Annotated in this window: 51 protein-coding genes and 1 pseudogene (1 of these 52 cut by a window edge); 31 read left to right on the top strand and 21 right to left on the bottom strand. The window is 72.5% G+C overall.

What is annotated here, in order from left to right; translation table 11 throughout:
- From ACZ6WH_RS19525 to ACZ6WH_RS19480, 10 genes are all read left to right on the top strand, one after another.
- Window positions 1-331, top strand: the end of a protein-coding gene (locus ACZ6WH_RS19525) for a Rossmann-like and DUF2520 domain-containing protein (RefSeq protein WP_432857518.1). It extends 599 nt beyond the left edge of the window; only the last 331 of its 930 coding nucleotides appear in the window; its start codon lies beyond the left edge, outside the window; its stop codon occupies window positions 329-331.
- Entirely contained in the window at window positions 328-1,476 is a 1,149-nt protein-coding gene (gene panC / locus ACZ6WH_RS19520) for a pantoate--beta-alanine ligase (protein ID WP_469729678.1), read from the top strand. The genes ACZ6WH_RS19525 and panC overlap by 4 nt, the downstream gene beginning before the upstream one ends.
- 16 nt (window positions 1,477-1,492) lie before the next feature.
- Window positions 1,493-3,247, top strand: a complete 1,755-nt coding sequence (locus tag ACZ6WH_RS19515) for an L-aspartate oxidase (protein WP_469729677.1) — start codon at window positions 1,493-1,495, stop codon at window positions 3,245-3,247.
- Window positions 3,244-4,281 carry a carboxylating nicotinate-nucleotide diphosphorylase gene (nadC, locus tag ACZ6WH_RS19510; protein WP_469729676.1) on the top strand — a complete coding sequence of 346 codons (1,038 nt, stop codon included), beginning with the start codon at window positions 3,244-3,246 and terminating at the stop codon, window positions 4,279-4,281. Before ACZ6WH_RS19515 ends, nadC begins: the two co-directional genes overlap by 4 nt.
- Window positions 4,281-5,078: a type III pantothenate kinase gene (locus ACZ6WH_RS19505; protein WP_030621709.1), complete on the top strand. Its 798-nt coding sequence runs from the start codon at window positions 4,281-4,283 to the stop codon at window positions 5,076-5,078. The genes nadC and ACZ6WH_RS19505 overlap by 1 nt, the downstream gene beginning before the upstream one ends.
- 113 nt (window positions 5,079-5,191) lie before the next feature.
- Window positions 5,192-5,845, top strand: a complete 654-nt coding sequence (locus tag ACZ6WH_RS19500) for a hypothetical protein (RefSeq protein ID WP_469729675.1) — start codon at window positions 5,192-5,194, stop codon at window positions 5,843-5,845.
- A gap of 47 nt (window positions 5,846-5,892) precedes the next feature.
- The gene (locus ACZ6WH_RS19495; RefSeq protein ID WP_432857528.1) at window positions 5,893-6,072 is read left to right on the top strand and encodes a hypothetical protein; all 180 of its coding nucleotides are present in this window, start codon (window positions 5,893-5,895) and stop codon (window positions 6,070-6,072) included.
- Window positions 6,073-6,238: 166 nt separating this feature from the next.
- On the top strand, window positions 6,239-6,652 hold the full coding sequence (locus tag ACZ6WH_RS19490; protein WP_361552548.1) for a BlaI/MecI/CopY family transcriptional regulator: 414 nt from the start codon (window positions 6,239-6,241) through the stop codon (window positions 6,650-6,652).
- A 9-nt stretch (window positions 6,653-6,661) separates the two neighbouring features.
- Complete coding sequence (locus ACZ6WH_RS19485; protein WP_361552545.1) at window positions 6,662-7,180, top strand: amino-acid N-acetyltransferase; 519 nt, start codon at window positions 6,662-6,664, stop codon at window positions 7,178-7,180.
- A gap of 156 nt (window positions 7,181-7,336) precedes the next feature.
- Window positions 7,337-7,669: a histone-like nucleoid-structuring protein Lsr2 gene (locus ACZ6WH_RS19480; RefSeq protein ID WP_030621700.1), complete on the top strand. Its 333-nt coding sequence runs from the start codon at window positions 7,337-7,339 to the stop codon at window positions 7,667-7,669.
- Here ACZ6WH_RS19480 and ACZ6WH_RS19475 read toward each other — a convergent pair.
- On the bottom strand, window positions 7,600-8,367 hold the full coding sequence (locus ACZ6WH_RS19475) for an SCO3374 family protein (protein WP_469729674.1): 768 nt from the start codon (window positions 8,365-8,367) through the stop codon (window positions 7,600-7,602). The two genes, ACZ6WH_RS19480 and ACZ6WH_RS19475, sit on opposite strands and share 70 nt — an antisense overlap.
- Before the next feature lie 488 nt (window positions 8,368-8,855).
- Here ACZ6WH_RS19475 and ACZ6WH_RS19470 point away from each other — a divergent pair, with 488 nt between their 5' ends.
- Window positions 8,856-11,381 carry an ATP-dependent Clp protease ATP-binding subunit gene (locus ACZ6WH_RS19470; RefSeq protein WP_361552538.1) on the top strand — a complete coding sequence of 842 codons (2,526 nt, stop codon included), beginning with the start codon at window positions 8,856-8,858 and terminating at the stop codon, window positions 11,379-11,381.
- Window positions 11,382-11,504: 123 nt separating this feature from the next.
- Here ACZ6WH_RS19470 and ACZ6WH_RS19465 read toward each other — a convergent pair whose 3' ends face one another.
- Window positions 11,505-14,153, bottom strand: coding sequence for an NACHT domain-containing protein (locus tag ACZ6WH_RS19465; protein WP_469729673.1), 2,649 nt, complete (start codon window positions 14,151-14,153; stop codon window positions 11,505-11,507).
- 49 nt (window positions 14,154-14,202) lie between these two features.
- Window positions 14,203-17,349, bottom strand: coding sequence for an NACHT domain-containing protein (locus ACZ6WH_RS19460; protein WP_469729672.1), 3,147 nt, complete (start codon window positions 17,347-17,349; stop codon window positions 14,203-14,205).
- 497 nt (window positions 17,350-17,846) lie between these two features.
- Between ACZ6WH_RS19460 and ACZ6WH_RS19455 the strand changes: the two genes are divergently transcribed.
- Window positions 17,847-18,557 (top strand): M23 family metallopeptidase, encoded by a 711-nt coding sequence (locus ACZ6WH_RS19455; RefSeq protein ID WP_469729671.1) that lies wholly within the window; start codon window positions 17,847-17,849, stop codon window positions 18,555-18,557.
- 19 nt (window positions 18,558-18,576) lie between these two features.
- Here ACZ6WH_RS19455 and ACZ6WH_RS19450 read toward each other — a convergent pair whose 3' ends face one another.
- Entirely contained in the window at window positions 18,577-19,155 is a 579-nt protein-coding gene (locus ACZ6WH_RS19450) for a TetR/AcrR family transcriptional regulator (protein ID WP_361552526.1), read from the bottom strand.
- Between the two features lie 156 nt (window positions 19,156-19,311).
- Between ACZ6WH_RS19450 and ACZ6WH_RS19445 the strand changes: the two genes are divergently transcribed.
- The 3 genes from ACZ6WH_RS19445 to ACZ6WH_RS19435 all read left to right on the top strand — a co-directional run bounded on the left by ACZ6WH_RS19445 (window position 19,312) and on the right by ACZ6WH_RS19435 (window position 22,047).
- Window positions 19,312-20,907, top strand: a complete 1,596-nt coding sequence (locus ACZ6WH_RS19445; RefSeq protein WP_469729670.1) for an MDR family MFS transporter — start codon at window positions 19,312-19,314, stop codon at window positions 20,905-20,907.
- A 109-nt stretch (window positions 20,908-21,016) separates the two neighbouring features.
- A complete protein-coding gene (locus tag ACZ6WH_RS19440; RefSeq protein WP_432857540.1) occupies window positions 21,017-21,478 on the top strand; it encodes a helix-turn-helix transcriptional regulator in 462 nt (153 codons plus the stop codon).
- A 107-nt stretch (window positions 21,479-21,585) separates the two neighbouring features.
- A complete protein-coding gene (locus ACZ6WH_RS19435) occupies window positions 21,586-22,047 on the top strand; it encodes a VOC family protein (protein ID WP_361552521.1) in 462 nt (153 codons plus the stop codon).
- Between the two features lie 57 nt (window positions 22,048-22,104).
- On the opposite strand, the gene cseC is transcribed toward ACZ6WH_RS19435, so the two are convergent.
- The 5 genes from cseC to ACZ6WH_RS19410 all read right to left on the bottom strand — a co-directional run bounded on the left by cseC (window position 22,105) and on the right by ACZ6WH_RS19410 (window position 26,874).
- Window positions 22,105-23,412 carry a two-component system sensor histidine kinase CseC gene (gene cseC / locus ACZ6WH_RS19430; RefSeq protein WP_469729669.1) on the bottom strand — a complete coding sequence of 436 codons (1,308 nt, stop codon included), beginning with the start codon at window positions 23,410-23,412 and terminating at the stop codon, window positions 22,105-22,107.
- A gap of 7 nt (window positions 23,413-23,419) precedes the next feature.
- Window positions 23,420-24,133 (bottom strand): two-component system response regulator CseB, encoded by a 714-nt coding sequence (cseB, locus tag ACZ6WH_RS19425; RefSeq protein ID WP_469729668.1) that lies wholly within the window; start codon window positions 24,131-24,133, stop codon window positions 23,420-23,422.
- Between the two features lie 8 nt (window positions 24,134-24,141).
- The gene (locus ACZ6WH_RS19420; protein ID WP_469729667.1) at window positions 24,142-24,849 is read right to left on the bottom strand and encodes a hypothetical protein; all 708 of its coding nucleotides are present in this window, start codon (window positions 24,847-24,849) and stop codon (window positions 24,142-24,144) included.
- A gap of 66 nt (window positions 24,850-24,915) precedes the next feature.
- Window positions 24,916-25,467 carry a SigE family RNA polymerase sigma factor gene (locus ACZ6WH_RS19415; RefSeq protein WP_469729666.1) on the bottom strand — a complete coding sequence of 184 codons (552 nt, stop codon included), beginning with the start codon at window positions 25,465-25,467 and terminating at the stop codon, window positions 24,916-24,918.
- Between the two features lie 357 nt (window positions 25,468-25,824).
- Entirely contained in the window at window positions 25,825-26,874 is a 1,050-nt protein-coding gene (locus ACZ6WH_RS19410) for an HhH-GPD family protein (RefSeq protein WP_432857548.1), read from the bottom strand.
- A 260-nt stretch (window positions 26,875-27,134) separates the two neighbouring features.
- On the opposite strand from ACZ6WH_RS19410, the gene ACZ6WH_RS19405 reads away from it, so the two are divergent.
- Entirely contained in the window at window positions 27,135-27,668 is a 534-nt protein-coding gene (locus ACZ6WH_RS19405; RefSeq protein ID WP_469729665.1) for a pyridoxamine 5'-phosphate oxidase family protein, read from the top strand.
- Between the two features lie 92 nt (window positions 27,669-27,760).
- Window positions 27,761-28,204 carry a hypothetical protein gene (locus ACZ6WH_RS19400; RefSeq protein WP_469729664.1) on the top strand — a complete coding sequence of 148 codons (444 nt, stop codon included), beginning with the start codon at window positions 27,761-27,763 and terminating at the stop codon, window positions 28,202-28,204.
- Here ACZ6WH_RS19400 and ACZ6WH_RS19395 read toward each other — a convergent pair.
- Together ACZ6WH_RS19395 and ACZ6WH_RS19390 are read right to left on the bottom strand one after the other, a co-directional pair.
- On the bottom strand, window positions 28,201-28,398 hold the full coding sequence (locus ACZ6WH_RS19395) for a DUF397 domain-containing protein (protein WP_469729663.1): 198 nt from the start codon (window positions 28,396-28,398) through the stop codon (window positions 28,201-28,203). The two genes, ACZ6WH_RS19400 and ACZ6WH_RS19395, sit on opposite strands and share 4 nt — an antisense overlap.
- Window positions 28,377-29,225, bottom strand: a complete 849-nt coding sequence (locus ACZ6WH_RS19390) for a helix-turn-helix domain-containing protein (RefSeq protein ID WP_469729662.1) — start codon at window positions 29,223-29,225, stop codon at window positions 28,377-28,379. Before ACZ6WH_RS19390 ends, ACZ6WH_RS19395 begins: the two co-directional genes overlap by 22 nt.
- A 116-nt stretch (window positions 29,226-29,341) precedes the next feature.
- Here ACZ6WH_RS19390 and ACZ6WH_RS19385 point away from each other — a divergent pair, with 116 nt between their 5' ends.
- On the top strand, window positions 29,342-29,578 hold the full coding sequence (locus ACZ6WH_RS19385; protein WP_469729661.1) for a hypothetical protein: 237 nt from the start codon (window positions 29,342-29,344) through the stop codon (window positions 29,576-29,578).
- Between the two features lie 28 nt (window positions 29,579-29,606).
- On the opposite strand, the gene ACZ6WH_RS19380 is transcribed toward ACZ6WH_RS19385, so the two are convergent.
- A complete protein-coding gene (locus ACZ6WH_RS19380; protein WP_469729660.1) occupies window positions 29,607-29,801 on the bottom strand; it encodes a DUF397 domain-containing protein in 195 nt (64 codons plus the stop codon).
- Between the two features lie 250 nt (window positions 29,802-30,051).
- Here ACZ6WH_RS19380 and ACZ6WH_RS19375 point away from each other — a divergent pair, with 250 nt between their 5' ends.
- Window positions 30,052-30,882: a hypothetical protein gene (locus ACZ6WH_RS19375; RefSeq protein ID WP_469729659.1), complete on the top strand. Its 831-nt coding sequence runs from the start codon at window positions 30,052-30,054 to the stop codon at window positions 30,880-30,882.
- A 54-nt stretch (window positions 30,883-30,936) separates the two neighbouring features.
- Here ACZ6WH_RS19375 and disA read toward each other — a convergent pair whose 3' ends face one another.
- Window positions 30,937-32,061 (bottom strand): DNA integrity scanning diadenylate cyclase DisA, encoded by a 1,125-nt coding sequence (gene disA / locus ACZ6WH_RS19370; protein ID WP_361552494.1) that lies wholly within the window; start codon window positions 32,059-32,061, stop codon window positions 30,937-30,939.
- A 224-nt stretch (window positions 32,062-32,285) separates the two neighbouring features.
- Entirely contained in the window at window positions 32,286-33,728 is a 1,443-nt protein-coding gene (radA, locus tag ACZ6WH_RS19365) for a DNA repair protein RadA (RefSeq protein ID WP_469729658.1), read from the bottom strand.
- Window positions 33,729-33,973: 245 nt separating this feature from the next.
- Between radA and ACZ6WH_RS19360 the strand changes: the two genes are divergently transcribed.
- Entirely contained in the window at window positions 33,974-35,752 is a 1,779-nt protein-coding gene (locus ACZ6WH_RS19360) for an RNA polymerase sigma factor (RefSeq protein WP_469729657.1), read from the top strand.
- 207 nt (window positions 35,753-35,959) lie between these two features.
- Here ACZ6WH_RS19360 and ACZ6WH_RS19355 read toward each other — a convergent pair whose 3' ends face one another.
- On the bottom strand, window positions 35,960-36,823 hold the full coding sequence (locus tag ACZ6WH_RS19355) for a DUF3109 family protein (RefSeq protein WP_469729656.1): 864 nt from the start codon (window positions 36,821-36,823) through the stop codon (window positions 35,960-35,962).
- A 45-nt stretch (window positions 36,824-36,868) separates the two neighbouring features.
- Between ACZ6WH_RS19355 and ACZ6WH_RS19350 the strand changes: the two genes are divergently transcribed.
- The 4 genes from ACZ6WH_RS19350 to ilvD all read left to right on the top strand — a co-directional run bounded on the left by ACZ6WH_RS19350 (window position 36,869) and on the right by ilvD (window position 41,522).
- Entirely contained in the window at window positions 36,869-37,810 is a 942-nt protein-coding gene (locus ACZ6WH_RS19350; RefSeq protein WP_432857570.1) for a Ppx/GppA family phosphatase, read from the top strand.
- Window positions 37,811-37,980: 170 nt separating this feature from the next.
- Window positions 37,981-38,805, top strand: a complete 825-nt coding sequence (locus ACZ6WH_RS19345; RefSeq protein ID WP_361552480.1) for a sugar phosphate isomerase/epimerase family protein — start codon at window positions 37,981-37,983, stop codon at window positions 38,803-38,805.
- Window positions 38,802-39,434, top strand: coding sequence for a TetR/AcrR family transcriptional regulator (locus ACZ6WH_RS19340; protein WP_469729655.1), 633 nt, complete (start codon window positions 38,802-38,804; stop codon window positions 39,432-39,434). Before ACZ6WH_RS19345 ends, ACZ6WH_RS19340 begins: the two co-directional genes overlap by 4 nt.
- A 234-nt stretch (window positions 39,435-39,668) precedes the next feature.
- A complete protein-coding gene (gene ilvD, locus ACZ6WH_RS19335) occupies window positions 39,669-41,522 on the top strand; it encodes a dihydroxy-acid dehydratase (protein ID WP_432857574.1) in 1,854 nt (617 codons plus the stop codon).
- 65 nt (window positions 41,523-41,587) lie between these two features.
- Here ilvD and ACZ6WH_RS19330 read toward each other — a convergent pair whose 3' ends face one another.
- Complete coding sequence (locus ACZ6WH_RS19330; protein ID WP_469729654.1) at window positions 41,588-43,993, bottom strand: protein kinase domain-containing protein; 2,406 nt, start codon at window positions 43,991-43,993, stop codon at window positions 41,588-41,590.
- A 199-nt stretch (window positions 43,994-44,192) separates the two neighbouring features.
- On the opposite strand from ACZ6WH_RS19330, the gene ACZ6WH_RS19325 reads away from it, so the two are divergent.
- The 4 genes from ACZ6WH_RS19325 to ACZ6WH_RS19310 all read left to right on the top strand — a co-directional run bounded on the left by ACZ6WH_RS19325 (window position 44,193) and on the right by ACZ6WH_RS19310 (window position 47,304).
- The gene (locus ACZ6WH_RS19325) at window positions 44,193-44,504 is read left to right on the top strand and encodes an SH3 domain-containing protein (protein ID WP_361552471.1); all 312 of its coding nucleotides are present in this window, start codon (window positions 44,193-44,195) and stop codon (window positions 44,502-44,504) included.
- A gap of 61 nt (window positions 44,505-44,565) precedes the next feature.
- On the top strand, window positions 44,566-45,126 hold the full coding sequence (locus ACZ6WH_RS19320; RefSeq protein ID WP_469729653.1) for a hypothetical protein: 561 nt from the start codon (window positions 44,566-44,568) through the stop codon (window positions 45,124-45,126).
- Between the two features lie 89 nt (window positions 45,127-45,215).
- On the top strand, window positions 45,216-46,115 hold the full coding sequence (gene sigJ, locus ACZ6WH_RS19315) for an RNA polymerase sigma factor SigJ (protein WP_432857582.1): 900 nt from the start codon (window positions 45,216-45,218) through the stop codon (window positions 46,113-46,115).
- 91 nt (window positions 46,116-46,206) lie between these two features.
- The gene (locus tag ACZ6WH_RS19310; RefSeq protein WP_469729652.1) at window positions 46,207-47,304 is read left to right on the top strand and encodes an NAD(P)/FAD-dependent oxidoreductase; all 1,098 of its coding nucleotides are present in this window, start codon (window positions 46,207-46,209) and stop codon (window positions 47,302-47,304) included.
- A gap of 18 nt (window positions 47,305-47,322) precedes the next feature.
- Here ACZ6WH_RS19310 and ACZ6WH_RS19305 read toward each other — a convergent pair whose 3' ends face one another.
- The 3 genes from ACZ6WH_RS19305 to ACZ6WH_RS19295 form a co-directional block, all read right to left on the bottom strand.
- A complete protein-coding gene (locus tag ACZ6WH_RS19305) occupies window positions 47,323-48,744 on the bottom strand; it encodes a M1 family metallopeptidase (protein WP_469729651.1) in 1,422 nt (473 codons plus the stop codon).
- Window positions 48,745-48,890: 146 nt separating this feature from the next.
- Window positions 48,891-50,576 carry a SulP family inorganic anion transporter gene (locus ACZ6WH_RS19300; RefSeq protein ID WP_469729650.1) on the bottom strand — a complete coding sequence of 562 codons (1,686 nt, stop codon included), beginning with the start codon at window positions 50,574-50,576 and terminating at the stop codon, window positions 48,891-48,893.
- A gap of 268 nt (window positions 50,577-50,844) precedes the next feature.
- A complete protein-coding gene (locus ACZ6WH_RS19295; protein WP_432857590.1) occupies window positions 50,845-51,252 on the bottom strand; it encodes a hypothetical protein in 408 nt (135 codons plus the stop codon).
- Window positions 51,253-51,569: 317 nt separating this feature from the next.
- On the opposite strand from ACZ6WH_RS19295, the pseudogene ACZ6WH_RS19290 reads away from it, so the two are divergent.
- The 3 genes and pseudogenes from ACZ6WH_RS19290 to proC all read left to right on the top strand — a co-directional run.
- Window positions 51,570-52,232: pseudogene (locus tag ACZ6WH_RS19290) on the top strand (ABC transporter ATP-binding protein); the annotation flags it as partial.
- A gap of 390 nt (window positions 52,233-52,622) precedes the next feature.
- Entirely contained in the window at window positions 52,623-53,348 is a 726-nt protein-coding gene (locus tag ACZ6WH_RS19285; RefSeq protein WP_469730004.1) for an ABC transporter permease, read from the top strand.
- 205 nt (window positions 53,349-53,553) lie between these two features.
- Window positions 53,554-54,363, top strand: coding sequence for a pyrroline-5-carboxylate reductase (gene proC / locus ACZ6WH_RS19280; RefSeq protein ID WP_469729649.1), 810 nt, complete (start codon window positions 53,554-53,556; stop codon window positions 54,361-54,363).
- 50 nt (window positions 54,364-54,413) lie between these two features.
- On the opposite strand, the gene trpS is transcribed toward proC, so the two are convergent.
- Window positions 54,414-55,406, bottom strand: a complete 993-nt coding sequence (gene trpS, locus ACZ6WH_RS19275) for a tryptophan--tRNA ligase (protein WP_469729648.1) — start codon at window positions 55,404-55,406, stop codon at window positions 54,414-54,416.
- Between the two features lie 394 nt (window positions 55,407-55,800).
- The coding region (locus ACZ6WH_RS19270; protein ID WP_469729647.1) for a hypothetical protein at window positions 55,801-56,200 on the bottom strand (400 nt) is incomplete at its 5' end.

Below are 56,200 nucleotides of genomic sequence, written 5' to 3'. Positions count from 1 at the left end.
CGCGCAGTCCCTGGAGCTGCTGCGCAAGGCCGGGGTCGCGGCCCCGGACCGGATGCTCGGCCCGCTGCTCGGCGCCGCCCTGGACAACGCCCTGCGCTCCGGTGACGCGGCGCTGACCGGCCCGGTCGCCCGCGGCGACGCCGGTACGGTCGCCGCGCACGTCACCGAGTTGCGCAAGCACTCCCCGCAGGCGGTCTCCGGTTACCTCGCCATGGCCCGCACGACGGCGGACCGGGCGCTCGCGCAGGGCCTGCTCAAGCCGGAGCTCGCCGAGGACCTGCTCGGCGTGCTCTCCGATGTCGCGGACCGCACGGAGGGAGGCACCCGATGAACACCACGGCACACCACCCCGCCGGTACGGAGGCCCACGTCCTGCCGACGGCACCGGCTCCCGCCGCGGCCGGTCCCCGGCCGGTGGGCACCGCCGCCGAACTGCGCGCCCTGCCGCGCCGCGGCCGCCGCGCCGTCGTGATGACCATGGGCGCGCTGCACGAGGGCCACGCGACGCTGATCCGTACGGCGCGCTCCCACGTCGGCCCCGAGGGGCAGGTCGTCGTCACCGTCTTCGTGAACCCGCTGCAGTTCGGGGCCGGCGAGGACCTGGACCGCTACCCGCGCACGCTGGACGCCGACATCATGATCGCCGGCGAGGCCGGTGCCGACGCGGTCTTCGCGCCGTCGGTCGAGGAGGTCTACCCGGGCGGAGAGCCGCAGGTGCGGATCGCCGCGGGCCCCATGGGCGACGTCCTGGAGGGCGCCTCGCGCCCCGGGCACTTCGACGGCATGGCCACCGTGGTCGCCAAGCTGCTGCACCTCACGGCGCCGGACGCGGCGTTCTTCGGGCAGAAGGACGCCCAGCAGCTCGCCATCGTGACGCGCATGGCGCGCGACCTGAACTTCCCCGTGCGGATCGTCGGCGTGGAGACCGTGCGGGAGGAGGACGGCCTGGCGCTCTCCAGCCGCAACCGCTACCTCTCCGCCGCCGAGCGCAGGACCGCGCTGGCTCTCTCCCGGGCGCTGTTCGCGGCCCGCGACCGGCTGGCCGCCGAGGAGACGCTGCGCGCCAGGGCCGGCGCCGGCAGCCACTCCGAAGCGCGCGCCGCCGGCCTGGCCGCCATGGGCGAGGACCGGGCGGCGGCCGACGCGCACGCCCTCGCGTACGCGGCGTCCGCCGACACCCCGCAGGGCCCGGCGGTGGCCCGTGCGGCCGCCCGCGCCGTCCTGGCGGACGCGGCCCGCCTCGACCCGCCGCTGGAGCTGGACTACCTGGAACTGGTCGACCCGGACACGTTCACGCCGATCCCGGACACGGAGCGCGCTCCGGAGGACGGGCCGTACAAGGGCGGGTACGAAGGCGAGGCGGTGCTCGCCGTGGCCGCCCGGGTCGGTACGACCCGCCTCATAGACAACATCCGCCTCACTTTCGGGCCCGCCGTGCCGCAGAGCGGACCCCCGTCAGCAGGAGAGCCACGATGACCGCAGGAGTGCCCCGATGACCGGGGTGACCGGGCCCGGCATACGCCTCGACGCCCCCGCGCCCGGCTGGGCCATCGACGCGGACGTCGTCGTGGTCGGCTCCGGCGTCGCCGGGCTGACCGCCGCACTGCGCTGCGCGGCGGCCGGGCACCGTACGGTCGTGGTCACCAAGGCCCGGCTGGACGACGGCTCCACGCGCTGGGCACAGGGCGGCATAGCCGCGGCCCTCGGCGAGGGCGACACCCCGGAACAGCACCTGGACGACACCCTCGTGGCGGGCGCCGGGCTCTGCGACGAGAAGGCCGTACGGACGCTGGTCACCGAAGGCCCGGACGCGGTGCGCCGCCTCATCGCCACCGGCGCGCGCTTCGACGCGGACGAGGACGGCGAGGAGATCGCGCTGACCCGCGAGGGCGGCCACCACCGGCGCCGGATCGCGCACGCGGGCGGCGACGCCACCGGCGCGGAGATCTCCCGCGCGCTGGTCGAGGCGGTACGCGCACTCGGGAGCGGCGAGCGCGAAGCGCACTCCACCGGGGGCGGTGGGGACCTGCGCACCATCGAGAACGCGCTCGTCCTGGACCTGCTCACGGACGCCGAGGGCCGTACGGCCGGCGTCACCCTGCACGTGATGGGCGAGGGCCAGCACGACGGCGTGGGCGCCGTGCACGCGCCCGCCGTGGTGCTCGCCACCGGCGGCATGGGCCAGGTCTTCTCGGCCACCACCAACCCGTCCGTCTCCACGGGGGACGGCGTCGCGCTGGCCCTGAGGGCCGGCGCCGAGGTCTCCGACCTGGAGTTCGTGCAGTTCCACCCGACCGTGCTCTACCTGGGCCCGGAAGCGGAGGGGCAGCAGCCGCTCATCTCCGAGGCGGTGCGGGGCGAGGGCGCACACCTCGTGGACGGCGACGGTGTGCGCTTCATGGTGGGGCAGCACGAGCTGGCCGAACTGGCGCCCCGCGACATCGTCGCCAAGGGCATCATGCGCCGCGCCCAGGAGCAGGGCACCGAGCACATGTACCTGGACGCGCGGCACTTCGGGGCGGAGATGTGGGAGCGGCGCTTCCCGACCATCCTGGCGGCCTGCCGCAGCCACGGCATCGACCCGGTCACCGAGCCGATCCCGGTGGCGCCCGCCGCGCACTACGCCTCCGGCGGCGTCCGCACCGACCTGCGGGGCCGGACGACCGTGCCGGGCCTGTACGCGTGCGGCGAGGTCGCCTGCACCGGTGTGCACGGCGCGAACCGGCTCGCCTCCAACTCCCTCCTGGAGGGCCTGGTCTTCGCCGAGCGGATCGCCGCCGACATCGGTACGCGGCCCCTCCCGCGGCCCGGGGAGCCCCGGCTGCCCGACGGGCCGCCCATGCCGCTGCTCGCGCCCGAGGCGCGCTTCGAGATCCAGCGCCTCATGACCGCGGGCGTCGGAGTGCTGCGCTCAGCGGCGAGCATGGCGGAGTCCTTCAAGGGCCTCGTCCGGCTGGCCTCCAGTGCCTCGGCCGAATCCGCCGGGGAGGACAAGGCCGCCGAGCCCGGCGTGGAAGCATGGGAGGCCACGAACCTCCTGCTGGTCGCGCGTGCCCTGGCCGCCGGTGCCCGGGCGCGCGAGGAGACCCGCGGCTGCCACTGGCGGGAGGATCACCCCGAACGGAACGACGAGGTCTGGCGGCGCCACTCCGTGGTGACGTTCAGCGCGCCGCACACGGTGGAATTCCGCGCCACGGACTCCGCCGACTTCCCCGCCACCCACCCCGAAACGGAGCCGAACCCGTGAGCACGCCCGACGACCTCCCCCTCCTCCAGATCGGCGCTCCGGGCCGAAGCACGGACACCGGAGGCTGCGGCGACGGCTGCGGCTGCGGCGCGGGCGACGGCTTCGAGCTGGACCCGATGGAGTGCGGCCTGGACCCGGATCTGGCCGCGCTCCTGGTGAACGCCGGGCTGGACCCGGTACAGGTCGAGGACATCGCGCACATGGCCATCGAGGAGGACCTCGACCAGGGCGTGGACGTCACCACCGTCGCGACCATCCCCGAAGACGCCGTCGCCACGGGCGACTTCACCGCCCGCGACGCCGGTACGGTCGCGGGCCTGCGGATCGCCGAGGCCATCCTCTCGGTGGTCTGCACCGACGAGTTCGCGGTCGAGCGGCACGTCGAGGACGGCGACCGGGTCGCGGCCGGGCAGAAGCTGCTGTCGGTCACCACCCGCACCCGTGACCTGCTGACCGGCGAGCGCAGCGCGCTGAACCTGCTCTGCCGGCTCTCCGGCATCGCCACCGCCACCCGCGCCTGGGCGGACGCCCTGGAGGGCACGAAGGCCAGGGTGCGCGACACCCGGAAGACGACGCCGGGCCTCCGCGCGCTGGAGAAGTTCGCCGTGCGCTGCGGTGGCGGCGTCAACCACCGCATGTCCCTCTCGGACGCGGCGCTCATCAAGGACAACCACGTCGTGGCGGCGGGCGGCGTCGCCGAGGCGTTCAAGGCCGTACGGGACGAGTTCCCGGGCGTGCCGATCGAGGTCGAGGTGGACCGGCTGGACCAGATCCCGCCGATCCTCGCCGAGGGCGCCGACCTGATCCTGCTGGACAACTTCACGCCCGAGCAGACCCGGGAGGCGGTGGAGCTGGTCGCGGGCCGCGCGTTCCTGGAGTCCTCCGGCCGTCTCACCCTCGGCAACGCGCGCGTCTACGGGGAGACCGGCGTGGACTACCTCGCCGTCGGCAGCCTCACCCACTCCTCGCCGATCCTCGACATCGGCCTCGACCTGCGCGAGGAGACCGAGTCCGCCGGGGAGGCGCGGGCCTGATGCTGCTGACCATCGACGTCGGTAACACGCACACCGTTCTCGGCCTGTTCGACGGTGAGGAGATCGTCGAGCACTGGCGGATCTCCACCGACGCCCGCCGCACAGCCGACGAACTGGCCGTGCTGCTCAACGGCCTGATGGGCATGCACCCGCTGCTCGGTGAGGAGCTGGGCGACGGCATCGAGGGCATCTCCATCTGCTCCACCGTCCCTTCGGTCCTGCACGAGCTGCGCGAGGTCACCCGCCGCTACTACGGCGACGTGCCGGCGGTGCTCGTCGAGCCCGGCGTGAAGACCGGCGTGCCGATCCTCATGGACAACCCCAAGGAGGTCGGCGCCGACCGGATCATCAACTCGCTCGCGGCCGTGGAGCTGTACGGCGGCCCCGCGGTGGTCGTGGACTTCGGTACGGCCACGACCTTCGACGCGGTCAGCGCGCGCGGCGAGTACGTCGGCGGCGTGATCGCCCCGGGCATCGAGATCTCGGTGGACGCCCTCGGCGTCAAGGGCGCGCAGCTGCGCAAGATCGAGCTGGCCCGGCCGCGCAGCATCATCGGCAAGAACACCGTCGAGGCCATGCAGTCCGGCATCCTCTACGGCTTCGCAGGCCAGGTCGACGGCGTCGTGCAGCGGATGGCGCGGGAGCTGGCCGAGGACCCCGAGGACGTGACGGTCATCGCCACCGGCGGGCTGGCCCCGATGGTGCTCGGCGAGTCCTCCACGATCGACATGCACGAGCCCTGGCTCACCCTCATCGGGCTGCGCCTGGTGTACGAGCGGAACGTCGGACGGCAGTGACGCCCCGCGCATATGCGGCGCCCTGGAAGGGGCGTCGCGCATGCGCTCCGGGCGCCGCACCCGGGAATTTCAAATAACGGGGATTTTGTCCGTTTAGTAATTAAAGTCGGGCCATGCCCACGCCTTACGGATTCCGCGGCGGCATGGCGTTCAGCGCGGACGAACTGCGCGTGCTCCGCCGCGCCCTCGCCACCGCCCTCCAGCCCCTCCCCGCCTCCGGCCACGCCCCGGCCGGCTCCGTACCCGCGTCCCGCGACCCGCGGCGCACCGAAGAGGTCCAGGAATGCCTCCGGCTCACCGAGGCCCTGGACGAGGCGGTGCGCGAGGGCGCCCGGCTGCGCGCCTTCCAGCTCGCCGATCTCGCCCGGCACCGCGAGGCCCTCCCGGGCTCCGCGTACGGCTACCTGGGACGCCTCCAGGACGCCCTGGCGGTCGGCTGCGCGCCGGGCCCGGACGACCTCGCCGCGCTCCGTGTGCTGCGCTCGCTGGCCGTCGGCCCGGCCGAGCGGGCCCGCCGCACCGCCCTGCTGCGCCGCTGCGAGCAGGCCGCCGAGCACTCCGTACGGACCCCGTTGCGCGCGCTCCCCGGCGGCCGGTCGGCCGACGAACCGGAGCGCCCGGCGGAGCCGCAGCCGGCGCCGCAGCCCGGCCGGCCCGGTCCCGCGGGCCCGCGGCCCGACCGCCGCGACCGGCCCGTCCCCACGCCCGGCGAGGTCTTCCCGCCGCGCCGCAGGCCCACTCCGCCCCCCGCGGCCCGGACCGCCTGAGCCCGCCGCGTACTCTGGAAGCCTCGTCGCACAAGGAGGCCCTCGTCATGGATTACGTGTCAGCTCTGCTTCCCCCCGTCGTGATGGCCATCGCCTTCACCGGGGTCATCGTGACGATCGTCAAGAGCCAGGGCGGCGCGAACAAGGCCAAGGAGGACGCGGCCGTGGACGCCGTGCTCCAGAGCGCCGAGGCCGCCCGCCAGGAGCCGAAGGCGCACGGCGCCTGAGACACGCGCCGACCCGCGGCGGTCGGCGCCGGCCCGCGGGCCTCACGAATACCGACGTATGGCCTGGGATTGCGCATCCCGGGCCATACGCCTTTTTCTGCGAGGAATCGGTCCCGCACCCCTGTCAACACGCGGCATTCTGGACATCTCCCACTATTGTTCTCGTGTGCCGAGACGTTTGGGTGAACTGGAAGATGCCGTCATGACGCGGGTCTGGCAGTGGAACCGGCCGGTAACCGTTCGGGAAGTCCTCGAAGATCTGCAGAAGGAACGGTCGATCGCGTACACCACCGTGATGACCGTATTGGACAACCTTCACCAGAAGGGCTGGGTGCGGCGAGAAGCGGAAGGCCGCGCCTATAGATATGAGGCGGTCTCCACTCGCGCCGCCTACTCGGCCGCACTGATGAACGAAGCGTGGTCGGTCAGCGACAACCCCGCCGCCGCCCTCGTCGCCTTCTTCGGGATGATGTCGCAGGAACAGCGGCAGGCCCTCCGCGATGCGATGCGCGTCGTACAGGCGGTAGGGCCCGAGGAAGTCACGGAACCCGGCGCTGGACCCCCGGAGTCGGAACGATAGCGTCCTTGCATGCCACCACTATCTAATGGCGTCACCGTCCGCCGGGCCCGGACCGCCGATGTGCCCGCCGTACGCCGCCTCATCGACTCCTACTCGCGTGACGGGATCCTGCTCGACAAAGCGACCGTCACGCTTTACGAGAGCATCCAGGAGTTCTGGGTGGCCGAGCGCGACGAGGACGCCGAGGTGGTGGGATGCGGCGCGCTGCACGTCATGTGGGAAGACCTCGCAGAGGTCCGTACGCTCGCCGTGGCCCCGCAGCTCAAGGGCGCCGGAGTGGGTCATCAGGTCCTGGACAAGCTGCTCCGTACAGCAAGCTGGCTGGGAGTGCGCCGTATTTTCTGTCTGACCTTCGAAGTCGACTTCTTCGCCAAGCACGGCTTCGTGGAGATCGGCGAGACTCCGGTCGACGGTGATGTCTACAGCGAGCTGCTGCGTTCCTATGACGAGGGCGTCGCGGAGTTCCTCGGTCTCGAACGAGTGAAGCCCAACACCCTAGGCAACAGCCGCATGCTTCTGCACCTGTGATCAGCGTTCTATGTCCGAATCGCGCCCCTATCTCATAGCTGTCGAACCCGGCGTTCCCCGGAGCTGCCGCATCTGAACCCGACCCGGGGGTTTGTGTTTTTCCCGGAAAAGCGGTTTGCTTTCCGTCGTAATCCACATTCGATGAAAGGGAAACCGGTGGCACAGAAGGTTCAGGTTCTTCTTGTCGACGACCTCGACGGTGGCGAGGCGGACGAGACCGTGACGTTCGCGCTCGACGGTAAGTCCTATGAGATCGACCTCAGCACCGGCAACGCGGAGAAGCTGCGCGACGCCCTTGAGACGTTCGTGAAGGCCGGTCGCCGTACCGGTCGTGCCGCGAGCGGCCGTGGCAAGGCGCGTGCCGCTTCCTCCGGCAACAAGGACACCGCTGAGATCCGTAAGTGGGCCAAGGAGAACGGTTACGAGGTCAACGACCGCGGCCGTGTCCCCGCGACGGTCCGTGAGGCATACGAGAAGGCCAACGGCTGATCACTGCGGAAGCGATCCGTTCGACCTTTTCCTGCGCGCAGCAACCGGGCCCGGTGGCATTCCGTTGCCGCCACGCTCACGAGCCGTACGAGGTCGGGGGCGCGCCCCATACGTGACGTACGGGGAACCCCACCACCGCCCCCGAGGCCTGCCCCGCTCCCCGTGGAGGGCAGCGTCGCCTCGACATCGCAGCCCGGCTCCGGAGGCCGCACCCACGCTCCTCGCGGACCGGTCCCCGCAGGCAGCCCGGGCCCCGCTGCCGGTACCGGCGCCGCCCCGCCGTGCGCGGCCGACGTCCACGGCGCAACGGGTGGGGGCGCGGGCATCAGGTCACCGGAGCCGAGAGCGGTCAGCTCAAGGTCCACCGAGCCCCACTCCAGCCACTCCAGTACCCCTGGCAGCTCCTCCGCCGCGCCCGTGGCCACCAGGAAGCGCAGAACCGGTTCTCCGGGCCTCTGGGAGCCGTCTGCGGGCTTCTCGCTCCTGCCGAGCGCGACGGGGCCCGTACGGCCCGCACGGCGCAGCGTGGCGAAGCCGGCCACCGCGGGCATCTCCAGGACGTCGAAGCGGATGCCCGTACGCAGTCCGAGCCGTGTGCCGCCGTCCGTCGGCCAGCCCAGCGTCTGCTCGTACCACCGCCGCGCGCCGGAGTCTGCGGCGTGCAGCGGTTCGCGGGGGCGCGGGAGCGCGATGGCCATGACCGGTGCAACTGCCTAAATGCTCAGAAGTTACGCTGGGTTGAGGCTCGGATACGTACCGTGCTCGCCGGGTGGGTATAGGACGGGCGTGCGGACGCGCTAAACGGCGCAAGGGTGTTCGCCCGTAGCGGAGCATGGCGGGCCGCGCGGATGGACTGTCAGAGGCAGCGGGTAAGACTTTTCGCGAGGGGAGGGACGATGAATCGCAGCGATGAGCGGGATGTTCGCGATACACGCGCCATGGGCGCGGGCGTGTCGGGAGCAGCGGCGTTCGCCATGGGCGTACTGGCATGGGGCGTATATGCCTGGCCTGCGGGAACATCGTCTCGCACCATCGGGTTGGAGCAGATGTCGGCTGTTCGGGGCAGGAGGCCAAGGACGGGTGTCGGCAGTTGGAATGAGCTGTCCCGCCCCGCGGGACTAGCATGCGGAAGGACAGGGAGGGGACCGACCCCTAACTGCCTGACCGCTCTGAGGAGCGATTAACGATGTTCGAGAGGTTCACCGACCGCGCGCGGCGGGTTGTCGTCCTGGCTCAGGAAGAAGCCCGGATGCTCAACCACAACTACATCGGCACCGAGCACATTCTCCTGGGCCTGATCCATGAGGGTGAGGGTGTCGCCGCTAAGGCCCTGGAGAGCCTCGGGATTTCGCTCGAGGCGGTCCGCCAGCAGGTGGAGGAGATCATTGGCCAGGGCCAGCAGGCCCCGTCCGGTCACATTCCCTTCACTCCCCGTGCCAAGAAGGTCCTGGAGCTGTCGCTCCGCGAGGCCCTTCAGCTCGGCCACAACTACATCGGCACCGAGCACATCCTGCTCGGCCTGATCCGCGAGGGCGAGGGCGTCGCCGCCCAGGTCCTCGTGAAGCTGGGCGCCGATCTGAACCGGGTGCGGCAGCAGGTCATCCAGCTGCTCTCCGGCTACCAGGGCAAGGAGACGGCCGCCGCCGGCGGCCCCGCCGAGGGCACGCCCTCGACCTCCCTCGTCCTGGACCAGTTCGGCCGCAACCTCACGCAGGCCGCTCGTGAGTCCAAGCTCGACCCGGTCATCGGGCGCGAGAAGGAGATCGAGCGGGTCATGCAGGTGCTGTCCCGGCGTACGAAGAACAACCCGGTCCTCATCGGCGAGCCCGGCGTCGGCAAGACGGCGGTCGTCGAGGGCCTGGCCCAGGCCATCGTCAAGGGCGAGGTGCCCGAGACCCTCAAGGACAAGCACCTCTACACCCTCGACCTGGGCGCCCTGGTCGCCGGCTCCCGGTACCGCGGTGACTTCGAGGAGCGCCTGAAGAAGGTGCTCAAGGAGATCCGCACCCGCGGCGACATCATCCTGTTCATCGACGAGCTGCACACCCTGGTGGGTGCGGGTGCCGCCGAGGGCGCGATCGACGCCGCCAGCATCCTGAAGCCGATGCTGGCCCGCGGTGAGCTGCAGACCATCGGTGCGACCACGCTCGACGAGTACCGCAAGCACCTGGAGAAGGACGCGGCCCTGGAGCGCCGCTTCCAGCCGATCCAGGTCGCGGAGCCGTCGCTGCCGCACACCATCGAGATCCTCAAGGGCCTGCGCGACCGCTACGAGGCCCACCACCGGGTCTCGATCACGGACGAGGCGCTGGTCCAGGCCGCTCAGCTGGCCGACCGGTACATCTCCGACCGCTTCCTGCCGGACAAGGCGATCGACCTGATCGACGAGGCCGGCTCCCGGATGCGCATCCGCCGGATGACCGCGCCGCCGGACCTCCGCGAGTTCGACGAGAAGATCGCCGACGTGCGCCGGGAGAAGGAGTCCGCGATCGACTCGCAGGACTTCGAGATGGCCGCGGGCCTGCGCGACAAGGAGAAGCAGCTCCTTGCCGCCAAGGCGAAGCGGGAGAAGGAGTGGAAGGCCGGCGACATGGACGTCGTCGCCGAGGTGGACGGCGAGCTGATCGCCGAGGTGCTGGCCACGGCCACGGGCATCCCGGTCTTCAAGCTCACCGAGGAGGAGTCCTCGCGTCTGCTGCGCATGGAGGACGAGCTGCACAAGCGCGTCATCGGCCAGAAGGACGCCATCAAGGCGCTCTCGCAGGCCATCCGGCGTACGCGTGCCGGCCTGAAGGACCCGAAGCGCCCCGGCGGCTCGTTCATCTTCGCGGGCCCGTCCGGTGTCGGTAAGACCGAGCTGTCCAAGACGCTCGCCGAGTTCCTCTTCGGCGACGAGGACGCGCTGATCTCCCTCGACATGTCGGAGTTCAGCGAGAAGCACACGGTCTCCCGGCTCTTCGGTTCGCCCCCCGGCTACGTGGGCTACGAAGAGGGCGGCCAGCTGACCGAGAAGGTCCGCCGCAAGCCGTTCTCCGTGGTCCTCTTCGACGAGGTCGAGAAGGCGCACCCGGACATCTTCAACTCCCTGCTGCAGATCCTGGAGGACGGTCGCCTGACCGACTCCCAGGGCCGGGTCGTGGACTTCAAGAACACCGTCATCATCATGACGACGAACCTCGGCACCCGGGACATCTCCAAGGGCTTCAACCTGGGCTTCGCCGCCCAGGGCGACGTGAAGACCGGCTACGAGCGGATGAAGAACAAGGTCAACGAAGAGCTGAAGCAGCACTTCCGGCCGGAGTTCCTCAACCGTGTCGACGACACGGTCGTCTTCCACCAGCTCACCGAGGAAGACATCATCCAGATCGTCGACCTGATGATCGCCAAGGTGGACGAGCGCCTCAAGGACCGGGACATGGGCATCGAGCTCAGCACCGAGGCCAAGTCGCTGCTCGCCAAGCGCGGATACGACCCGGTGCTCGGCGCCCGCCCGCTGCGCCGGACGATCCAGCGCGAGATCGAGGACGCCCTGTCGGAGAAGATCCTCTTCAGCGACCTGCGTCCGGGCCACATCGTGGTCGTCGATGTCGAGGGCGAGGGGGAGAACGCCAAGTTCACCTTCCGCGGCGAGGAGAAGTCGGCCCTGCCCGACGCCCCGCCGATCGAGTCCGCCACCGGCGGCTCGGGCCCGAACCTGAACAAGGACGCGTAAGCGCGAGCCCCGTTCGCTGCCCCGGAACCACCAGGTGGTTCCGGGGCAGCGGCGTTTTCGGCGCTTTCCGGCAAGGAAGGCCGCCGGCCGGTAGCGCGCCGACGGACGAGGGCCGTACGGGCCCTACAGCTCCACGACCTCGATGCCGTCGGGGACGCCGGACGGGCGGGGAAGGCGGCTGCCGATCAGGAGCGTGTCCAGGTGCGGGAAGGCGGTCAGCCAGTCCATCGGGACGCCCAGGTCGTAGGAGAGCCACAGCCGGGTCAGGGGCCCGGCGGCGATGCCCTCGATGAGCTGGTCGGGCGTGAACCGGCCGGCGATCTGGAGGTGCGGCCGGCCGCCCAGCCGGCGCAGCGCGTGCAGCTCCTCCAGGTCGGAGACCGGGAAGTACAGCTCGGTGTCGTCGAGGTGGGCGATGATCTCGCGGGCGTACCGCTCGGTGTCGTACTTCCGCCAGGCGCTCGCCAGCTGCGCCCGTACGTCCAGGTGCGGCCGCTCGCGCAGCCCGGTGAGGTAGTCGATGGCCATGTCGTCGCCGATGGAGGTGGCGGTGAGCGCGAGGAGGTACGCCTCCGCGTTGGTGGCCGTGGCGGGGTCCGGCAGCATCTCCAGGACGATCGGCCCGATCCAGCCCAGCGCACGCGCCCCGGCGGGCGTGGTCGGCCGCATCATGTCGCGGGTGAAGCGCTGCACCCGCCACCGGACCTCCGGGTCCAGCTCGGTGGCGTGCTCCAGGCAGGCGGCGGCCAGCAGCTTGCGGTGCCGGGCCTCCGCGGCCCGTACGCCCGCGTGCGGGGCCAGCAGGCCGTTCAGCAGCTGGGCGCACTCGTCGGGCCGGGCGAGGGCGACGGCCATCCGGATGACGTCCTCCCACTCCGTGTGGTGCGCGTGGTCCAGCAGCAGCGCGAAGTCGTGCTGCTGCACGGTGGCCCGCGCGGCCAAGTAGTCCTGGAACGTGCGGTGCACGAAGTCCACCGTGCCGGGCGTCGTCTCGCGCAGCAGCCCCGTACGGTTCAGCAGGTGCCGGTAGACGTCCTCGGCGTCGCCCTGCCGGGACGCGTCGGGGATGGCGGGCAGATGCCGGGCGAGGGTCTCGACGGCCGCGTCCCGGTCCATCTCGGACCGTCCGTTGACGAGCATCCAGTGGGCCAGCTTCTGCAGCAGCTGGACCTTCGGCTGCCGGGGCAGGTCGATGGCGTCGGTGGGGACCATCGCCCGTTCCCGGTCCCGCCGCTCCAGCAGCATCGACAGGCCCGCGTCGTACAGCTCCTTGCGGCCGTTGGGCAGATAGCCGCGCCGGTCCCGGTGGAGCGCGCACAGCAGCCCGCACATCAGCGGATTGGTCGCCAGCCGCCCCAGGTCCCGTGTGATGCGTACGGCGTTCAGCAGGGTCCGTTCGTAGTGGCCGAGCCGGTCCAGGTCGGCGGGCGACTGCTGGGCCGCGGCCCGGTGCCAGCGCTGGATGAACGCCGCGACGTCCTCCCGGCTCATCGGCGCCAGCCGCAGCTCGGTGAAGCCGTCGGAGGCCAGCCAGTCCTCCGGTACGGCGGACGGCCGGGAGGTCACCAGCCATACGTTGCCGGGGTACCGGGACGTCCACTCCCGCAGCCGCGTCCGCAGCAGCTCGCGGTCGTCCTCCGGGGCCTCGTCCACCCCGTCGACGAGCAGCAGTCCGCGGCCCGCCCGCAGCACCCGCTCCGCCCAGCCGGCCGGCTGCGCGTCCGCGCCCGGATGCCCCATGGCGTCCAGGAAGCCGTCCGGTGACGGTATGCCGGAGTGCGCGGCGAACCGCCGTACGGGCAGCAGGAACGGCACCCGGCCGGCCAGCTCCGCGCTCAGCGCCGGCGGCAGCTCGGCGCGGGCGGTGCCGACCGCGAGCCACTGCAACAGGGTCGTCTTGCCGGACCCCGCGACGCCCCGTACGAGCACCCTGTCCAGCCCGGCCAGCGCCTGCTCGGCGGGGACGGGCGGGGCCTGCGGGCCGGGATCCCGCTGCTCGCGGGCGCGCTGCCCCGACATCTCCGGCTGGCCGCGCTCGCACTGGAGCCCCAGATACGCGGCGTCCAGCGGCCAGCTGTCCGGGGAGTGCGCGAGGTCGATGCCGAAAATCGTGAGGTGGTTGTGGAGCACGGCGACGTCCCGTGCGTACCGCGCTTCGAAGGCGGCCTCGTCCGGGGCCGCCCCGGCCGGGAGGGGCCCGTCGCCCGGAAGGGCCTCGTGGCGGACGGGCTGGTCACCCGCGTCGGCGCCGTCCTGTCCGGCTGCCAGCTCCGCCAGCCGCCGCGTCTCCTCCACGAGGGTGCGCGCCACGAAGTCCGACCGCCGGGTGAAGAAGTGCAGGATGTGCACGGCCACGATGTCGAGCACGGCCCGGTACAGCGCGCGGCAGTCGTCGCTCAGCCCGTGCTCCACGTCCGGCACGGCGGCCCGCATCCGCTGCGCGAAGTCGCCGGGCCGCAGCCGTACGGCCTGCCAGTCGTCCAGCTCGGACGCGGCGAGCGCGGCGAGCGTACGGGCCAGCGCGCCGGCCACGGGTATGAGCGCCGCCTCGTCGGGCTCCGCGGGCTCCAGGAGCCGCTCCGCCAGGCGTTCGAGGTCCTCGTCGGTGAGCGCGGGCTTCTCCCCGCGGAAGACGACGAGCCTCGCCACGGGCACCGGCCGGTCGTCCGCCACCCCCGCCGCCGGATCCTCGTCCGCGCTCACGAACAGCGTTCTGACGAGCGGCCCGACGTGTCCGGGCACGAGGCGGGCGACGGCGGGCGTGGGATCCATGACGAGGTGTCCCCCGGTAACTGGTGGGCGTATGACGGCCTGTTGGGGCTCAGGGTAGGGGAGCAGGGCGGGATTGTGAGGGGGCCGGGACGTCGCCGGACGGTACGACGACGTCGAGTGCTTCCAGGCCGGGGAAGTGGCGCGCGACGGCTTCCCGGTCGGTGAACGCGCCCGTGGTATCGAAGAGCCGGAGAGTGACCAGACCGGGGAGCGTGAGCCCGGCCGGGCAGGCGGTGAGGCCGTCCGCGTCCATGCTGAGGTGCGTCAGCGAGTCCAGCGCCGCGATCGCCTCCCAGCCCGCGGCGTCCCGGGGGCAGGCCCGGGAGTCGAGCAGGAGCCGCCGCAGCCCCGGCCACGCCCGTACGACGAGCGGCCCCGACCAGTCGCGGGAGGCGGTGCCGCCCAGCCGCAGCCGCTGGAGCGGAGCGTCCTTCGGCAGGTCGTCGGGGCCCCAGGCGATGTCCGGCAGGTGGACCGTCAGATTGGTGATCCGGGACAGCGTGGCGAGGGGACGCAGCTCGCGGAGCCGGGAGAGGTGGAACAGGCCGAGCCGCTCCAACGGCAACCCGGCGAGGGACGAGAGGTCGCTGATGCGCGGGGTGTCGGAGAGGATCAGCTCGGCGAGCCGGGGGGTGTCGCGCAGGAACCCGAGGTCGTGGATGTCGTTCGCCTCGATCCGGAGGAAGCGGGCGCCGAATTCACGGGCGTACGACGCGAGCGCCTCCTGGGTGACCCTGCTGCGGATGTCGAGCAGCTCCCGGCCCCCCGCCTCCCGGAGCAGTCGCAGGTGTTCGTCGGTGTGGACCGAGAACATCAACTCGTCCGGGGCCAGGTGCCGGACGACCTCCGCCGCGTACCGTTCCGCGTCGAAGCGGTGCCAGGCCCACACCAGCTGTGAGCGGACCCGCAGCGCCGGATGGTCCCGGAAGCGGGCCAGGACCGGTACTGCTCGCTCCGATTCCACGTACGAGGCCGCGACCGTGACGGCGACGGCCTCGTCGTCGCTCAGCCCGTCCGGTCCCGGCAGCAGTTCCAGCACCAGCGGTCCCGCTGCGGCCAGTTCGCGGGCCTCGTGCGCCGAGCGGGGCGGCAGCAGTTCCGCCGTCCGTTCCTCCACGGCCCTGCGGACCGCCGGGTCCAGTTCGGAGGCGTGTTCCAGGCAGGCCAGGGCGAGAAGCTGGATGCGGACGCGTACCGGGCGCTCGGCCTCGCCGTCGGCCGCGTCCGCGCGCGCCAGCAACTCGCGGAGTATCTCGGCGCGTTCGCGCGGCCGTCCGTGTGCGACCGCCATCCGGATCACGTCCTCCCACTGGGAGTCGTGCGCGTGGGCGATCAGGAGGCCGATGTCCCACTCCTCGACGGCGGCCCGCGCGCCCAGGTAGTCCTGGAACGTGCGGTGCACGAAGTCGACGGCGCCGGGGGTGGATTCGCGCAGCAGGCCGCTGCGGAGCAGCAGATGCCGGAAGACCGCGCCGGCGTCCCCCTGGGCGGCCGCCGCCGGCACGGCGGGCAGCGCGTCCGTGATGATGCGCTCGGCGTGCTCCCGGTCCAGCTCGGCGCGGCCGTTCCGGATGAGCCAGTACGCGAGCCGCTGGAGCAGCTGGATCTGCGGTTCGTCGCTCAGCTCGATGCCGTCCGGGCCGTTCATGTCGCGTTCCCGGTCGCGGCGCGACAGCAGCATCGTGAGCGCCGCGTCGTACAGCTCCTTGCGCCCGTGCGGCAGGTAGCCGCGCCGGTCGCGGTGGAGGGCGCAGACGAGTCCGCACATCAACGGGTTGGTCGCCAGCCGTCCCAGGTCCTGTTTGGTGCGTACGGCGTGCAGCAGCGACTGCTCGTACGCGGCGAGCCGGTCCTCGTCCGCGGGGGCGTCGGCGCGCGCCGCGGCGTGCCAGCGCCCGATGAAGGCGGCCACGTCGTCCCGGCTCATCGGGGCGAGCGTCAGCTCGGCGAAGCCCTCGGCCGCGAGCCAGTCCTCGCGGACGGCGGAGGGCCGCGAGGTCACCATCCACAGGTTGTGGGGGAACGCGTCGAGGAGGTCGCGCAGCCACTGCCGGGTCCGGTCGCGCTCCCGCTCCGGTATCTCGTCCAGTCCGTCCACGAGGACCAGCCCGCGGCCGCTCGCCAGCACCCGGTGCGCCCAGCCGTCCGGCTGCGCGCCGGACACCGGGCAGCCGACCGCCGCGAGGAAGCGGTCCGGCGTGGGGAGGCCGCCCCCGGCGCGCTGGAGGGTGCGCAGGGGGAGGACGAAGGGGACCCGGCCGTAGAGGTGCGGCAGCGCGGTGGCGTCGCCCGCCGGGGTGCGGGTGACCGCGAGCCACTGCACCAGCGTGCTTTTGCCCGATCCGGCGACGCCGCGCAGCAGGATCCGGTCGTGCCCGGCCAGCGCGTGGTCGGCGCGGACCGGCGGGGCGGGCGGCGCTGGGGCGTCGGACAGGCCGTCGTACGCGTCCTCGGCGTCCCGGCCGGGGGTCTGCGGCGCGTACGTCGCCCGCAGGCTCAGATACGCCGCGTCCAGCGGCCACCGGTCCGGCGAATGCGCCAGGTCGATGCCGTAGATCGTCAGCCGGCCGTGCTTCTTCCCGAGGTACGCGAGGTAGTCCCGCTCGAAGGCGGTGTCCGCGGCCCGCGGCGACGGATTCCGTGCGATCAGCTCGTCCGTCAGTGCGATGAGCCGGTCCAGGCTGCGGCTCTGGTCGACGAGGGTGCGCGCGACGAACGTCGACCGCTGGGTGAAGAAGTGCACGACGTGCAGGCAGGCGGCGCCCAGCAGGACGTCGTACAGCTGCTCCGCGTCCCGCGAGAGGGCGCTCAGCGGCGCCCGGCCGGCCTCCTGCCGCAGCCGGACGGCGAGCGCCGGGGCGCCGAGCCGGACGGCCTGCACGTCGTCCATGTCCAGCGTGCCGAGGCCGTACAGGGTCCGCGCGAGCGCGTCGGCGACGGCGGCCTCCTCATCGGCGGGTACGGGCCGCTCGCCGGGCCCCGCGGCCCGTACCGCGCGGGCCACCAGCTCCTCGGCGATCTTCCGCAGGTCGCCCTCGGTGAGTGTGCGCTTCTCGCCCGTGAACGACACCAGTGCCGATACCCGTACCGGCCGCTCCGCGAGCCCCGCGCCGGGCCCCTCCTGCACGAAGAGCTTCTTCACGAGCGGGGCCACGGCGGACGACGCCAGCCGGGCCCCGAGTGCCGCCGGTTCCATGCCGGGCTCCCCCTCCTGTGCCGGCCGAATGCGCCTTTCAGGTTACCGGGGTCACAGGCCCTTGGTCCCGAAACGGACATACCAAGGGCCTCGCCCAAAGCGCGCGTAACGGGGGGTTCGGTGACATGACGCACAGCGGATTTCGGGCCTACTAAAGGGGATAGGAAAGGCGGCGGCCGGTTTCGCGGGGCGCAGTTCCTCAGTGCCGTGGGACTTTTGGCAGGGGGGTGGCAGGGTCCTGCGGCAGGGCAGCCGAGGATCAAGGGAATGGCTGGTGGGAGCCGAATTCGGGGCCGGGGAGCGGCTCCGGAAAGAAGTCGGCGGGGATGTTTTGAAGCGAATGGAGGGGGTAGCGCAAGGGGCTGATTCCCACAGCTGTTGATACGGCGTGCGGTAGTAGAAAGGCCCCTTGGCAGGTCTGCGGGTGGGGGTTACCAAGGAATGGCGATCCCGGTTGGTCCCGGCCGGGAGTCTTTTCTTTCGGAGGTAATTCCCGCATGTCGAAGTTCTCCCTCACCCGGTATTCGAAGAAGCCCGCCCTGCGTACCCGCGCCACTGTTCTGGTGGCAGGCATGGGCGCCTCCCTCGCGCTGGGTGCCGGTGCTGCTTCGGCGATGGACGGCGGCGCGGTTTCGCTCCAGGGCCTCTCCACGGACGTGGGGAGCACGGTGAGCGCGCAGGCCGACGCGCAGAAGAAGGCGATCGACGCGGAGAAGAAGGCCAAGGCCGACCGCGCCAAGGCGGCCGCTGACCGGCACGAGCGTGCCCAGCGCCAGCTGCAGAAGACCAACGGCTGGGAGAAGCCGGTGGACAAGTACGGCATCGGCGAGAAGTTCGGTCTGGCCGGCAGCCACTGGTCGCACAAGCACAGCGGTCAGGACTTCGTGGTGCCCACCGGTACCAAGGTGAAGGCCGCGCACGAAGGCACCGTCGTCAAGGCGGGCCCGAATGGCGGCGGCGACGGCCCCGCGTACGGCAATGCCATTGTGATCAAGCACGGCCCGAACACGTACACCCAGTACGCGCACCTTTCGAAGGTCGAGGTCCAGGTGGGCCAGAAGGTCTCCGCCGGCCAGCAGATCGCCCTTTCCGGCAGCACCGGTAATTCCACCGGCCCGCACCTGCACTTCGAGGTCCGTACCGGCCCGAACTACGGCACCGGCATCGAGCCGGTGAAGTTCCTGACCGGCGAGCACGTGGACGTCTGAGCCGCCGGAAACCGAGAACTCAAGATGCCGCGGGATGATTCGCCGCGGTGACCAATTCGAGGGCGACTTCGAGGATGGCCTTGCGCTTCTCCTCGGGGTCGCCCTCGACGTTCTGCATGGCGAACATTCCGGCGTGCAGCGACACGAGCGCGGTGATGCAGCGCGCCTGGTCCGTCAGCTCGGCCTCCGGCTCCTTGAGGAGGCCGACCATCGTCAGCATCCGTTCCTTGAACGACTCGCCGATGCTGAGGTCGCGGACGGTGGCCTGGTTCTCCTGCATGAAGCGGAAGAGCGGGGCGGCGTCGCGCAGCGCCTCGCTGTAGCGGCGGACGACCTCCTGCTTCGTCTCCAGCGTGCGCGGCCGGCCGGCGGCCCACTCGATCAGCTCGTCGCAGGGCCTGGCCAGGTCCTCGAAGAGGCTGATGACGATGTCTTCCTTGGTCTTGAAGTGGTAGTACAGGGCGGCCTTGGTGACCTCCAGCCGCTCGGCGATCTCCCGCAGTGAGGTCTTCTCGTACCCCTGCTGGGCGAAGAGGTCCAGGGCCACGTCCTGAATGCGCTGCCGGGTGTTGCCCCTGCGCGCGTGTCCTGTGCCCATGGTGCTCTCCTACCTCGTCGGTGCCGGTCTCGCAGGCTATCCCTGGTCAGGCGGGGCGGAACAAAACTTACTTGACGCCCGGCTAGTTTGTCTCTTACCGTCCTCATCGTAAGCAAACTTGCCGGGCGGCAAGTAAGTACCTTGAACGGGGGAGTGATGGCCGCAACCCAGGCCGCCGCGCCGACGGACACCGGTGGCAGACAGCCCGCGAGTGTCCGTGTGGTGCTCTTCGCACTGATGATCGCGATGCTGCTCGCGATGCTCGACAACATGATCGTGGGCACGGCCATGCCGACGATCGTCGGCGAGCTCGGCGGCCTCGAACACCTCTCGTGGGTGGTCACCGCCTACACCCTCGCCACCGCCGCCTCCACGCCCATCTGGGGCAAGCTCGGCGACATGTACGGCCGCAAGGGCGTGTTCCTCGCGTCCATCGTGCTGTTCCTGATCGGCTCGGCGCTCTCCGGCATGGCCCAGGACATGGGCCAGCTCATCGCCTTCCGCGCGGTCCAGGGCCTGGGCGCCGGCGGTCTGATGGTCGGCGTCATGGCGATCATCGGCGACCTGATCCCGCCCCGGGAGCGCGGCAAGTACCAGGGCATGATGGCCGGTGTCATGGCCGTCGCCATGATCGGCGGCCCGCTCGTCGGCGGCACGATCACCGACCACCTCGGCTGGCGCTGGAGCTTCTACATCAACCTGCCGCTCGGCGCGATAGCCCTGGTCATGATCACGGCCGTGCTGCACCTGCCGAAGAAGCGCACGCAGGCCCGTATCGACTACGTGGGCGCCGCGCTGCTCACCATCGGCATCACCGCGCTCGTCCTGATCACCACCTGGGGCGGCACCGAGTACGACTGGCTGTCGGCGCAGATCGTCGGCCTCGGCGCGCTCGGCCTGGTCTCCCTCGTCGCCTTCGTGTTCGTCGAGCGCAAGGTCAGCGAGCCCGTCCTGCCGCTGCACATCTTCCGCAACGGCAACTTCTCGCTCGTCACCCTGATCGGCTTCCTGGTCGGCTTCGTGATGTTCGGGTCGATGACCTTCCTGCCGCTCTTCCAGCAGTCCGTGCAGGGCGCCTCGGCCACCAACTCGGGCCTGCTGCTCCTGCCGATGCTGCTGGCGATGATGGCCGTCTCGCTGGTCGCGGGCCGGATCACCACGACCAGCGGCCGGTACAAGATCTTCGTGGTGGGCGGCGGCGCGCTGATCACCGCGGGCCTCTTCCTGCTGTCCCTGATGGACACCGGCACCAGCCGCTTCACCTCGGGCGTCTACATGGCCGTGCTCGGCGCCGGCATGGGCTTCCTGATGCAGACGACCATGCTGATCGCGCAGAACAGCGTCGAGATGAAGGACATGGGCGTCGGCTCCTCCTCCGCCACGCTCTTCCGCACCATCGGCGGCTCCTTCGGTGTGGCGATCTTCGGCGCCCTCTTCACCCACCAGGTGCAGAACACCATGACCGAGCGGGGCGGCGCGGCCGCCGGCAAGGCCATGGAGGGCGGCGCGCAGCTCGACAGCAACGGGCTCGCGCAGCTCCCGGCGCCGCTGAAGGACGCGTACCTGCACGCCGTCGCTGACGGCACCCACCTGGTCTTCCTGTGCGGCGCCGCCATCAGCGTCATCGGCTTCCTCGCCGCCTGGTTCCTCAAGGAGGTGCCGCTGCGCGGCGGCCCGGCGGCGAAGCCGGCCGACGAGGAGCCGCAGGACGCCGCCCCGGTCGCGAAGGCGGAGCTTCCACAGGGCGTCTGACCCGGTACGACTTCCACAGGGCGTCTGACCTGGTACGACGTGAAGAACGGCCCCGGCACCGGCGAACGGTGCCGGGGCCGTTGTCAGTGGTGCGTGTCAGCATCGGAACGTGGACAACGCACCCGGCACGGCGCACCTCGCCCATCTGCGGCAGCTGCGCCTCGCCAAGGACGCGATGGACCGCGACTGGGCCGAGCCGCTCGACCTGGACGCGGTGGCCGCGCACGCCGGCTACTCCCGCTACCACTTCGTCCGCGCCTTCAAGGCGGTCTACGGCCGCACCCCCGGCCAGTACCTCAGCCGGCGCCGCATCGAGCGCGCCGAGCAGCTGCTGCGGACGGCCGACCTGTCCGTCACGGAGATCTGCACCCTGGTCGGCTTCACCAGCCTGGGCACCTTCTCGGCGACCTTCAAGAAGCAGACCGGGCTGTCGCCGAGCGCATACCGCAGCCGGCACGTCGGCCGCGGCTCCGCGCTCATACCGGGCTGCTACGCCCTCCTGTGGTCCGGCGGCTTCAGGAGCCCGGCCGGCCGCGGCCCGGAGGACCGCAATTCCGGAGAAGCGCGGTAGCGGGCGGCCTGCCTACGGTGACGGTGACGGCGGGCGACGCGGCCGGCGGCCGAGCCGCTCCGGAGCCCCGCCCCCTCTTCCTCTCCCATCCCTGCCAGGAGCACATCATGATCAAGGGTCTCGCCATCACGACCGTCTGGGTCCTCGACCAGGACCGGGCGAAGGAGTTCTACACCGAGAAGCTGGGCCTTGAGGTCCGTACGGACATGCGGATGGGCGGCGAGGACGGCATGCGCTGGCTGACCGTCGGCGCCAAGGACCAGCCGGACCTGGAGCTGACGCTGATGGTCCCGGGCGCGCCCGGCCTGGACCCGGAGTCGGCCGAGGCGATGAAGAAGCTGGTCAGCAAGGGGGTGCTGGGCGCCGGAGTGCTGCGCACGGACGACATCCGGGCGGAGTACGCCGCGCTGAAGGCCAAGGGCGTGGAGTTCCTCCAGGAGCCGCAGGAGCGCCCGTACGGCACCGAGGCGATCTTCCGCGACGACTCCGGCAACTGGTTCTCGCTGACCCAGCCCAGCGAGCGGCTGGACATGGACAAGAGCTGGGGCGACTGCGTCGAGGGCGGCTGACGGCGGCGCTCGCGGGCTGAGCGGCGGGCCCTTCCCGGCGCGCCGGCGCCCGCCGGGTCAGTCCTCCGGGCCGGGCAGCTGGATCACGGGGAAGCTGCCGGTGGCGGTCGGGGCGTTCTCGGGCAGCCAGAGGACGGCGACGGCGCCGCTCGTGCCGTCCACCGCGGCCTCCGCGTTGCGGAAGGTCAGCCGGGCCCCGAGGACCCGGGCCTGGCCGGCCGCGATGGTCAGGCCCAGGCCGTGGCCGCGGCCCGCCCGGTCGCTGCTGCCGGTACGGAAGCGGCTCGGCCCCTCGCGGAGCAGCGCCTCGGGGAAGCCGGGCCCGTGGTCGCGTACGCGGATCACCCGGCCCTCGACCGTGACCTCGACCGGCGGCCTGCCGTGCCGGGAGGCGTTGGCGATGAGGTTGCCGAGAATCCGCTCCAGGCGGCGCGGGTCGGTGCTGACCTCGGCGTCCCGCAGCACCTCGATCCGGATGTCCGGGCCGAGCGCCCGCACCCGCCGGCGGACGAACTCCCCGAGGTCGACGTCCTGCAGCTCGGCGCGCTCCGCGTAACCGTCCAGGCGGGCCACCTCCAGCACGTCCTCCACCAGCGTGCGCATGGCCTGCGCCCGGTCCCGTACCAGCTCGGTCGGGCGGCCCGGAGGCAGCAGCTCCGCCGCGGTGAGCAGCCCCGTGACCGGCGTGCGCAGCTCGTGCGCGATGTCCGCCGTCACCCGCCGCTCGGCCTCGATACGGGTCTGCAGCGCGTCCGACATGGCGTCCATGGCGTGCGCCAGCTCGTCCGTCTCGTCCCGTACCCGGCCCGGGATCTCGTCCCGTACGCGGACGGACGTGTCGCCCTCGGCGAGCTTGCGGGCCGCCGCTGCCGCCTTGCGCAGCCGCTTGGAGAGCCGGCCGCCGACCAGGACGCCCAGCGCGCAGCCGGCCGCCACCACCGAGATGGACCCGATGAACAGCGCCTGGTCCAGGTCGTTCAGGACGGTGAAGCGGTCGGGGAAGTCGTTGTGGAGGGAGAGCACCCGGCCGTCGTCCATCGGTGCCGCTGCCCACACCTCCGGCGCGGCCTCGCCGTTGTCCTCCAGGTAGGTGGCGCGCCGGCCCTCGGCGACCTCGGCACGCAGGTCCTTGGGCAGCTTGGGGTCGTCCAGCCGGGCGCCGAACTGGAGCCGGCTGGTGGTCTCGTAGATCCGCTGGGTGAAGTTCAGCCGCTCGATCTGCACGTCGCGGCTGTTGTCGAGCATGGAGACCCGGGCGGCGTTGTGCACGACGAGGCTCAGCGCGATCGCGACCAGCGCTCCGACGAGCGCGATCGCCGCACTGAGCTTCCAGCGCAGTCCCGTACGCAGAGGGAGTCCGACCACGCCGCGGTCAGCCTCTCAGCTTGTAGCCGAAGCCGCGGACCGTCTCGATGCGGTCCTGGCCGATCTTGCCGCGCAGCCGCTGCACGTGGACGTCCACGACCCGGGTGTCGCCGCCCCAGCCGTAGTCCCACACGCGCTCCAGCAGCCGGTCGCGGGAGAGCACCGTGCCCGGCGCGTCGGAGAACTCCAGCAGCAGCCGCATCTCGGTCGGCGTCAGCGCGACCGGCTCGCCGGCCCGCCGCACCTCCATGCCCTCGGTGTCCACCTCCAGGTCACCGAAGCGCAGCAGCCCGTCGTCCGCCGCCGGGGCGGTCTCCCGGCCCGCGCAGCTCCGGCCGTCGGGGCCGCTCGCGTGCCCGAAGCGGCGCAGCACCGCCCGGATCCGGGCGACCAGCACCGCGCCGTCGAAGGGCTTGGTGACGTAGTCGTCGGCGCCCGCTTCCAGGCCGAGCACCACGTCGATGGAGTCGGCGCGCGCCGACAGCATGATCACCGGGACCGTGGACTCGTCCCGGATCCGCCGGCACAGGCTGACCCCGTCCAGGCCCGGCACCATGACGTCCAGCAGGGCGATGTCGGGCCGGTCGGCACGGAACGCCTCCAGGCCCGAGAGCCCGTCGGGCATGGCCGTCACCGTGAACCCGTCCCGCTCCAGGGCGAGTTGGGTGGCCTCACGGATGACGTCGTCGTCCTCGACGAAGAGCACATGGGTCTCGGCCATGCGGGTTCTCAATCCTCCGATGGTGTCGCGCTGGGCTCGGTTCCGTCGCCGGTCTTGCTGTAGTCGGTGTAGTAGTGGGCGTACTCGCGGAAGCGGTCGTTCTTCCAGTGGTACGTCATCACATCCTCACCCGTGGGGCAGCAGACGGCGTCGTCGGTCTTGTAGGTCTGCTTGGTGATCTCCAGCTCGCCCTTGCTGACCGCGGCGTAGACCGGCGGCTCCTCGTTGGTGAAGACGTTCTCGTAGCCCTTGGCGCCCTTGCGGTACACGTACGACCCGATGCCGACGGAGTCCGCGCAGGTCATCACGTTGACGATGACGTCCGCCGTCTTGTTGCCGGTCAGCGGCGCGTAGGTGACGTCGATCGGGTACTCGTCGGCCGTGCACGGCTTGGCCAGCGTCTTCTTCACCTCGGCGCCGACCTTGGGGTCCTTGCGCAGCAGCTCCCGCGCGTCGACCTTCTTGTACGTCACCGACGACGAGGGGGAGGGCGACGGCGCATCGCTGCGGGCCCGGGACGGCACCGGCGAGTCGGCGGCCGAACCCTCGGACCGCACCCCGTCGCCGGTCGTCTCGCACCCGGCCAGCAGCAGCGCGATCGCGGCGATCCCCGCGAGGGCCGTGCCGGTCGCGCGCCACAAGGTCGCGGGCAGGCGCGAAGAAGCGGCCGGCCGCTTCCCGGCCGGTCCGCCGTCGGCTCCGCCGCCTCTGGTCACACCGCTCCTGCTCACCATGTGCCTGTCACCCGTCGCCGGCCCGCCGGCCGGCGGTGCCGCCGCCGGTCAGGCCGCGCACCGCTCCCGCCCCCGGCCGTCACGCTCCAGTACGCGCGCGTCGACCTCACGGTTCACCAGCTCCTGGCGCAGCCGGGCCAGCGCCCGGTGCAGCGTGCTCTTGACCGTCCCCGTGGACATGCCCAGCGCCGCCGCGGTCTCCTCCGTACTCATCTGCTCCCAGTGTCGCAGCACGACGACGCTGCGCTGCTTGGGAGCCAGTACCGAGAGGATGTCCATCAGCAGGGCGCGGTCGGCGCGCTGCTCGCTGCCGTCGTCCACGCTCGCGTCCGGGAGCTGCTCGGTGGGCACCTCTTCCAGCTTGCGCGCCCGCCACCACTCGGTCCGCGTGTTGATCATGACGCGGCGCAGGTAGGCGTCGGCGAGGGACTTGTCGGCGATGCCGTCCCAGCGGCCGTACGTCCGCACGAGTGCCGTCTGGAGAAGGTCCTGGGCGTCGACCGGGTCGGGCACCAGACGCCGGGCGCTCCGCAGCAGGGCATCCTGCCGAGTGCGCACGTACTCTTCAAAGTCCAGTACCTTGCCGCCGCTGGTCGCCATACCGACGCCTCCGTTCCTCCGTCTGCGTTCCCCACGTTGTGTGTGCCGGTGGTCGCGGGCCGGGCGCCGTACGTCTGTCGGCGCGGCCCTCATGTCCAGCACGGAAGAGGACGCTACGGAGGGGGTGTTGCGGCGTCATGCGCGGCTGCCCCACAGCGAACGCACGGGAATCCGTCGGTTGTGTAACAGCGGCGCGGGGCTCCTCCTCGCGGGGGACGGAAGCCGCCTGAACGTCATCCCCCAGAGGGAGGACGGGCCCGCCGGACGGCGGGTTCCACGGGACGCGGGATTCATCGGCACCGGTGCTGCCCGGACCGGCGGGGCGCGCCGGTCCGGACCGCGTCGGGCCGGAACGGATCAGGTCAGCGGGAGCCGGTACAGGCCGTCCGGGAGGGGCTCCACCAGGCCGTCGGCGACCAGCCCGTCCAGGGCACGCGCCCGCTGGACCGGCTCGTGCCACACCGCGTCCAGCCGCGCCTGCGGCACCGGCGCGACCGCCTCGCGCAGCACGGCCAGCAGCTTGCCGCGCACCTGGCGGTCGGTGCCCGCGTACGTCTGGACACGCCGCGGCGGGCCCTCGTGCTCGGGAGAACCGGCCAGCCGCCAGGCGCACTGCGCGGCGACCGGGCAGCGCACGCACTCGGGGCTGCGCGCCGTGCACACCAGTGCGCCCAGTTCCATCGTGGCCGCGGCCCACTTGGCGGCGGTCGCCTCGTCCTCGGGCAGCAGCGCGCGGGCGAGCTTGCGTTCGGCGGCGGTGGTGGCGTTCGGCGGGTACTGGCGGCCGGTGACCGCGCGGGCGAACACGCGGCGGACATTGGTGTCCAGGACGGCGTGCCGCTGCCCGTACGCGAAGGAGGCCACCGCCGCCGCGGTGTACTCGCCGACGCCGGGCAGCGCCAGCAGCTGGGCGTGCTCGCGCGGCACGTCGCCGCCGTGCCGCTCCTTTATCGCGGAGGCGGCGGCGTGCAGCCGCAGGGCGCGCCGCGGGTAGCCGAGCCGGCCCCAGGCGCGCACCGCCTCACCGGACGGTTCGGCGGCCAGGTCGGCCGGGCGGGGCCAGCGGGCGAGCCACTGCTCGTAGACCGGCAGCACCCGGTTGACGGGCGTCTGCTGCAGCATGAACTCGCTGACCATCACGCCCCAGGCACCCGCCTCGGGGCGGCGCCACGGCAGATCGCGGGCGTGCTCGTCGAACCAGTCGTTGACCGGCTCGTGCAGCCGCCGGCCGGCCCTGTCGGCGGCGTCGGCGGCATCCGTGGCGATGCCGGTGGCGGAGGCGGCGGCAAGGGCGGAGGCGGCGGCGGGCTCGGCGGGGCGCGGCGCCGGGGTCCCGGCGGTGCGTCCGTTGCCGGGCTCCACGGCGGCGTCGCCGGCGGGCTGGGCGGGGGCAGGAGTGGAAGTCATGGCACCGTCGATCCTGACACGGTGCCGCGCGGCGGTGAAACGACCCGGCCCCGTGCCGCCCGTTGTGCACCTGCACGTGGTACGCCGACTGCTGCAACGGGGCGTGCGCGGGACCGCCGGGCGGGGCGGCCGGGCCGGGGGAAGTGGGCAGGTCGGGGGCGCGGTGTGCGGCGGCGGGGCGGGTGCGTGGCGATCGGGGGCCGCGGGCGTGGCGACGGGGGGCCGCATCCGCCGCCCGGCCGGCGGGCGAGGATGCTCCCATGAACCAGAGCACGCCCCCGGACCGTCCCTGCCCGCCCGAGATCCTGCGGGCCCTGGCCGACCACACCACCATGACGCTCGCCTACACGGACGAGGACGGGCCGCAGGCCTGCGCCGTCCTGTACGCCGCGACCGACGGCCCGGACCCCGTCCTCCTCTTCGTCACGTCGGAGTCCACCCGGCACGGCCGGGCCCTGGCAGCCGGGCACCCGGCGGCCCCGGTCGCCTTCACCGCCCAGCGCGACGACCAGGAGTGGTCGGGCCTGACGGGGATTCAGGGGCGTGGCACATGCCGCCGTCTGGACGGTGCGGAACGCCGCCGGGCGTGGCGCGCGTACGCCGACCGCTTCCCCTACGTCGCGCTCAGCCCCAAGCTGCGCAGCGCCATGGACCACACCGCCTTCTGGGAGCTCCGCCCCGGCTGGCTCCGCCTGATCGACAACGCCCGGGGCTTCGGCCACAAGGAGGAATGGACCGACGCCGGCGCACCGCCCGCCGGCCCCGACGCCTCCGCCGGCGGATTCGGCCAGTAGGGGCGCGGCGCTCCCGTACGAGGGTCGCCTCGGGACGAACGGGTACTCAGGGTGCGACAGCGGACGAAAGCGCACGCACTGAGGGAGGCGGCATGGCGGCGAGCGGCCACGCGACGAACGGCAGCCTCGCGCACCGGCTCATCGCGGACCACCTGGTGGACGGCGAACCGGAGCCGGGCAGCGAGATCGGCCTGCGCATCGACCAGACTCTGACCCAGGACGCCACGGGCACGCTGGTCATGCAGGAGCTGGAGGCCATCGGCCTGGACCGGGTGCGCACCGAGGTGAGCGTGCAGTACGTGGACCACAACATCCTCCAGGCCGACGGGCGCAACGCCGAGGACCACGCCTTCCTCCGCTCGGCCGCCCGCCGATCCGGTTCTCACGGCGGTCAATGTCACCCGGGACGAGCGATACCGCCTCCGGCACCGCCTTCCGCCCGGCCGCCGCGCCTCCGTACGGGCCGGCGGAGTGATCCCGGCCCTGGCGGCGGGGGAGTCGGGGGAGTCGGGGAAGCCGGGGGAGTCGGGGCCTAGCGTCGTATGTGCGCGACGAATGCGGCCCAGGTGTCGGCCGGGAAGATGAGCACGGGGCCGTGCAAAACCTTGCTGTCGCGGACGGGGACGAGTCCGGGGAGGCCGAGGGCGGTCTCGACGCAGTTGCCGCCGTCCTGGTTGCTGTAGCTGCTCTTGCGCCAGTGCGCAGTGCTCAGGTCGAGGGGGGCTCGCATCGCGTGTGCTCCTTCATGGCCGCTCGGATGAACGCCGCGGACTCCGGTGGGGAGAGTGCGTACGCCTTGAGGGCATCGTAAGCAGCCTTCCGCTTCTCGACGGCTACCTCGTCGTCGATGAGTTGGCCGGAGTAGCCACCCTCTTCGTAAGCGAGGAGACGCCTGTGCGGAAGCGTCAGGAGAGTGAGCGGAATGTTCAGCAGCGCGTGCTCACCGTGCTGGGAGGGCAGCACCTGGATCCGTACGCGGGTGGCTTCCACCTGCGGCAGCAACGCGCCCAGTTGTTCACGCATGACTTCTGGCCCGCCCACCGGACGCCGGAGGACTGCCTCTTCGAGGATCACCCACACCCGGGGCGCGACAGGTGAGCGCAGGAGATCCTGACGGGCCAACCGGGCCGTCACCTTCTCCTCGATCTCGGCGTCCGGCGCTTCGAGGGCACCTACTCGCAGCATTGCTCGCGCGTAGCCCTCGGTCTGGAGCAGGCCGGGCACGGTCTGCGTCGCGTACTCCTCGACGACCTTGGCCTGCCCCTGCAGCTCCATGAACCGGCGGTACTTCCCCGGGTGCGGCTCCCGTCGTGCCAGCTCGTACAGACGGGCAAAGTGGCCGTCCGTACCGAAGGCGGCGTCGAGCGCGGGCGGGAGGCCCGGCGGGATGGAGCGGTCGGCCGTCTCGACGTTCCCCAGGTGCGTCTTGCTGTAGCGGACGATCTCGGCGAGCTGGGCCAGCGACAGACCGGCACCCAGCCGCTCGCGCCGCAGCTCCGAGCCGAAGAAGTCACGGGCCGACCGGCCGGGGAACAACTCGCGGGGTTCCGCCGCCATCTGCGGCCTCCTCTGTCCTCATGGCCCGCTGCGGACGCGCGACGGGTTCCGACCGTAGCGCCGGAGCGCAAGCCTTTCCTCACGGACGGTGATTTTCCGCACGGAAGGTGGAGCGCATGGGAGTGGCGGAGGAGAAGGGGACGGTCCCGGTCAGGGGCTCGTTCGCGGTGGACGCGCGAACGGGGGAGGTCGGCGAGGTCATGGACGTCATCGAAGGAACGGTGTGGCTGCGGCCACCCCGCGGCGGCTGCGAGTGGGAGGTGCCGGGCGCCGCCGCGCGGCCCGCCACCGCCGCCGAGGTACTGAGCGCCAAGGTCGCACAGGCGAACTCCGGTCAGCGCTGGGGCCGGTGACGGGCTCCGCGTCTCGTGGCCTGCCGCGTCAGCGGCCTATGTGCGCGACAAAGGCGGACCAGGCGTCGGCCGGGAAGAACAGCGCCGGACCCTGCGGGTCCTTGCTGTCGCGGACGGGGACGCCGTGGGGCGTGTGGTCGGCGACCTCAACGCAGTTGCTCTGCGGATTGCTGTAGCTGCTCTTGCGCCAGTTGGTCAGCGGCAGGCCGGTCGGAGTCTTCACGGGTGTACTCCTCAGTCGCGTGCGGTCCATGTCGGGTGAACGTTTCCTCGCACCCGGTTCGCATCGTACGTATGTCCGACGTCGCGTCATAGGGTGCCGGGGCGGTCGCCGTCGGACTCGTGCCGCAGGGCCGCGCGGAGGGGGAATCGCGGGAGTTGACCAGGGAGAACCAGGCTGATGATGGGAAAAGTCGGGGGTGCGTCGGCGGGTACTGGCTGGCATCGGGGCTGATCTCTCGTACAGTTTCCGCGTGGGATCTCTGCGCAATCCGATCGGGCCGCTTCCCTCCTCCATCTACTGGCGACGGAGGGCGGTCGCGCTCGCGATCCTCGCACTCCTCGTACTGCTGGTGGTGTGGGCCGTCAGCATGGGCAACACCAGTGGTGACGGCGGCTCGAACGACAAGGGGTCGGCCGGCGGTCCCGCCACGTCCATCACGCCGGGTCCCAACGCCACCGACTCCGGCATCAGCCAGAAGCCGGGCGGCCGCGACGAGGCGGGCGACGGCGGTGGCGACGGTGACGCCGACGCGGGCTCCGGCGGGGCCGGGAGCGGCGGTTCGGGCGGCTCCGGCGGCGGTACGGGCGGCGGTACGCCCATCGGTGAGGGCGGCGGTACGGGCTCCGGCGCGGGTGCCGGCAGCGGTGGCGGCGTCCTGGTGCCGGGCGGCTCGGCGCTCGCCGACTGCCAGGGCTCCGACGTCGAGTTGAAGCTGCGCAGCAGCAAGAACTCCTACGGGCCGGACGACCGCCCGAAGTTCGAACTGACCGTCAAGAACTCCTCGGACCAGGACTGCAAGGTCGACCTCGGCCACAAGTCCGCGGTGCTGACGATCAGTCACACGGACAGTGACGACCACCTGTACGCCTCGGACGACTGCCCGCCGAGCACCGGCCCGGCGCCGCTGAAGGTGCCCGCAGGGGCGACCCTCACCCGGACCGTCGAGTGGGACCGCAAGCCCACGGCCCCGCAGTGCGCGACGCCCACCGCCAAGACGGCCAAGGCGGGCACCTACCTCGCCGAGCTCACGGTCGACGGCCTGAAGCCGGACAGCACGTCCTTCGTCCTCGCGAAGGACTGACGGCGAAGAAGGAAGCGGCCGGCCCCGTACGGACCGGCCGGCGGGCCCGGCGGGTCAGACGTAGCGTTCCAGGATCGAGGACTCCGCGAGGCGGCTGAGGCCTTCGCGGACCGAGCGGGCGCGGGCCTCGCCGACGCCGTCCACCGTCTGGAGGTCGTCGACGCTGGCGGCGAGGAGCTTCTGCAGGCCGCCGAAGTGGTCGACCAGGCGGTCGATGACCGCGCCGGGGAGACGGGGCACCTTGGCCAGCAGGCGGAAGCCGCGCGGGGAGACCGCGGAGTCCAGGGTCTCGGGCGAGCCGCTGTAACCGAGGGCGCGGGCCACGATCGGGAGTTCGAGCAGCTCGGTGTGGGAGAGCGCGTCCAGCTCGGCGAGCGCCTCGGCCACCGTGCGGGACCGCTTGGCCGTCGGCTGGGGTACGTAGTCGCGGACGACCAGCTCCCGCTCCGGCTCGACGCCCGCGATCAGCTCGTCCAGCTGGAGGGAGAGCAGCCGGCCGTCCGTGCCCAGCTCGACGACGTACTCGGCGATCTCGGTCGCGATCCGGCGGACCATCTCCAGGCGCTGGGCCACGGCGGTCACGTCGCGGACCGTCACCAGGTCCTCGATCTCCAGCGCGGAGAGCGTGCCGGCGACCTCGTCCAGGCGCAGCTTGTACCGCTCCAGCGTCGCGAGCGCCTGGTTGGCGCGGGAGAGGATCGCGGCGGACTCTTCGAGGACGCGGCGCTCGCCGTCCACGTAGAGCGCGATCAGGCGCATGGACTGGCTGACCGAGACGACCGGGAAGCCGGCCTGGATGGAGACCCGCTGCGCCGTACGGTGCCGGGTGCCGGTCTCCTCGGTGGCGATGGAGGCGTCGGGCACGAGCTGGACGCCGGCCCGCAGGATCTTGGTGATGTCCTTGTCGAGCACCAGCGCGCCGTCGAGCTTGCACAGCTCGCGCAGGCGGGTGGCGCTGAACTCGACGTCGAGGACGAAACCGCCGGTGCACATCGACTCGACGGTCTTGTCGAAGCCGAGCACGATGAGACCGCCGGTGTTGCCGCGGAGGATGCGCTCCAGTCCGTCACGCAGTGCCGTGCCCGGTGCGACCGCGCTCAGCGAGGCGCGCATCAGACTGTCACCGCCGGAGCTACCGCCGGACCTTCCGGGGGACGACGCCCGGTCGTTGGCTGCCACTGCACTCCTCCGTCGCAAGGTCTGTCGGTGCCGCAGCCCGCCCGGAGCTGCCGTGGCCGCGTGAGTACGTCGCGGGCGCGATCTGCGGCAGGACTGCGTTGACGGGCGAGACCAGGGCAAAGTCTACCGGCGACGCGCCGTTTACCTAGGGGAGTCCCGTCCGGGCGGCGCGGGGCGGCACCCGCCCGGCGCACCGGAGGCGGCCTCCGCGGCTCAGCGGCCGCTCAACGACCGCTCAGCGGGGACGCCTCCGCCTCCTCCGCCGCACCCTCCTTCCGCGCCGGCTCGCGGGGCGGGCGGCGGGGAAGCACGCGCAGCGCCTCGCCGACGTCCGCGACCTCCCGGACCCGCATGCCCGCCGGGATCTTGCCCGGATCGGCCGGCACCAGGGCGTGGGTGAAGCCCAGCCGCGCCGCCTCGGCGAGCCGGCGCTGCACGCCCGTGACCCGGCGGACCTCGCCCGCGAGGCCGACCTCGCCGATCGCCACGAGGTTCTTCGGCAGGGGCGTGTCGGACGCCGCGCTGGCCAGCGCGAGCGCCACGGCCAGGTCGGCGGCCGGCTCGGACAGCTTCACGCCGCCGACCGTCGCGCTGTAGATGTCCCGCTTGCCGAGCGCGGAGATCCGGCCGCGCTGCTCCAGCACGGCCAGCATCATCGAGACCCGGGAGGTCTCCAGGCCGGAGGTCGTCCGCCGGGGGGACGGGATCTGGGAGTCGACCGTGAGCGCCTGGACCTCGGCGACCAGCGGGCGGCGGCCCTCCAGGGTGACGGTGAGGCAGGTGCCCGGCACCGGCTCGTCGCGGCGGGTCAGGAAGAGGCCCGAGGGGTCGGCCAGGCCGGTGATCCCCTCGTCGTGCAGCTCGAAGCAGCCGACCTCGTCGGTGGCTCCGTACCGGTTCTTGACGCCCCGTACGAGGCGGAGGCGGGCGTGCCGGTCGCCCTCGAAGCTCAGCACGACGTCGACGAGGTGCTCCAGCAGGCGGGGGCCCGCGATGTTGCCGTCCTTGGTGACGTGGCCGACGAGGAGCGTGGACATCCCGCGCTCCTTGGATGCGCGGATCAGCGCCCCGGCGACCTCGCGGACCTGGGCCATGCCGCCGGGCGCGCCGTCGATCTCGGGCGAGGCGACGGTCTGGACGGAGTCCAGGATCAGCAGGGAGGGCTTGACCGAGTCGAGGTGGCCGAGGACGGCGGAGAGGTCGGTCTCGGCGGCGAGGTAGAGGTGGTCGTCGATGGCGCCGATGCGGTCGGCGCGCAGCCGCACCTGGCTCGCGGACTCCTCACCGGTGACGTAGAGCGTGCGGTGTTCGTCGCTCGCGGCCTTGGCGGCGACGTCCAGCAGCAGCGTGGACTTGCCGACGCCGGGCTCGCCGGCGAGCAGCACCACGGCACCGGGGACGAGACCGCCGCCGAGCACGCGGTCCAGCTCGGCCACGCCGGTGGAGCGGGCCGTGGCCTGCCGGCCGTCGACCTGGCCGATGGGCAGCGCGGCCGTCGTGACCCGGCCCGGCGCCGTCGTGCGGACGGCGGCGCTGCCGCCGGTCTCCTCGACCGTGCCCCACGCCTGGCACTCGGGGCAGCGGCCGAGCCACTTCGCGGTGGTCCAGCCGCACTCGGTGCAGCGGTAGGAAGGGCGGTCCTTGGCCGGGGATTTGCGGGTTGCCATGGGAGCCACCGTAGCCGTGGGGTCCGACAACGCGGCCGGGCACGGTACGGACGACGTGCGGTGAGGGACAGGAGGCGGAGAGCGGCGGATGACACGTTCCGGGTGGCAGTGGCCATGGATACGCGTGTGGGGGACGTTACGGATCGGACGCCTGTCCCCTTTTGAGGGAGAACGTCACCCGAAAGAATTAAAAGCCGCCAACCGGCCCTGACCGGTCACCGTCGCCTGTCTACGGTCGCCGGGTGATGAGCAGCAGGCCCGGACATCCGACACAGACCACTGCCGCACCGCTCCGCGCGCCCAGGGCGGAGCGGGACCGGCGGCAGGGCCGGGCCGGCCGTGCCGCCCGGTCCGACCGCCACGACCGGCACGACCTTTCCACCGAGCGCTACGAGCCCTACGTGGACGGACTGTTCACGTACTGCCTCTCCGTGCTGTGCGAGCACGGCGCGGCGACCGAGGTGCTCGGCGAGGTGCTCGCGCTCGCCGAGCGGCAGCACGGGCGCCGTCCGTCCGACCCCGCGCTGTACCGCCCGTGGCTGTACGCGCTGGCCCGCTGGGCGTGTCAGCGGCGGCTCGCCGACCCGGACGCGCGCCCGGAGCCCGCGGCCGACGACGAGACCGATCAGCGGCGCGAACTGGCCGCGCTGGCCTGGCCGGAAGCGGCCGGTACGACACCGGAGCAGCGCGAGGCGCTGGAGCTGTCCGTACGGCACGGGCTCGGCTCCCGCGAACTGGCCGCCGTGCTCGGCATGGAGCCGGTCACGGCCCGCGCCCTGCTCTCCACCGCCGCCTGCGAGGTGGAGCGCACCCGCGCGGCGCTCGCCGTCGTCGAGTTCGGCCGCTGCCCCGACGTGGCCCGGCTGGCCGGGGACGCCCGGACGCTGCTGGGCACGGCGCTGCGGCGGGAGCTCGTACGGCATGTCGACGCCTGCGAGGAGTGCCGCCGTACGGCCGAGCGGGCGACGGCGGGCGGGCCCTGGCCCGGGGCCGAGCCGGTGGCGCAGGGGCCGCTGCCGATGGTCACGGCGCCGCGCGCCGCGGCCCGCGTCGCGATGCGCGCGGCCCTGCGGTCGCGGACCGGGCGGGCGGTGGAACCGCTGGAGAAGGGGGCGCAGGGGCGCACGAAACGGGCGGTCGGCGTAAACGGTTCTGCACCCCGCTACGACCGCGACGGCTTCCCCGTCGGGGCCAAGGACCGGGCGGCCCGCAATGCCCGGCTGCGCAGCCGGGCGCTGACGACGACCGTGGTGGCCACGGTCCTGGCGGCGCCGGTGCTCGCCCTCTGGGCGGCGTACCGGGGCGCCCCGCTGACCGGCGAGACGGACGGCACCTCCGTCAGCGCGGGCGACACCGAAGGCGACCGGCTGGGCTCACGTCCGTACGAGAAGGCGGGCAGCGCGCAGACCACGCCCGATCCCCGGTTCGGCCCCGGCAGCCACTCGCCGGACGTGTCGGTGGAGGTCATCGGCGCGCAGGGCGAGCGGCTGGGGGAGGCCGTGCCGAGCCCTTCGAGGTCCCGCACCGGGCCGGGGCGGCTCACCGTCGCGGCGCAGCCGAGCGGCGACCTCACCCTCATCACGCTGTCCGCCTCCGGCGGGACGCCCGTGCGGTGGGCGGCGCACACCGGTGCGCCGTGGCTCCAGTTCAGTACGACGGCGGGGGTGCTGCAGCCGGGGGAGACGACGACGGTCAGGGTGTACGTCGACCACGACCGGGAGCCGGCGGGCTACTGGCGGGCCCGGATCACCGTGGACCCGGCGGGGTCGGTGATCACGATCGAGGGGCGGGGCGCGACGCGGCCGGACCCCGGAGGGCCGCGGCCGACGCCCACGCATCCGCCGACGGACCCGACGCCCACGCCGCCCGACCCGACGCCGCCCGACCCGACGCCGTCCGACCCGTCGCCGAGCGATCCGCCGCCGTCCCCGACGCCCACGCCGACGCCTTCGGAGCCGTCGCCGAGTGATCCGCCGCCCAGCTCGACGCCGCCGCCGTCGGATTCGGGCAGCCCGGCGGGCTGAGGCCGCGAGGGGCCGCCGGAGGGTGCCCCGGTGGGGAGGGCGCCCCGGTCCCGGCCCTTCCCGAAGCCGGGGGCGCTGACCCCGGGCCCCCGGTCCTCAAGCGCCGGCCGGGCTGGATCGGGCCGGGCGGGCCGGCTCCTGAGGGGGCTGGGCCGATTTGCCGACGGGCCGGGACCGCCGGGGGTGGAGGGCGGCCGGTCGGGGCGGTCAGCCCTTCGGGACCACCGGCATCGGCAGCAGCACCGGGTCCGCCGGGTGCGGGGCCATCGGGCGTTCCATGGCCAGGCGCTCCTCGCAGAGCTCCGCGAGGCGGTCGTAGCCCTCCTTGCCCATCAGCTCGATGAGCTCGGGGGCGTACGACTGGTACACCGCCTTCGACGCGCCGTGCGCGGACGTCGCCGAGGTGCACCACCAGTTCAGGTCGTGGCCGCCGGGGCCCCAGCCGCGGCGGTCGTACTCGCCGATGGTGATTTCGAGGATGCGGGTGTCGTCGGGCCGGTCGATCCACTCGTAGGTGCGGCGGACCGGGAGCTGCCAGCACACGTCCGGCTTGGTCTCCAGCGGCTCGCGGCCCTCCTGGAGGGCCAGGATGTGCAGCGAGCAGCCGGCGCCGCCGGGGAAGCCGGGGCGGTTCTGGAAGATGCAGGAGCCCTTCCAGCGCCGGGTCTGGCGCTCACCGTCGTCCTCGTCCTCCTCGACCCAGCCGGTCGTGCTGCCCACGTCGTGGAACTGCCAGATGTCCGGCGTGAGCCGCGCCACGTGCTCGGCGACCCGCTCCTCGTCCTCCTCGTCGGAGAAGTGCGCGCCGAGCGTGCAGCAGCCGTCGTCGGCGCGGCCCGCCTCGATACCCTGGCAGCCGCCGCCGAAGACGCAGTTCCAGCGCGAGGTGAGCCAGGTCAGGTCGCACTTGAAGACCTGCTCGTCGTCGGCCGGGTCCGGGAAGGTGACCCAGGCACGGGCGAAGTCGAGGCCGACCTCGTCGGTCACCTCGTCGGACGCCGCCCCGCGCGCCTGCTGCTTTTCGAGCTTCTTGAGGGCTTTTTCCTGCTTCGCCTTTTTCGTCTTCGCCACATCCCCAGCCTAAAGGCGTCACGGGGCCGCAGTAGCTTTCTGTGTATGCGACTCGGTGTTCTCGACGTGGGTTCCAATACGGTGCATCTGCTGGTGGTGGACGCGCACCCCGGCGCGCGCCCGCTGCCCGCCTGGTCCCACAAGGCGGAACTGCGGCTGGCCGAACTCCTCGACGAGGGCGGGAACGTCGCCGCCGCGGGCGTCGACCTGCTCGTCGCCACGGTCCGTGAGGCGATACAGGTCGCGGAGGACAAGGGCGTCGAGGACGTACTGCCGTTCGCGACCTCCGCGATACGTGACGCACCCAACGGCGAGGACGTGCTCGCGCGCGTCGCCGAGGAGACCGGCGTCACGCTGCGGGTGCTCTCCGGCGAGGACGAGGCGCGGCTCACGTTCCTCGCGGCCCGCCGCTGGTTCGGCTGGTCGGCCGGGCGGCTGCTGCTCCTGGACATCGGCGGCGGTTCGCTGGAGATCGCGTACGGCCTGGACGAGGACCCGGACGCGGCGGTCTCGCTGCCGCTCGGCGCCGGCCGGCTCACCAACAGCGACCTGCCCGGCGACCCGCCGGACCCGGAGGCCGTACGGGCGCTGCGGCGCCGGGTGCGCGCCGAAATCGCGAGAGTGGTGAGCGACTTCACACGCTTCGGGACGCCGGACCACGTCGTGGCCACCTCCAAGACCTTCAAGCAGCTGGCCAGACTCGCCGGCGCGGCCCGCTCGGCGGACGGCCTGTACGTACAGCGCGGGCTGAGCCGGGCGACGCTGGAGGAGTGGGTGCCCCAGCTGGCCACGATGACCGCCGACAAGCGCGCCGGACTGCCCGGGGTCTCCGAGGGGCGGGCCCGCCAGCTGCTGGCCGGGGCGCTGGTCGCGGAGGCCGCGATGGACCTCTTCAAGGTGGACGAGCTGGAGATCTGCCCGTGGGCGCTGCGCGAGGGCGTCATCCTGCGGCGGCTGGACCATCTGCCGAACGGCGAGCCGGGCTGAGCGAATCGAGCCCGTCCGGCGATCGAGAACGAGCCCGAAGGGCGATCAGGGGCCGCGGGGAACCGCGCGACCGGTCACCGCGGCGGCGCGCCCGCCCACGGCGCCCCAGGGGCACCCCCGAATGGCGACCCGCTCCCCCGCGCAAAGCGCGGCCCCGTACCCTGTCCCTCGTGACGGAGCCAGTGGTGCGCATCCCGGATGCGAAGGTCGCCCTGTCCACGGCGTCGGTGTATCCGGAGTCGACCGCGACGGCCTTCGAGATCGCCGCACGCCTGGGGTACGACGGCATCGAGGTCATGGTCTGGACCGATCCGGTCAGTCAGGACATCGAGGCGCTGCGCCGGCTGTCCGACTACCACGGCGTGCCGGTGCTGGCCGTCCACGCGCCGTGCCTGCTGATCACTCAGCGCGTGTGGTCCACCGACCCGTGGACCAAGCTTCAGCGGGCCCGGAACGCGGCGGAGAAGCTGGGCGCCTCCACGGTCGTCGTGCACCCGCCCTTCCGGTGGCAGCGCAACTACGCCCGGGACTTCGTGCGCGGAGTGTGGCGCATGGAGAACGAGACGGACGTGAAGTTCGCCGTCGAGAACATGTACCCCTGGCGCTACCGCGACCGCGAGATGCTGGCGTACGCGCCGGACTGGGACCCCACCAAGGACGACTACCGGCACTTCACCGTCGACCTGTCGCACACCTCGACCGCCCGGAGCGACGCGCTGCACATGGTGGACCGGATGGGCGACCGGCTGGCCCACATCCACCTCGCCGACGGCAGCGGCTCCAACAAGGACGAGCACCTGGTCCCGGGGCGCGGCAAGCAGCCCTGTGCCGAGCTGCTGGAGCGGCTGGCGGCCACCGGCTACGACGGGCACATCGTCATCGAGGTCAACACCCGCCGCGCGCTCTCCGCCGCCGAACGCGAGGCCGACCTCGCCGAGGCCCTCGCCTTCACCCGGCTCCACCTGGCCTCGCCGAACCGGGTGTACGGCTCGTGACCGCGCCCCGCGGGGGCGCTTCCGGGGCGGCGCCGAGACGGCGCGGCCGCCCCTCCCGTACGGAGGGCACGACGGGCCCCGGCGCACGGGAGCGGATCCTCACCGCTGCCCGTACGGAATTCTCCGAGCGCGGGTACGACAAGACCTCCATCCGCGGGATCGCCAAGGCGGCGCAGGTGGACCCGGCGCTGGTGCACCACTACTTCGGCACGAAGGAGCAGGTCTTCGGCGCCGCCATCGAGGTAACCATGGAGCCCGCGCTGCACCTCCCCGACGTGCTGGCGCAGGGCGCCGACGGCATCGGCGAGCGGTTCGCGCGGTACTTCCTGAGCATCTGGGAGAACCCGGCGACCCGCGCCCCGCTGCTCGCCGTGGTCCGGTCAGCGGTGACCCACGAGGCGGCGGCGAAGGTGCTGCGCGGCGTCGTACTGCGGCGGATGCTGGAGCGGGTGGCGGCGGAGCTGGCCGTGCCGGAGCCGCGCCTCCGTGCCGAGCTGGCCGCAGCGCAGCTGGTCGGCATCACGATGCTGCGGTACGTCGTCCGGGTCGAGCCGCTGGCCTCGGCCGACCCCGAGGACATCGTGCGGATGGTCGCGCCGACGCTGCAGCGGTATCTCACGGAGGCGTGAGCTGCCGTTCCGCGCACCGGGTCGTGGCGGGATGTGTTCCGTCCCGTCCGCATGGCGATCGCGCATCTCACATTCCGGAGGGACTGTCCAGATCTTGGATCGGAGGCGTAGTCTCGGATCAGCTGATATGTGACTGCCGTGACGTGACTGCGCCGCAGGCCGGAGGCCCGGCGCAGGGCCCCGCGAGGCGCCTGCGTGGCGGCGAGTCCACCGAATCCCAAGGGAGTGACCATCGTGCCTGAGCTGAGGTCCCGCACCGTTACCCACGGCCGCAACATGGCGGGCGCCCGTGCCCTTATGCAGGCCTCGGGCGTAGCGGGCGCGGACATCGGCCGGAAGCCGATCATCGCGGTGGCCAACAGCTTCACCGAGTTCGTGCCGGGCCACACCCACCTCGCGCCGATCGGCCGGATCGTCTCCGAGGCGATCCAGGAGGCGGGCGGCATCGCCCGGGAGTTCAACACGATCGCCGTGGACGACGGCATCGCGATGGGCCACGGCGGCATGCTCTACTCGCTGCCCTCCCGCGACCTGATCGCCGACTCCGTGGAGTACATGGTCGAGGCGCACTGCGCCGACGCCCTGATCTGCATCTCCAACTGCGACAAGATCACCCCGGGCATGCTGATGGCCGCGATGCGGCTGAACATCCCGACGGTCTTCGTCTCCGGCGGCCCGATGGAGGCCGGCCGGGCCACGCTGGTCAACGGCACGGTCCGCAAGCTGGACCTGATCGACGCGATCTCCGACGCGGTCAACGAGAACGTCTCCGACGAGGACATCCTCCGGATCGAGAACAACGCCTGCCCGACCTGCGGCTCCTGCTCCGGCATGTTCACCGCCAACTCGATGAACTGCCTGACCGAGGCCATGGGCCTGGCCCTGCCGGGCAACGGCTCCGTGCTCGCCACCCACACCGCCCGCAAGGCGCTGTACGAGCGTGCGGGCCGGACCGTCGTGGAGATCACCAAGCGCTACTACGAGCAGGACGACGAGACTGTCCTGCCCCGTAACGTCGGCTCCCGCGCCGCCTTCGAGAACGCCATGGCGCTGGACATCGCCATGGGCGGCTCCACCAACACGATCCTGCACCTGCTGGCCGCGGCCCAGGAGGCGGGCCAGGACTTCGGCCTGGACGACATCAACGAGGTCTCCCGCCGCGTCCCCTGCCTCTCCAAGGTCGCGCCGAACGTCGCGCCGCAGGGCACGTACTACATGGAGGACGTGCACCGCGCGGGCGGCATCCCGGCCATCCTGGGCGAGCTGTTCCGCGGCGGGCTGCTGAACGAGGACGTGTCCTCCGTGCACGCCGACTCGCTGGCCGACTGGCTCAAGGAGTGGGACATCCGCGGCGGCTCGCCCTCCCCGGAGGCCGTCGAGCTGTTCCACGCGGCGCCCGGCTGCAAGCGCTCGGCGACGGCGTTCTCCCAGTCCGAGCGCTGGGACTCGCTCGACACCGACGCGGCGAACGGCTGCATCCGCTCCGTGGCGGAGGCCTACTCCAAGGACGGCGGCCTGGCCGTGCTGCGCGGCAACCTCGCCGTGGACGGCTGCGTCGTGAAGACCGCCGGCGTCGACGAGTCGATCCTGGTCTTCGAGGGCCCCGCCGTGGTCTGCGAGTCCCAGGAGGAGGCCGTCGAGCGCATCCTGAACAAGCAGGTCAAGGAGGGCGACGTGGTCGTCATCCGGTACGAGGGCCCCAAGGGCGGCCCGGGCATGCAGGAGATGCTGTACCCGACCTCCTTCCTCAAGGGCCGCGGCCTGGGCAAGGCCTGCGCGCTGGTCACCGACGGCCGCTTCTCCGGCGGCACGTCCGGCCTGTCCATCGGCCACGCCTCCCCGGAGGCGGCCGCCGGCGGCACCATCGCGCTGGTCGAGGACGGCGACCTGGTCAAGATCAACATCCCGGAGCGCTCGATCGAGCTGGCCGTGGACGAGGCCACGCTGACCGCCCGCCGCGAGGCCCTGGGCGGCGTCTACGCGCCGAAGAACCGTGAGCGCAAGGTCTCGCAGGCCCTGCGCGCCTACGCCGCGATGGCCACCAGCGCCGACCGCGGCGCGGTCCGGGACGTCAGCAAGCTCGGCTGACCCCACGCTGCCGCACACGCCCCCGGCGTACGGACCTCCGTACGCCGGGGGCGTTCGCGTACCGGCTACCAGCGGCCGGGACGCTCCGCTTCCACGCCGAAGACCGTGCCGTCCGGTGCCGAGGCGAAGATCCGGCGCCCGGCCGGGTCCGGCACCGGCGACGGCACCGTCTCCAGGAAGCCGCCGCGCCCCGTGGCAATCCGCGGCTTCGTCTGCCCGAGCATCGCCCCGCGCCGGGTGTCCACCGCCAGCAGCCGCCCGTCGGGCGCGCTGAAGTACAGCCGGTCACCGGCCACCACCGGCTGCGAACCGCGGCTGACGGAGGTCTCCACCGACCAGGTACGCGCGCCCACCGCCTGCAGCGTGCCGCCGTAGGCCAGCAGGTAGACCGTCCCGCCGCGCACCATGGTGAGCGCGTCGTCCAGCGGCGCCTGCAGCCGGTACCGGCGCACCGTGCCGCGCTCCGGGTCGTACCGCACCACCGCCTCCGTACGGGAGTCCGGCGCGGCCGCGGTCAGGAAGAGCGCGCCGTCGCTGCCCGGCCCTGCCGGGGTGAGCGCCCCGGGCAGCGCCTTCTCCCACCGGACGGCCCCCTTGGCGAGACCGATCGCCGTGACGAGGGTGCGCCCGCCGTCCTGCACGGTGGCCGTGTACGCGGTGGACCCGCCCCCGTAGGTACGGAAGCGGGGCAGTGCGTGCCCCGGGAAGGCGCGGCTCCACCGCTCCTCGTGCGTCCGGCTGTCCAGCGCGGTGACGGTGCCGTCGGCGGCCGTGAGCAGCACGGCGTCGCCCACGACGGCGACCTGCCCGTGGTACGCGGAGACGTCCTTGGTCCAGCGCCGGGCGCCCTTGCCGTCCGCCGAGGGGTCGAAGGCGTCGAGCCGCTTGCCGTCGGCGGACAGGGCGTACAGCAGCCCGCCGGAGAACACCGGAGCGGCCGGTGGCAGGTCGGTGTCGGCGGCGGGCCCCGCGGGCAGCCGCCACGTCACGGCGCCGTGCTCCGGCTCCAGGCGCGCGGCCCGTACGTCCCGCTGCGCGCAGAAGAGCGCCGGTGCGGCCTTCGCTGCGGAGGGCGCGGTGCGCGGCGTGAAGGAGCAGAACGGCATCTCGGCGGCGTGGCCCGGCGGCCGGTCGAGCAGCGCGGTGCGCCACGGGTGGAACGGTTCGGCCGTGCCCGTCGCGCCGGACTTCACCTCCGGGGCGTCCGCCGGGAGCAGCGCCCGTACGCCGAGGAAGCCGCCCCCGCCGACGGCCACGGCGGCGACCGCCGCCCAGACCGCCCAGCGGCGCGGCCGGCGCGGCGCGGGGGAGCCGGCGGCCGGGGAGGCGTCCGCCGGGGGCGGCGTCGCCGGTGGCCTGGCCCGCACGTGGGTGGGGACGGCCTCGGAGGGGGCGCGCTGGGCCGGTATGCGCAGCGCCCCGTCCGGGACGGCGGCCACCGGCTCGGGCCCGGCCGCCTCGGGCGCGGCCATGGCGGCCACCGGATCGGGCCCGGCCGGCGCGGACACCGGCTCGGGTGCGTCGAGGGTCGAGTCGGGCTCCAGGAGCGACTCCGGGCCGTAGAGGGAGCCCGGGCCGGAGAGGGGGCCGGTGGCGAGCGCGGCGGCGGGCGGCTCGTGCAGCGGGCCGAGGTTCAGCTCCGTCGGCAGGTCGACGCGGAGCCGGGCCATCAGCTGGCTCGGCGTCGGGCGGTCCGCCGGGTCCTTCGCCAGACAGCTGCGCAGCAGCGGCGCCAGCTCCTCCGGCACGCCCGCGAGGTCCGCCTCGTCGTGGACCACCTGGTACGCGACGAGGTACGGGCTCTCGGAGTCGAACGGGCCGCTCCCGGTCGCGGCGTGCACCAGTACCGAACCCAGCGCGAACACATCCGCCGCCGGTCCCACTTCGCGCGGCCGCTGGAACTGTTCGGGCGCCATGAAAGGCGGCGTCCCGATCAATTTGCCGGTTTCCGTCCGCATTTCACTGTCGGACGGCCGGGAAATGCCGAAATCGATGACTTTCGGGCCGTCCGGCGCCAGCAGGACATTGCTCGGCTTCAGATCGCGGTGCACCACGCCCGCACGGTGGATGTCGCGGAGCGCCTCCGCCAGTCCGGCGCCCAGTTTCCGTATCTCGTCCAGGGCCAGCGGGCCGTTCCGCTTCACATGGGAGGAAAGCGTGGGGCCGGGAATGTAGAGCGTCGCCATCCACGGGCGTTCGCTGTCCGGATCGGCGTCCACGACCGGCGCCGTGAACGCGCCGCTGACCCGCCGCGCCGCCGCCACCTCCTGGCGGAACCGGCCGCGGAACTCCGGGTCCTGCGCGAATTCCCCGTGCACCACCTTCACGGCGAGCCGCAGTCCGGACGCCGAACGCGCCAGGTGCACCACGCCCATACCGCCCGAACCGAGCAGCTTTTCCAGCCGGTAGTTCCCCGCGTATTCCGGATGCTCCGCTTCCGGTCCGACACCGGAACTCCGCAGCGGCGGCATCTCCCCACCCCCGTGTATTCGGCCGCGCAAACGGCCGCAGATGCGACGCTCGGAGCCTAGTGGATAACGGCTGCGGCCCGGACACCGCTTGCTAGCCTGGCTCTCGTTCGAGCCGTCCAGCGGTTCGGCGCGGGCGGCCGAAAATCGGCCCCGCCGCCGGGCGCGGACATTTACCTGACATTCCACGGGGGAGTGCGAGATGAGCACGCAGGAGAACACCGTCGACAGCGCGGCCGAAGCGGCCGGCACCGTATCGGCCTACCGCAGTTACCCGGTCGCCCCGGGCTACCGCCTCAACGTCCGCAGCGGCCCGAGCACCGGCGCCGCGGTCGTCCGCACCCTGCCGGCCGGCTCCTCGGTCCCGATCCGCTGCCAGCGCCACGGCCAGCGGGTCATCGGCCCGTACGGCACCAGCGACATCTGGGACTGCATCGGCAGCGGCCAGTACGTCTCCGACGCGTACGTGTACACCGGGAGCAGCGGTCTGGTCGCCCCGGTCTGCGGGAGCTGACCGGAGGACGCCGCGCCGGGCCGGCCGGGGGAGGCGGCGACGGCCGGGGATAATCGACGGCATGAGCGAGGAGCACAAGCGCCCGGCCGACGATCCGGCCGGGCCCGAGCCGGTCGCCATCCGGTTCTTCGGGACGACCTGGGTCCACCACGACGGCGGCTACGCGCTGCGCCGCGCGGGCGTGGCCCTCGGCGCGCTCGTGCTGGCCGCGCTCGGCGCGTTCGTACTGCGCTTCGCCTTCGAGGGCCTGGCGGTCGCCGAGGTCGGCTCGCTGGTGAACGTCCTGATCGTGGTCTGCTTCGCGGTGTGCAGCGTGCTCGCCTTCCGCCGTACGTGGGAGGGGTTCGTCCGGCACCGCGAGCCGGCCGCCGACCGCGCCGCCGAGAAGGCCGAGAAGTCCGCGCAGAGCCTGATGATGATCGGTTTCATCGGCTCGCTGCTGGCCTACTTCTGCCGCGCGCTGATCGAGGCGCCCGGCGAGAAGCTGCACCGCGCGGAGTACGAGGCGGCCCGCGAGCGCCACGCCCGCCGGCGCACCGCCCGCACGGGCAACCCGGCCGCCCGCAAGGCGGGCGCGAAGAGCGGCGCCAAGTCCGGCGGCAAGGGCAAGAAGCGCCGCTGACCTCCCGGGTGTCACACCTCCCGGCGCCGTTTCGTCCGCAGTACGGGGCCGCCGCGCGCCCCGTACGGAGCCGGCACCAGGAGGAGCAGATGGACACCGACCCGCTCGCCGAGTTCGAGACGCACCGGCCCCGGCTGTGGGCCGTCGCGTACCGGATCATGGGCACGGTCAGCGATGCCGACGACGCGGTCCAGGAGGCCTGGCTGCGCTGGCAGGCCCGCCCCGCCGGGGAGGTGGCCAACCCCCGCGCGTACCTGACCACGACCGTCAGCCGCATCTGCTACGACCAGCTGGGCTCGGCCCGCGCCCGCCGTGAGACCTACGTCGGCCCCTGGCTCCCGGAGCCGGTGATCACCGACGGCGCGGCACCGGAGCCGCCGGGGCTGCCCGAGGACCGGATCACCCTGGACGAGTCGGTGGGCCTCGCCCTGCTCACCGTCCTGGAGCGGCTCACCCCCGCCGAACGCACCGCGTTCGTCCTGCACGACGTCTTCGCCGTGCCCTTCCCGGAGATCGCCGAGGTCGTCGGCCGCACCCCGGAATCCGTACGCCAGCTGGCCGCGCGTGCCCGCCGCCGGGTACGGGCCGAAGCGCCGCGCCGCACCGTCGACCGCGCCGAACACCGCCGCACCGTGGAGGCGTTCCTCGCCGCCGTGATGGGCGGCGGCCTGGAGACGCTGCTGGCCGTGCTGGACCCCGAGGTGGTGTGGCGCTCGGACGGCGGCGGCAAGCTGCCCGCGGCCCGCAAGCCGGTGCTCGGCCGCGAGAAGGTCGCCCGCTTCGCACAGGGCCTGGTCCGCGGCTTCGACCGGCGGACCATGCGGGTCTCGCTGCGCGAGGTCAACGGCGCCACCGGCCTGGTCTTCGTCGACCCGCCGCACGGGCGGGCCGCCGTCTTCGGCTTCACCGTCCACGCGGGACGGATCACCGAGGTGGCCGCCGTGGTCAACCCGGAGAAGCTCGCACACCTGGACTTCGACGCGCTGTGACGCACGCCCCTCCCGGCCCCGTCACACTTCGCCCGCCCGTCCCGTCCCCCTTGTGACACCGGAACACCGGCCGGAACACCAGGAGGACACCATGCAGAAGCAGCGACAGCTGACCGCGCCGCGGGTCGTGGTGCTCGGCGGGGGATACGCCGGCACCCTCGCCGCGCTCCGCCTCGCCCCGCATGCCCGGGTCACCCTCGTCGACCCGGCCGACCGCTTCACCGAACGCGTCCGTCAGCACGAGCTCGCCGCCGGCCGCGCCGACATCACCCACTCCCGTACCGCCCTGCTGCGCGGCACCGGCGTCCACGCGGTCACCGCCCGCGCCACCGCACTCGACCCCGAGGCCCGTACGGTCGCCACGGACGACGGCCGCACTCTCGGCTACGACCGCCTGGTGTACGCCCTCGGCAGCGGTACGGGCCCCGCGCCCGACCCCCGGGCCTTCACCCCGGAGACCGCCGCCGAGCTGCACAAACGGCTCCAGGACGGGCCCGGCACGCTGGCCGTCGCCGGCGGCGGCCTCACCGGCATCGAGCTGGCCGCCGAGCTGGCCGAGGCCCGTCCCGACTGGCGGGTCCGGCTGCTGACCGCCGGCGTGCTCGGCGCCGGCCTGTCCGCGCGCGGCCGGGACCACGTACGGACGGTGCTCGGCCGGCTCGGCGTACGGACCGAGGAGGGCCACCGGGTGACCGGCGCCACCGACGCCGACGTGCTGGTGTGGGCCGGCGCGATGGTGCCCGCCACCGGGCTCGCGCGCGCGGCGGGGCTCGCGGTCGAGGAGTCGGGCCGGATCGCCGTGGACGCTGCGCTGCGCTCCCGCAGCCACCCGGACATCTACGTCGCGGGCGACGCGGCAGCCGCCCACGCCCCGGCCGCCGGCGCGCTCCGGATGGCCTGCGCCACCGCCCTGCCGACCGGCTCGCACGCGGCCACCGCCCTCCTCGCCGAGGCCCGCGGCACCGAACCGCCGCCGTTCGGCTACCGGTTCTTCGTCCAGTGCGTCAGCCTCGGCCGGCGCGACGGGCTGATCCAGGCGGTACGCGCCGACGACACCCCGTACGAGCGGATCCTCACCGGGCGCGCCGCTGCCCGCACCAAGGAGACCGTCGTGCGCAGCGCGTTCGGCGTCCTCCGGCTGGCCCGCCGCCGGCCGGGCGCGGCGCGGCTGCTGCCCTGGGTCGGCTGAGCGCGCGCGTGGCCGGGCTCAGTACGTCCGGTCCGGCTTCCCCGACCCGTACAGCCAGGTGTCGAACAGGCCCGACAGGTCCTTGTGCGCGCGCTTCTCGCAGAACGCGATGAAGTCCTTCGTACCGGCCGTGCGGTGCCGGTACTCGGCGGGCCACTCCTTCAGGACGCGGAAGAACGTCCGGTCGCCCACCGCGTTCCGCAGCTGCTGGAGGACCATCGCGCCGCGCTCGTACACCGGCGTCTCCATCACGTTCTCCGCCTTGCCCGGGCGGCCGGGCGGGAACTCCCACAGCGGGGAGTCGCCCGGCTGCCGGTAATGCGTGTCGAACTGCTGCTGCGGCGACCGGCCGCCGTGCCGCTCCGCCCAGAGCCATTCCGCGTACGTCGCGAAGCCCTCGTTGAGCCAGATGTCCTGCCAGGTCTCCGGCGTCACCGAGTCGCCGAACCACTGGTGCGCCATCTCGTGCACCACGGTCACCTCGTCGGGAGCACCGGAGTAGATCGGCTTGGTCTGCGTCTCCAGGGCGTAGTCCACGCTCTTGGGCGGGTGGTCGACGATGGCCCCGGCGGAGGAGAAGGGATAGCGGCCGAAGACCTTCGACTCCCAGGACACGATCTCCGCCAGGCGGCTCAGCGGCACGGCGCTCTTCCGCGCCTCCCTGGGGTCGACGGCCACGTACAGCGGCAGGCCCTGCTCCGTCCGGCCGGTCCGTACCCGGAACTTCCCCACGGTGGCGGTGGCGAGGTAGGAGGCCATCGGCTCCGCGCTGTGCCAGCGGAACGTCGTCCGCCCGCCCGACGTCCGCTTCCGGCTCCGCAGCTCGCCGTTGGCGACGGCGGTGTACCCCTCGGGAACGGTGACGGTGATGTCGTACGACGCCTTGTCGCTCGGGTGGTGGTTGCCGGGGAACCAGGTCTGCGACCCGGCCGGCTCGCCGACGACGAACGCGCCGTCCGTCGTGCGCACCCACCCCTCCGTCGACCCGTCGGGATCGGCGAAGTCCGAGGGACGGCCCTCGTAGGCGATGGTGGTGCGGAAGGCGTGCCCCTTCGCGAGCGGCTCGGAGGGGCGTACCCGCAGCTTGTTGCCTCGCCGGGAGAAGTCGGCGCGCGCACCGTCGACCTGAACGCGCGTCACCTTCAGGCCGTGCAGGTCGAGGGAGAAGGACGCCAGGCGCTGCCGGGCCCGGGAGGTGAGGCGGGCGGTGGCGTCGAGCGTGCCGTGCCGCACGTCGTAGTCCAGGCCCAGGGCGTAGTGGCGTACGTCGTAGCCGCCGTTGCCGAGGGCGGGGAAGAGCGGATCGTCGAGGGTGTCCCGGCCGTCCACGGCCGCGGTACCGGCGGTGCCGGCCGTGACCTCGGAGGTGCAGGAGGACAGCAGGAGTGCCACGGACAGGGCGGCGGTCGCGCCGCAGGCGCGCAGGGGCCGGCGTTTCACGGGAGAGTCCTGGGGTGTGGGGGGACGGGAGAGATCGCGCTGACCTTATGGGGTCGTACGGATTCCTGTATCCCCCCGATGACGGGAACCTGTTCCGCCACCAGGGGGATCTCCCAGGACGAGCGCCCTGCTTCAGGGGTGGCGGGTCAGGAGACCGCGCCGCGCACCGGCATGTGATCGATGCTCACACCGGCCGGCTCGGCGAGCTGGCGGCGGCGCTGTTCGGCCCACGAGAGGAGGGCCGCCTCGCAGGCGTGGTCGAGGTGGCGCAGGCCCGAGAGGTCCAGCTGGATCTCCCGGTCGGCGGGCAGCTCCTCCAACTGGTCGAGGAGGCGCGGCAGCCGCAGGAAGGTGGCGTTGCCGACGGCGCGTACCCGGACCGGCCCCGCGGCCGTGGCGGTGGTGGGCTCGGCGTCCTCGATCGTGGAGGTCGCCGCGGCACCGGTCGCCACGGAACCGCCGCCGGGCACCGACTTGGCCACCACTAGGCTCTGCTGCTCGCGGGCGCCACCGTCGATGCCGTCGCCGGACACCTCCAGGTGCACGTGCGAGGTCTCCCAGGCCGTCTTCGCGACCGCCATGAGCAGACCGATCAGCACGCCTTCGAACATGTTGGTGACCACGATGGCGATCGCGGTCGACGCGAGCACGATGGCCTCGCCGCGGTGCTCCCGCCACAGCGGAACGATCTCCTTCAGCGGCATCAGCTTCCAGCCCGCGTGCACCAGGACACCGGCCAGCGCGGCCACCGGGATGACGCCCAGCGCGGCCGGGAAGGCGGCGGCGAACACCAGCAGCCACACACCGTGCAGCACGCGCGAGGCCTTGGTCTTCGCGCCGGCCGACACGTTGGCGGAGCTGCGCACGATCACCGCGGTCATCGGGAGCGCACCGAGCACACCGCACACGGTGTTGCCCGCGCCCTGGGCCATCAGCTCCTTGTCGTAGTCCGTCTTCGGCCCGTCGTGCAGCCGGTCCACGGCCGCCGCGCTGAACAGCGACTCGGCGGACGCGATGAGGGTGAAGGCGAGGATCGTGCCGATGACGCCGAACTCCGCGACGCGCGAGAAGTCGTCGGCGCCCGGCGGCTGGATGGCGCCCAGCAGGCCCTGTACCTCGACGCGGGCGATCGGCAGGTCGAAGACGAAGACGGTGATCGTGGCGAGGGCCACCGCGGCCAGCGGCGCGGGCAGCACCTTCGCGCCCTTCTTGAAACGCGGCCACAGGAAGAGCACGGCTATGGTGCCGGCGCCGACCGCCACCGCGGCGAGCGCGGAGTTCGAGCCCACGGTGTCGATGAACAGGTCGGGCAGTCCGCCCAGGTTGGCGAGGCCGCTGCCGGGTGCCTTCGCGTCGGCGAGGGCGTACAGCTGGCCCGCGATCAGCACGAGGCCGATGCCGGCCAGCATGCCCTGCACGACCGCGACCGAGATGGCGCGGAACCACCGGCCGAGCTTCAGCGCGCCCATCAGCAGCTGGAGCAGGCCGGCGACGAGGACGAGGATGCCGAGTGCGCCGACGCCGTACTGCTTCACCGCTTCGAAGACCAGCACGGTCAGGCCGGCGGCCGGGCCGCTGACCTGGAGGCTGGAGCCGGGCAGCAGGCCGGTGAGCAGACCGCCCACGATGCCGGTGACCAGGCCGAGTTCGGCGGGTACGCCGGAGGCCACGGCGACGCCGACGCAGAGCGGCACGGCGACGAGGAAGACCACCAGCGAGGCGGTGAAGTCGGCGCGGAGGGTGCCGCGTCGGGGGGTGGCGGCGCCCGGCGGTGCGTCGGTGCCCGGGGGGCCGAGACGGGAGTTGAAGATCCGTTCGACGAAATTGCGCATGAGGATGCCTCCAGCTGGGACCCGCCGGCAGTGCGTGCTGCGGCAGGAGCTGTTGCGGATGGATTGCTGGATCCGTACGGAGCGGACGTGGGCACGCCGGGCCGGCCGGAAGAGCCGGGCCGCGCGGCCGGTCGCCGTCAGTCGTCTGTAGGGCGGTGTTTCTGGCGGTCGGTTCCGGTCAGCGGTCGCTTCCGGTCAGATGTGATTGGCGTGCTTACGCCCGTGTTGTGCGGTGCGCGGGCAAGGGGGAAGCCCGTGTTGACATCCCTCAGCAGCGAAAGACACAGAGAGTGAGGGGAATTTGACCGATTCTCTGCAGTGATTTGGCGTGCGAACGCGTCAACGGGACGGTCGGTTCGTGATCGTCGACCGGCGCGGTGCGGCAGCACACGCAGTAGGCACGCGGATCGGGCGGCGTGGGCGGCCCGGCAGAAGTGCGGACGGCCCGTCGCAGATGGCAGGTCTCGGGCCCGATCTCGCCCTTGCCGCTGCCTTCGACAGCGGCCTTGACGGTCTCGGCGGCCGGCGCGGAGCCGCTGTTCTTGGGTGCGGCGGCGTGGGTGCCGACGCCCTCGGCGGGCTCGGCAAAGGCAAAACCGGCCGTGGACAACAGAGCCAGCAGTGCGGCAATGAAGATGACCAGGGCAGGGCGTATCGCGGTACCCGGCTTCCCCATCGTCGCCTCCTCCGGCGTCCGTGGACAGTCACTTCCATTGTGTCCAAAGGCAACCCCTGTACGGCAAGTCCGTGTGTAACCGTCAAGTTAACGCGGAGTTATCGGAGAGGAACGATCTCCTCCGATCACTCCGGCGGTCGCCGGGAGTGCATGCCGAACCGCCACACGCCGGGCGATCCGAACGTCCGATTCTCAGGGGTCGTGACACGACGCACGTGCACGCACGTGTGCCTTCGTTGAACGGTTGTCCTCCCCCGGCAGGTTCCCTCGCCCTCGATCCTTGACGCCTTGATTCCGTCCGGCGCATTATTCAACATATGATGAATTATGAGCCGGGCGGCACGCACGGGCCGGACGCGGCGAGCGGGTCCGAGGATGGCCGGGCGGCGCGGAGCGCACTACGTGCGGCGAGCGCTCCGGGCGGACCGGATGCGTCCGATGTACCCGGCAACGACCCCGCTCCTGCCGTACGGGCCCGCGGCCTCTCCGTGGTACGCGGCGGCCGCACCGTCCTGGACGCCCTCGACTTCGACGTCGAGCGCGGCCGCGTCACCGGCCTGCTCGGCCCCTCCGGCTGCGGCAAGACCACGCTCATGCGCGCCATCGCCGGCACCCAGGCCCACGTCGACGGCGCGCTCGACGTCCTCGGCCGGCCCGCGGGGGACGCGTCCCTCCGCCCCCGGATCGGCTACGTCACCCAGGCGCCGTCCGTGTACGACGACCTCACCGTCCGCCAGAACCTCGCGTACTTCGCCGAGGTCCTGCTCCCGGGCCGGGCCGCCCACGCCGCCCGCCGGGAGGCCGTCGACCGGGTCCTCGCCGACGTCGCCCTGACCTCGCACGCCGACGTCCTCGCCGGAAACCTCTCCGGCGGCCAGCGCAGCCGCGTCTCCCTCGCGGTCGCCCTGCTCGGCGACCCCGAACTCCTGGTCCTGGACGAGCCGACCGTCGGCCTCGACCCCGTGCTCCGCCGCGACCTGTGGCACCTCTTCCACACCCTCGCCGCCGGCCGCGGCGTGACGCTGCTCGTCTCGTCCCACGTCATGGACGAGGCCGAACGCTGCGACCGCCTCCTCCTGATGCGCGAGGGCCACGTCCTCGCCGACGCCACCCCGGCCGCCCTCACCACGGACCCCACGACCCCGACAGTGGAAGCGGCGTTCCTCGCGCTGGTCGAAGAACCCGAAGCCACCACAGCCACCACCGTCGCGGGCAGCACTGCCGCCGGGAGCGAGGGAGCCCCTCCCCGCTCCGCAGGAGCGCGGGGGAGAGCGGGCACAGCGGCGCCTCATCAGCGGGCAGCCGGCCGGCCCCACCCGCACCCCGACAGCGAGCCGCGCCCCGCACCCCGGGCCTCCGCGGCCCGCACCCTGGCCACCACCACCCGCGTCCTCCGCCAGCTCCGCCACGACCCCCGCACCATCGCGCTCCTCCTCGTCGTACCGAGCGTGATGATCACCCTGCTCCGCTACGTCTTCGACAGCGCCACCGGGACCGGCACCTTCGACCCCATCGGCGCCTCCCTCCTCGGCATCTTCCCGATGATCACCATGTTCCTGGTGACCTCCATCGCCACCCTCCGCGAACGCACCTCAGGCACGCTCGAACGCCTCCTCGCCATGCCGCTCGGCAAGGCCGACCTGATCTCGGGCTACGCCCTCGCCTTCGGCGCGCTCGCCGTCGTCCAGTCGGCCGTCGCCACCGGCCTTGCCCTGTGGGTGCTGGACCTGGACGTCGCCGGCTCCCCCTGGCTGCTCCTCCTGGTGGCCGTCCTGGACGCCCTCCTCGGTACGGCCCTCGGCCTCTTCGTTTCGGCCTTCGCGGCATCCGAATTCCAGGCCGTCCAGTTCATGCCGGCGGTCCTCATGCCGCAGCTCCTGCTCTGCGGCCTCTTCGCCCCGCGCGACGCCATGCAGCCGGTGCTCTCCGCCCTCTCCGACGTCCTCCCGATGTCCTACGCGGTCGACGCCATGAACGAAGTGCTCCGCCACTCCGACGTCACCACCGGCTTCCTCCGCGACATCGCTGTCGTCGCCGGCTGCGCCCTGCTCGTCCTCTCCCTCGGCGCCGCCACCCTCCGCCGCCGCACGCACTAGCCCCGGCCACCGAACGGCGAACCGGGGCGGATCCCCTTCAGGGGCGCGTCGTGGCCCCGCCGTCGTCGAGATGGGGCGCGGAGGCCGCCCTCACCCCGGTTCACAACGTGAAACGCCCCGGCGACCGGGCACCACCGAATGCGAGGATGACGCGGTACCGCGCGCCCGGCGCGCACCACGAAGTCCCACCGGCGAGGTGAACCGCATGTCCCACAAGGTCGCCGTCCTAGGCACAGGAAAGATCGGCGAGGCCCTGCTCAGCGGCATGATCCGCGGCGGCTGGTCCCCGTCCGACCTGCTGGTCACCGCCCGCCGTCCCGAGCGCGCAGCGCAGCTCCGCGAGCGCTACGGCGTCGAGGCCGTCAGCAACGCCGACGCCGCCAAAGCCGCCGACACGCTCATCCTCACCGTCAAGCCGCAGGACATGGGCGCGCTCCTCGAAGAGCTCGCTCCGCACGTCCCCGCCGACCGGCTCGTCATCAGCGGCGCCGCCGGCATCCCCACCTCCTTCTTCGAGGAGCGGCTGGCCCCGGAGACCCCGGTCGTACGGGTCATGACGAACACCCCCGCCCTCGTCGACGAGGCGATGTCCGTCATCTCCGCCGGCACCCACGCCACCGACGCGCACCTCGCGCACGCCGAGGAGATCTTCGGCGGCGTCGGCAAGACGCTCCGCGTCCCCGAGAACCAGCAGGACGCGGCCACCGCCCTCTCCGGCTCCGGCCCGGCCTACTTCTACTTCCTCGTCGAGGCCATGACCGACGCCGGCATCCTGCTCGGCCTGCCCCGCGACAAGGCGCACGACCTGATCGTCCAGGCCGCCATCGGCGCCGCCGTGATGCTCCGCGACAGCGGCGAGCACCCGGTCAAGCTGCGCGAGAACGTCACCTCGCCGGCCGGCACCACCATCAACGCCATCCGCGAGCTGGAGAACCACGGCGTACGGGCCGCCCTCATCGCCGCCCTAGAAGCAGCGCGGGACCGCAGCCGCGCCCTGGCCTCCGGCAACGGCTGAGCCCGCCCGGCGGCTGCCCTTCCAGGCAGCCGCCGAGCCGAGCAGGGCTCTCAAGCCAGCAGCCCCAGCGCCCGGTAGGCCGCGTCCACCCGCGGCCGGGCCATCCGCCGGGCCCGCTCGGCCCCCGCGCCCAGCACCTCGTCGACGTACGCCGGATCCGCGGCCAGCTCCGCATGGCGCTCGCGCACCGGCCGCAACGTCCCCACCACGGCCTCCGCCGTGTCCTTCTTCAAGGCACCGTAGGAGTCGTAACCGTCGGCCAGCGCCCGCGGATCCTCGCCCGTACACGCCGCCAGCACATCGAGCAGGTTCGTGACCCCGGGCCGCTCCGCCCGGTCGTGGACCACATCGCTGCCCGCGTCCGTCACCGCACGCATGACCTTCTTCCGCACCACGTCGGGCTCGTCCAGCAGATAGACGATCCCCGCCGTACGGACGTGCGACTTCCCCATCTTCCGTGTGGGCTCCTGCAGATCCATCACCCGCGCGCCCACCGCCGGCAGCGTCGTCCTCGGCACCACGAACGTCTGCCCGTACCGCTGGTTGAAACGGACCGCCAGGTCCCGCGCCAGCTCCACGTGCTGCGCCTGGTCCTCACCCACAGGCACCTCATCCGTCCCGTACGCCAGAACATCGGCCGCCATCAGCGCCGGATAGGTGAGCAAGGACAGCCGGACGCTCCCGCCCCGCTCGCGTTCCCGCGCCGCCTTCTCCTTGTACTGGATCATGCGCCGCATCTCGCCGTCCGTGGCCGTGCACTCCATCAAATAGGAGAGCCGCGTGTGCTCATCGACCCGGCTCTGCACGAACAGCGTGCACCGCTCCGGATCCAGCCCACAGGCCAGCAGCAGCGTCGCCGCCTGCCGGCTGAGCCGCCGCACCCGCGCCGGATCGTGGTCGACGGTCAGCGCGTGCAGGTCGACCACGCAGAACAGCGCGTCCGCCCGGTACTGGTCCTCCGTGGCCCACCGCCGCATCGCGCCGAGGTAATTGCCCAGCGTCAGGTGCCCCGTCGGCTGCACACCGCTGAAGATCCGCGTCATTCCGGTCCCCTTGCCTGCTCAGTCGCTCCATTGCGTGGAGCGATCGATTACGTGGAGACCGCCGCACCGAGCCGACCGGCCGGTCACAGGGGGGAGATACGCGAACGGCCGCCGGAGGCGGCGGCCGTGATCATGCATGCGCTGTGGTCGGCCGCCGTCAGGCGGGCCACCACTGCTGTACGAGCGCACGCGTATGCATGGCCCCAAGGTACGCCGGGGAGGGCCCCGATGCGCGGGTTTGAACGAACCCGGGGCGTCGTGTAGTGTCCTCCGAGTTGCCACGGAGTCATCGACTCCCGGCAGCCACTCACGCCGCACCGGCGGCAATCCACTACTGCACGACCTCCCCTCGGGAACAATTTCGGCATGCCGAAATTCGAACCGGCCGGCTCGATTATGAACCGGCAGGGAAAACCGCTAAAGTAGTGACCACGCCGGAAGGCGCAAAACCCCGCCGACGGGGATCGGAACCAAATTCGAAGAACGCTTCACGAAGCGGGAAACGAAAAAGGATCTGATAGAGTCGGAAACGCCGAAAGGGAAAGCCCGCAAGGGCCGCACCGGAAAGCAACCCCGCTCCGACAGGGGCCGGATCACCGAAAAGGATCTGGTAAGATCGGAACCGCGAAGAAGCCGAAAGGCCGAAACGCACCGGCGAAAATCGGAACCGCAAGGATCTGATAGAGTCGGAAACGCAAGACCGAAGGGAAGCGCCCGGAGGAAAGCCCGAGAGGGTGAGTACAAAGGAAGCGTCCGTTCCTTGAGAACTCAACAGCGTGCCAAAAGTCAACGCC

This window comes from Streptomyces sp. NPDC050806, from assembly GCF_055586425.1.
Note: the sequence above shows the minus strand (reverse complement) of the source record. Positions and strands in the feature narration are given on the sequence as shown.

Excerpts from the sequence above, each read along its gene's own strand:
- ACZ6WH_RS19500 (WP_469729675.1), top strand. The coding sequence starts at position 5,192 with ATGCCCACGCCTTACGGATTCCGCGGCGGCATGGCGTTCAGCGCGGAC.
- cseB (WP_469729668.1), bottom strand. The coding sequence starts at position 24,133 with ATGGCCGAGACCCATGTGCTCTTCGTCGAGGACGACGACGTCATCCGT.
- ACZ6WH_RS19435 (WP_361552521.1), top strand. The coding sequence starts at position 21,586 with ATGATCAAGGGTCTCGCCATCACGACCGTCTGGGTCCTCGACCAGGAC.
- ACZ6WH_RS19495 (WP_432857528.1), top strand. The coding sequence starts at position 5,893 with ATGGATTACGTGTCAGCTCTGCTTCCCCCCGTCGTGATGGCCATCGCC.
- ACZ6WH_RS19460 (WP_469729672.1), bottom strand. The coding sequence starts at position 17,349 with ATGGAACCGGCGGCACTCGGGGCCCGGCTGGCGTCGTCCGCCGTGGCC.
- ACZ6WH_RS19455 (WP_469729671.1), top strand. The coding sequence starts at position 17,847 with ATGTCGAAGTTCTCCCTCACCCGGTATTCGAAGAAGCCCGCCCTGCGT.
- ACZ6WH_RS19395 (WP_469729663.1), bottom strand. The coding sequence starts at position 28,398 with ATGCGAGCCCCCCTCGACCTGAGCACTGCGCACTGGCGCAAGAGCAGC.
- ACZ6WH_RS19515 (WP_469729677.1), top strand. The coding sequence starts at position 1,493 with ATGACCGGGGTGACCGGGCCCGGCATACGCCTCGACGCCCCCGCGCCC.
- ACZ6WH_RS19485 (WP_361552545.1), top strand. The coding sequence starts at position 6,662 with ATGCCACCACTATCTAATGGCGTCACCGTCCGCCGGGCCCGGACCGCC.
- ACZ6WH_RS19320 (WP_469729653.1), top strand. The coding sequence starts at position 44,566 with ATGAGCGAGGAGCACAAGCGCCCGGCCGACGATCCGGCCGGGCCCGAG.
- ACZ6WH_RS19300 (WP_469729650.1), bottom strand. The coding sequence starts at position 50,576 with ATGCGCAATTTCGTCGAACGGATCTTCAACTCCCGTCTCGGCCCCCCG.
- ACZ6WH_RS19470 (WP_361552538.1), top strand. The coding sequence starts at position 8,856 with ATGTTCGAGAGGTTCACCGACCGCGCGCGGCGGGTTGTCGTCCTGGCT.
- ACZ6WH_RS19325 (WP_361552471.1), top strand. The coding sequence starts at position 44,193 with ATGAGCACGCAGGAGAACACCGTCGACAGCGCGGCCGAAGCGGCCGGC.
- sigJ (WP_432857582.1), top strand. The coding sequence starts at position 45,216 with ATGGACACCGACCCGCTCGCCGAGTTCGAGACGCACCGGCCCCGGCTG.
- ACZ6WH_RS19295 (WP_432857590.1), bottom strand. The coding sequence starts at position 51,252 with ATGGGGAAGCCGGGTACCGCGATACGCCCTGCCCTGGTCATCTTCATT.
- ACZ6WH_RS19415 (WP_469729666.1), bottom strand. The coding sequence starts at position 25,467 with ATGGCGACCAGCGGCGGCAAGGTACTGGACTTTGAAGAGTACGTGCGC.
- ACZ6WH_RS19465 (WP_469729673.1), bottom strand. The coding sequence starts at position 14,153 with ATGGATCCCACGCCCGCCGTCGCCCGCCTCGTGCCCGGACACGTCGGG.
- ACZ6WH_RS19310 (WP_469729652.1), top strand. The coding sequence starts at position 46,207 with ATGCAGAAGCAGCGACAGCTGACCGCGCCGCGGGTCGTGGTGCTCGGC.
- ACZ6WH_RS19350 (WP_432857570.1), top strand. The coding sequence starts at position 36,869 with ATGCGACTCGGTGTTCTCGACGTGGGTTCCAATACGGTGCATCTGCTG.
- ACZ6WH_RS19330 (WP_469729654.1), bottom strand. The coding sequence starts at position 43,993 with ATGCCGCCGCTGCGGAGTTCCGGTGTCGGACCGGAAGCGGAGCATCCG.
- ACZ6WH_RS19475 (WP_469729674.1), bottom strand. The coding sequence starts at position 8,367 with ATGGCCATCGCGCTCCCGCGCCCCCGCGAACCGCTGCACGCCGCAGAC.
- ACZ6WH_RS19390 (WP_469729662.1), bottom strand. The coding sequence starts at position 29,225 with ATGGCGGCGGAACCCCGCGAGTTGTTCCCCGGCCGGTCGGCCCGTGAC.
- trpS (WP_469729648.1), bottom strand. The coding sequence starts at position 55,406 with ATGACGCGGATCTTCAGCGGTGTGCAGCCGACGGGGCACCTGACGCTG.
- ACZ6WH_RS19385 (WP_469729661.1), top strand. The coding sequence starts at position 29,342 with ATGGGAGTGGCGGAGGAGAAGGGGACGGTCCCGGTCAGGGGCTCGTTC.
- panC (WP_469729678.1), top strand. The coding sequence starts at position 328 with ATGAACACCACGGCACACCACCCCGCCGGTACGGAGGCCCACGTCCTG.
- radA (WP_469729658.1), bottom strand. The coding sequence starts at position 33,728 with ATGGCAACCCGCAAATCCCCGGCCAAGGACCGCCCTTCCTACCGCTGC.
- ACZ6WH_RS19405 (WP_469729665.1), top strand. The coding sequence starts at position 27,135 with ATGAACCAGAGCACGCCCCCGGACCGTCCCTGCCCGCCCGAGATCCTG.
- ACZ6WH_RS19360 (WP_469729657.1), top strand. The coding sequence starts at position 33,974 with ATGAGCAGCAGGCCCGGACATCCGACACAGACCACTGCCGCACCGCTC.
- ACZ6WH_RS19505 (WP_030621709.1), top strand. The coding sequence starts at position 4,281 with ATGCTGCTGACCATCGACGTCGGTAACACGCACACCGTTCTCGGCCTG.
- ACZ6WH_RS19445 (WP_469729670.1), top strand. The coding sequence starts at position 19,312 with ATGGCCGCAACCCAGGCCGCCGCGCCGACGGACACCGGTGGCAGACAG.
- ACZ6WH_RS19450 (WP_361552526.1), bottom strand. The coding sequence starts at position 19,155 with ATGGGCACAGGACACGCGCGCAGGGGCAACACCCGGCAGCGCATTCAG.
- ACZ6WH_RS19400 (WP_469729664.1), top strand. The coding sequence starts at position 27,761 with ATGGCGGCGAGCGGCCACGCGACGAACGGCAGCCTCGCGCACCGGCTC.
- proC (WP_469729649.1), top strand. The coding sequence starts at position 53,554 with ATGTCCCACAAGGTCGCCGTCCTAGGCACAGGAAAGATCGGCGAGGCC.
- ACZ6WH_RS19410 (WP_432857548.1), bottom strand. The coding sequence starts at position 26,874 with ATGACTTCCACTCCTGCCCCCGCCCAGCCCGCCGGCGACGCCGCCGTG.